This window comes from Microbacterium sp. MYb62 (assembly GCF_002979475.1).
GTDB lineage: Bacteria > Actinomycetota > Actinomycetes > Actinomycetales > Microbacteriaceae > Microbacterium.
This window is the reverse complement of sequence record NZ_PCOY01000012.1, coordinates 53029-102224: the sequence shown is the minus strand read 5'-3', so window position 1 is coordinate 102224 and position 49196 is coordinate 53029. Positions and strand designations below refer to the sequence as shown.

General features: G+C 68.4%; 54 protein-coding genes (1 of these 54 running past the window's edge). 22 read left to right on the top strand and 32 right to left on the bottom strand.

The window, feature by feature from the left end; translation table 11 throughout:
* Positions 1 to 10: 10 nt before the first annotated feature.
* The 4 genes from CQ042_RS13205 to CQ042_RS13185 all read right to left on the bottom strand — a co-directional run bounded on the left by CQ042_RS13205 (position 11) and on the right by CQ042_RS13185 (position 4682).
* Complete coding sequence (locus CQ042_RS13205; RefSeq protein WP_105670915.1) at positions 11 to 796, bottom strand: cytochrome c biogenesis CcdA family protein; 786 nt, start codon at positions 794 to 796, stop codon at positions 11 to 13.
* Between the two features lie 16 nt (positions 797 to 812).
* Entirely contained in the window at positions 813 to 1463 is a 651-nt protein-coding gene (locus CQ042_RS13200; protein ID WP_105670914.1) for a TlpA disulfide reductase family protein, read from the bottom strand.
* A gap of 231 nt (positions 1464 to 1694) precedes the next feature.
* Complete coding sequence (locus tag CQ042_RS13190) at positions 1695 to 3950, bottom strand: P-loop NTPase fold protein (RefSeq protein WP_181157562.1); 2256 nt, start codon at positions 3948 to 3950, stop codon at positions 1695 to 1697.
* A gap of 327 nt (positions 3951 to 4277) precedes the next feature.
* Positions 4278 to 4682, bottom strand: a complete 405-nt coding sequence (locus CQ042_RS13185; protein WP_105670912.1) for a MerR family transcriptional regulator — start codon at positions 4680 to 4682, stop codon at positions 4278 to 4280.
* 56 nt (positions 4683 to 4738) lie between these two features.
* On the opposite strand from CQ042_RS13185, the gene CQ042_RS13180 reads away from it, so the two are divergent.
* Entirely contained in the window at positions 4739 to 5644 is a 906-nt protein-coding gene (locus tag CQ042_RS13180) for an NAD(P)/FAD-dependent oxidoreductase (RefSeq protein ID WP_105670911.1), read from the top strand.
* A 78-nt stretch (positions 5645 to 5722) separates the two neighbouring features.
* Here CQ042_RS13180 and CQ042_RS13175 read toward each other — a convergent pair whose 3' ends face one another.
* Both CQ042_RS13175 and CQ042_RS13170 read right to left on the bottom strand, forming a co-directional pair.
* Entirely contained in the window at positions 5723 to 6352 is a 630-nt protein-coding gene (locus CQ042_RS13175; RefSeq protein ID WP_105670910.1) for a histidine phosphatase family protein, read from the bottom strand.
* A gap of 1 nt (position 6353) precedes the next feature.
* Entirely contained in the window at positions 6354 to 6728 is a 375-nt protein-coding gene (locus tag CQ042_RS13170) for a DUF5684 domain-containing protein (RefSeq protein WP_105670909.1), read from the bottom strand.
* A 143-nt stretch (positions 6729 to 6871) separates the two neighbouring features.
* On the opposite strand from CQ042_RS13170, the gene aspS reads away from it, so the two are divergent.
* Positions 6872 to 8653: an aspartate--tRNA ligase gene (aspS, locus tag CQ042_RS13165; RefSeq protein ID WP_105670908.1), complete on the top strand. Its 1782-nt coding sequence runs from the start codon at positions 6872 to 6874 to the stop codon at positions 8651 to 8653.
* 110 nt (positions 8654 to 8763) lie between these two features.
* Here aspS and CQ042_RS13160 read toward each other — a convergent pair whose 3' ends face one another.
* Positions 8764 to 9549 carry a TSUP family transporter gene (locus CQ042_RS13160; RefSeq protein ID WP_181157563.1) on the bottom strand — a complete coding sequence of 262 codons (786 nt, stop codon included), beginning with the start codon at positions 9547 to 9549 and terminating at the stop codon, positions 8764 to 8766.
* Positions 9550 to 9672: 123 nt separating this feature from the next.
* Between CQ042_RS13160 and CQ042_RS13155 the strand changes: the two genes are divergently transcribed.
* The 6 genes from CQ042_RS13155 to CQ042_RS13130 all read left to right on the top strand — a co-directional run bounded on the left by CQ042_RS13155 (position 9673) and on the right by CQ042_RS13130 (position 14633).
* Complete coding sequence (locus CQ042_RS13155; protein ID WP_105670906.1) at positions 9673 to 10188, top strand: GNAT family N-acetyltransferase; 516 nt, start codon at positions 9673 to 9675, stop codon at positions 10186 to 10188.
* A 222-nt stretch (positions 10189 to 10410) separates the two neighbouring features.
* On the top strand, positions 10411 to 11550 hold the full coding sequence (locus tag CQ042_RS13150; protein WP_105670905.1) for an ABC transporter substrate-binding protein: 1140 nt from the start codon (positions 10411 to 10413) through the stop codon (positions 11548 to 11550).
* A complete protein-coding gene (locus CQ042_RS13145; protein ID WP_258132248.1) occupies positions 11547 to 12485 on the top strand; it encodes an ABC transporter permease subunit in 939 nt (312 codons plus the stop codon). Before CQ042_RS13150 ends, CQ042_RS13145 begins: the two co-directional genes overlap by 4 nt.
* On the top strand, positions 12482 to 13276 hold the full coding sequence (locus CQ042_RS13140) for an ABC transporter permease (RefSeq protein WP_105670903.1): 795 nt from the start codon (positions 12482 to 12484) through the stop codon (positions 13274 to 13276). Before CQ042_RS13145 ends, CQ042_RS13140 begins: the two co-directional genes overlap by 4 nt.
* Positions 13273 to 14364 carry an ABC transporter ATP-binding protein gene (locus CQ042_RS13135; protein ID WP_105670902.1) on the top strand — a complete coding sequence of 364 codons (1092 nt, stop codon included), beginning with the start codon at positions 13273 to 13275 and terminating at the stop codon, positions 14362 to 14364. The genes CQ042_RS13140 and CQ042_RS13135 overlap by 4 nt, the downstream gene beginning before the upstream one ends.
* Positions 14365 to 14453: 89 nt before the next feature.
* Complete coding sequence (locus tag CQ042_RS13130; RefSeq protein WP_105670901.1) at positions 14454 to 14633, top strand: YegP family protein; 180 nt, start codon at positions 14454 to 14456, stop codon at positions 14631 to 14633.
* 74 nt (positions 14634 to 14707) lie between these two features.
* Here the strand turns inward: CQ042_RS13130 and CQ042_RS13125 are convergent, their stop codons facing one another.
* The 9 genes from CQ042_RS13125 to CQ042_RS13085 form a co-directional block, all read right to left on the bottom strand.
* Positions 14708 to 15463 (bottom strand): amino acid ABC transporter ATP-binding protein, encoded by a 756-nt coding sequence (locus CQ042_RS13125; RefSeq protein ID WP_105670900.1) that lies wholly within the window; start codon positions 15461 to 15463, stop codon positions 14708 to 14710.
* On the bottom strand, positions 15460 to 16257 hold the full coding sequence (locus CQ042_RS13120; RefSeq protein ID WP_105670899.1) for an amino acid ABC transporter permease: 798 nt from the start codon (positions 16255 to 16257) through the stop codon (positions 15460 to 15462). Before CQ042_RS13120 ends, CQ042_RS13125 begins: the two co-directional genes overlap by 4 nt.
* A 34-nt stretch (positions 16258 to 16291) precedes the next feature.
* On the bottom strand, positions 16292 to 17110 hold the full coding sequence (locus CQ042_RS13115; protein ID WP_105670898.1) for a basic amino acid ABC transporter substrate-binding protein: 819 nt from the start codon (positions 17108 to 17110) through the stop codon (positions 16292 to 16294).
* 175 nt (positions 17111 to 17285) lie between these two features.
* Entirely contained in the window at positions 17286 to 17588 is a 303-nt protein-coding gene (locus CQ042_RS13110; protein WP_105670897.1) for a Dabb family protein, read from the bottom strand.
* Positions 17585 to 17881 (bottom strand): glutaredoxin family protein, encoded by a 297-nt coding sequence (locus CQ042_RS13105; RefSeq protein ID WP_105670896.1) that lies wholly within the window; start codon positions 17879 to 17881, stop codon positions 17585 to 17587. The genes CQ042_RS13110 and CQ042_RS13105 overlap by 4 nt, the downstream gene beginning before the upstream one ends.
* Positions 17878 to 18180 (bottom strand): rhodanese-like domain-containing protein, encoded by a 303-nt coding sequence (locus tag CQ042_RS13100; RefSeq protein ID WP_105670895.1) that lies wholly within the window; start codon positions 18178 to 18180, stop codon positions 17878 to 17880. Before CQ042_RS13100 ends, CQ042_RS13105 begins: the two co-directional genes overlap by 4 nt.
* A gap of 77 nt (positions 18181 to 18257) precedes the next feature.
* Positions 18258 to 18356: a 30S ribosomal protein bS22 gene (locus CQ042_RS13095; protein WP_003792170.1), complete on the bottom strand. Its 99-nt coding sequence runs from the start codon at positions 18354 to 18356 to the stop codon at positions 18258 to 18260.
* Between the two features lie 156 nt (positions 18357 to 18512).
* Positions 18513 to 18704: a helix-turn-helix domain-containing protein gene (locus tag CQ042_RS13090; protein WP_017204627.1), complete on the bottom strand. Its 192-nt coding sequence runs from the start codon at positions 18702 to 18704 to the stop codon at positions 18513 to 18515.
* 110 nt (positions 18705 to 18814) lie between these two features.
* Positions 18815 to 19747 (bottom strand): TetR/AcrR family transcriptional regulator, encoded by a 933-nt coding sequence (locus tag CQ042_RS13085; RefSeq protein ID WP_105670894.1) that lies wholly within the window; start codon positions 19745 to 19747, stop codon positions 18815 to 18817.
* Positions 19748 to 19848: 101 nt separating this feature from the next.
* Between CQ042_RS13085 and CQ042_RS13080 the strand changes: the two genes are divergently transcribed.
* Positions 19849 to 20742, top strand: a complete 894-nt coding sequence (locus tag CQ042_RS13080; protein ID WP_181157561.1) for an ATP-binding cassette domain-containing protein — start codon at positions 19849 to 19851, stop codon at positions 20740 to 20742.
* Entirely contained in the window at positions 20739 to 21566 is an 828-nt protein-coding gene (locus CQ042_RS13075; protein WP_105670893.1) for an ABC transporter permease, read from the top strand. The genes CQ042_RS13080 and CQ042_RS13075 overlap by 4 nt, the downstream gene beginning before the upstream one ends.
* 195 nt (positions 21567 to 21761) lie before the next feature.
* On the opposite strand, the gene CQ042_RS13070 is transcribed toward CQ042_RS13075, so the two are convergent.
* Entirely contained in the window at positions 21762 to 22178 is a 417-nt protein-coding gene (locus CQ042_RS13070) for a helix-turn-helix transcriptional regulator (RefSeq protein WP_105670920.1), read from the bottom strand.
* A gap of 107 nt (positions 22179 to 22285) precedes the next feature.
* Between CQ042_RS13070 and CQ042_RS13065 the strand changes: the two genes are divergently transcribed.
* From CQ042_RS13065 to CQ042_RS13050, 4 genes are all read left to right on the top strand, one after another.
* Positions 22286 to 23716, top strand: coding sequence for a TrkH family potassium uptake protein (locus CQ042_RS13065; RefSeq protein ID WP_105670892.1), 1431 nt, complete (start codon positions 22286 to 22288; stop codon positions 23714 to 23716).
* Entirely contained in the window at positions 23709 to 24380 is a 672-nt protein-coding gene (locus tag CQ042_RS13060) for a TrkA family potassium uptake protein (protein WP_021198064.1), read from the top strand. The genes CQ042_RS13065 and CQ042_RS13060 overlap by 8 nt, the downstream gene beginning before the upstream one ends.
* A 75-nt stretch (positions 24381 to 24455) precedes the next feature.
* A complete protein-coding gene (locus CQ042_RS13055) occupies positions 24456 to 25232 on the top strand; it encodes an ABC transporter ATP-binding protein (RefSeq protein ID WP_105670891.1) in 777 nt (258 codons plus the stop codon).
* Positions 25214 to 26806: a hypothetical protein gene (locus CQ042_RS13050; protein ID WP_105670890.1), complete on the top strand. Its 1593-nt coding sequence runs from the start codon at positions 25214 to 25216 to the stop codon at positions 26804 to 26806. Before CQ042_RS13055 ends, CQ042_RS13050 begins: the two co-directional genes overlap by 19 nt.
* A 58-nt stretch (positions 26807 to 26864) precedes the next feature.
* On the opposite strand, the gene CQ042_RS13045 is transcribed toward CQ042_RS13050, so the two are convergent.
* Together CQ042_RS13045 and proC are read right to left on the bottom strand one after the other, a co-directional pair.
* Entirely contained in the window at positions 26865 to 27152 is a 288-nt protein-coding gene (locus CQ042_RS13045; RefSeq protein ID WP_105670889.1) for a DUF1905 domain-containing protein, read from the bottom strand.
* Positions 27153 to 27156: 4 nt separating this feature from the next.
* Complete coding sequence (gene proC, locus CQ042_RS13040) at positions 27157 to 27996, bottom strand: pyrroline-5-carboxylate reductase (RefSeq protein ID WP_105670888.1); 840 nt, start codon at positions 27994 to 27996, stop codon at positions 27157 to 27159.
* A 59-nt stretch (positions 27997 to 28055) separates the two neighbouring features.
* Here proC and CQ042_RS13035 point away from each other — a divergent pair, with 59 nt between their 5' ends.
* Entirely contained in the window at positions 28056 to 29027 is a 972-nt protein-coding gene (locus tag CQ042_RS13035) for a cation diffusion facilitator family transporter (protein ID WP_105670887.1), read from the top strand.
* A 33-nt stretch (positions 29028 to 29060) separates the two neighbouring features.
* On the opposite strand, the gene tadA is transcribed toward CQ042_RS13035, so the two are convergent.
* Entirely contained in the window at positions 29061 to 29516 is a 456-nt protein-coding gene (gene tadA / locus CQ042_RS13030) for a tRNA adenosine(34) deaminase TadA (protein ID WP_105670886.1), read from the bottom strand.
* 80 nt (positions 29517 to 29596) lie between these two features.
* Between tadA and upp the strand changes: the two genes are divergently transcribed.
* On the top strand, positions 29597 to 30229 hold the full coding sequence (gene upp, locus CQ042_RS13025; RefSeq protein ID WP_017828113.1) for a uracil phosphoribosyltransferase: 633 nt from the start codon (positions 29597 to 29599) through the stop codon (positions 30227 to 30229).
* A gap of 1 nt (position 30230) precedes the next feature.
* Here the strand turns inward: upp and CQ042_RS13020 are convergent, their stop codons facing one another.
* From CQ042_RS13020 to nadE, 3 genes are all read right to left on the bottom strand, one after another.
* Positions 30231 to 31016 carry a hypothetical protein gene (locus CQ042_RS13020; protein WP_105670885.1) on the bottom strand — a complete coding sequence of 262 codons (786 nt, stop codon included), beginning with the start codon at positions 31014 to 31016 and terminating at the stop codon, positions 30231 to 30233.
* Positions 31013 to 34483, bottom strand: a complete 3471-nt coding sequence (locus tag CQ042_RS13015) for a bifunctional RecB family nuclease/DEAD/DEAH box helicase (RefSeq protein ID WP_105670884.1) — start codon at positions 34481 to 34483, stop codon at positions 31013 to 31015. Before CQ042_RS13015 ends, CQ042_RS13020 begins: the two co-directional genes overlap by 4 nt.
* A gap of 85 nt (positions 34484 to 34568) precedes the next feature.
* Positions 34569 to 35387: an ammonia-dependent NAD(+) synthetase gene (gene nadE, locus CQ042_RS13010; RefSeq protein ID WP_105670883.1), complete on the bottom strand. Its 819-nt coding sequence runs from the start codon at positions 35385 to 35387 to the stop codon at positions 34569 to 34571.
* A gap of 108 nt (positions 35388 to 35495) precedes the next feature.
* Here nadE and CQ042_RS13005 point away from each other — a divergent pair, with 108 nt between their 5' ends.
* Complete coding sequence (locus tag CQ042_RS13005; protein WP_105670882.1) at positions 35496 to 36053, top strand: nucleoside phosphorylase; 558 nt, start codon at positions 35496 to 35498, stop codon at positions 36051 to 36053.
* Between the two features lie 29 nt (positions 36054 to 36082).
* Here CQ042_RS13005 and CQ042_RS13000 read toward each other — a convergent pair whose 3' ends face one another.
* The 4 genes from CQ042_RS13000 to CQ042_RS12985 form a co-directional block, all read right to left on the bottom strand.
* Positions 36083 to 39088, bottom strand: coding sequence for an AAA family ATPase (locus CQ042_RS13000; protein WP_105670881.1), 3006 nt, complete (start codon positions 39086 to 39088; stop codon positions 36083 to 36085).
* Entirely contained in the window at positions 39089 to 40258 is a 1170-nt protein-coding gene (locus tag CQ042_RS12995) for an exonuclease SbcCD subunit D (RefSeq protein WP_105670880.1), read from the bottom strand.
* A 253-nt stretch (positions 40259 to 40511) separates the two neighbouring features.
* Positions 40512 to 40994 carry a DIP1984 family protein gene (locus tag CQ042_RS12990; protein WP_105670879.1) on the bottom strand — a complete coding sequence of 161 codons (483 nt, stop codon included), beginning with the start codon at positions 40992 to 40994 and terminating at the stop codon, positions 40512 to 40514.
* Positions 40995 to 41046: 52 nt separating this feature from the next.
* Positions 41047 to 41355, bottom strand: a complete 309-nt coding sequence (locus tag CQ042_RS12985; RefSeq protein WP_105670878.1) for a GNAT family N-acetyltransferase — start codon at positions 41353 to 41355, stop codon at positions 41047 to 41049.
* Positions 41356 to 41687: 332 nt separating this feature from the next.
* Between CQ042_RS12985 and CQ042_RS12980 the strand changes: the two genes are divergently transcribed.
* From CQ042_RS12980 to CQ042_RS12970, 3 genes are read left to right on the top strand one after another with little or no spacing between them, the layout of a single operon-like run.
* The gene (locus CQ042_RS12980; RefSeq protein WP_105670877.1) at positions 41688 to 42401 is read left to right on the top strand and encodes a winged helix-turn-helix domain-containing protein; all 714 of its coding nucleotides are present in this window, start codon (positions 41688 to 41690) and stop codon (positions 42399 to 42401) included.
* Between the two features lie 43 nt (positions 42402 to 42444).
* The gene (locus tag CQ042_RS12975; RefSeq protein ID WP_105670876.1) at positions 42445 to 43404 is read left to right on the top strand and encodes a DNA-3-methyladenine glycosylase; all 960 of its coding nucleotides are present in this window, start codon (positions 42445 to 42447) and stop codon (positions 43402 to 43404) included.
* Between the two features lie 22 nt (positions 43405 to 43426).
* A complete protein-coding gene (locus CQ042_RS12970) occupies positions 43427 to 43624 on the top strand; it encodes a hypothetical protein (RefSeq protein ID WP_028502140.1) in 198 nt (65 codons plus the stop codon).
* Between the two features lie 30 nt (positions 43625 to 43654).
* Here CQ042_RS12970 and CQ042_RS12965 read toward each other — a convergent pair whose 3' ends face one another.
* Genes CQ042_RS12965 through CQ042_RS12950 form a run of 4 tightly spaced genes read right to left on the bottom strand, consistent with a single transcriptional unit; the run spans position 43655 to position 47467 of the window.
* A complete protein-coding gene (locus CQ042_RS12965; RefSeq protein ID WP_105670875.1) occupies positions 43655 to 44410 on the bottom strand; it encodes an ABC transporter ATP-binding protein in 756 nt (251 codons plus the stop codon).
* On the bottom strand, positions 44407 to 45435 hold the full coding sequence (locus CQ042_RS12960; RefSeq protein WP_105670874.1) for an iron chelate uptake ABC transporter family permease subunit: 1029 nt from the start codon (positions 45433 to 45435) through the stop codon (positions 44407 to 44409). Before CQ042_RS12960 ends, CQ042_RS12965 begins: the two co-directional genes overlap by 4 nt.
* A gap of 4 nt (positions 45436 to 45439) precedes the next feature.
* Positions 45440 to 46426, bottom strand: coding sequence for an ABC transporter permease (locus tag CQ042_RS12955; RefSeq protein WP_105670873.1), 987 nt, complete (start codon positions 46424 to 46426; stop codon positions 45440 to 45442).
* Positions 46427 to 46474: 48 nt separating this feature from the next.
* Positions 46475 to 47467 carry a siderophore ABC transporter substrate-binding protein gene (locus CQ042_RS12950; protein WP_105670872.1) on the bottom strand — a complete coding sequence of 331 codons (993 nt, stop codon included), beginning with the start codon at positions 47465 to 47467 and terminating at the stop codon, positions 46475 to 46477.
* A 101-nt stretch (positions 47468 to 47568) separates the two neighbouring features.
* Here CQ042_RS12950 and CQ042_RS12945 point away from each other — a divergent pair, with 101 nt between their 5' ends.
* Together CQ042_RS12945 and CQ042_RS12940 are read left to right on the top strand one after the other, a co-directional pair.
* Positions 47569 to 48336: a siderophore-interacting protein gene (locus CQ042_RS12945; protein ID WP_105670871.1), complete on the top strand. Its 768-nt coding sequence runs from the start codon at positions 47569 to 47571 to the stop codon at positions 48334 to 48336.
* A gap of 33 nt (positions 48337 to 48369) precedes the next feature.
* Complete coding sequence (locus CQ042_RS12940; RefSeq protein WP_105670870.1) at positions 48370 to 48774, top strand: VOC family protein; 405 nt, start codon at positions 48370 to 48372, stop codon at positions 48772 to 48774.
* Between the two features lie 31 nt (positions 48775 to 48805).
* Here the strand turns inward: CQ042_RS12940 and CQ042_RS12935 are convergent, their stop codons facing one another.
* On the bottom strand, positions 48806 to 49196 hold the end of the coding sequence (locus tag CQ042_RS12935) for a MurR/RpiR family transcriptional regulator (protein WP_258132247.1). The gene runs 482 nt beyond the window's last position; only the last 391 of its 873 coding nucleotides appear in the window; the start codon falls outside the window, past its right edge; the stop codon is at positions 48806 to 48808.

Below are 49196 nucleotides of genomic sequence, written 5' to 3'. Positions count from 1 at the left end.
GTCGGAGTGGTCAGAGCGGGAGGATGACACTGCCGATCACCGCCGTCAGCCGCGACATGATGTCGGTCCACAGGCCGGTGACCATCAGGATGCCGAGCAGGATCAGCATCACGCCGCCGACGATGTTCACCACGCGGATGTGGCGACGCAGGAACCCGATCGCCTTCGTCGCCCACCCGAAGCCGAGCGCGACGAGCAGGAACGGGATGCCGAGGCCGAGGGAGTACGCCAGACCGAGGAATCCCGCGCGCACGGGATCACCGGCGTTGAACGAGAGCGCCAGGATCGCCGCGAGCGTCGGCCCCATGCACGGCGCCCAGCCGATCCCGAGCGCGATGCCGAGGAGCGGCGCACCGACGATGCCGGCCTTCGAGTCGACGTGGAAGCGGAACTCCTTCTGCGCGAACCCGAAGAGCCCGAGGAAGACCAGCCCCATCGCGATGATCACGATGCCCAGGATGCGCGTGATCAGGTCGCCCCACTGCAGCAGGAACACCCCGACCGTGCCGCCGAGCACCGTGTAGAGGACGAAGACGATCGTGAAGCCGAGGATGAACAGCAGCACGCCCAGGACGAGCCGGCCGCGCGTCGCGGTCTCGGTGGTCTGCGTCGTCACCTTCCCCTCCGTACCGGCGACGCCGGCCGACCGGGGCGCGACCGCACCGCCGAGGAATCCGAGGTAGCCCGGGACGAGCGGGAGCACGCACGGGGACAGGAAAGAGACGAGTCCCGCCAGCATCGCGACCGGGATCGCGATCCAGAGGGCCCCGGATCCGATGATCGCTTCGGGGTTCACGACACGTCCCTGATGCTCACAAGTCCTCCGCGAGGGCGTCCTTGACGAGTGTGGAGAGGATCGACGTCCCGTCGATCGGGCCGATGATGCGTGCGGCGACGCGGCCCTGCTTATCGAGCACGAGCGTGGTCGGCGTCGCGGCGATCGGCGTCTCCTTCGCGAAGGCGAGCTTGGCCTGGGCGGTGTCGACGTCGATCAGGCTGGGGTACGTGATGCCGTACTGGTCGGCGAACGCGACCGCGGTGTCCGCCTGGTCGCGGGTGTTGATGCCGACGAACGAGACGCCGTCGTCGCTGTACTCCTGCCACACCGATTCGAGGTCGGCCGCCTCGAGACGGCACGGCGCACAGCCGGCGTACCAGAAGTTGACGACCGCGACCTGTCCGGCGATGTCCTTGCTGTCGAACTTCTCGCCTTTCTCGGTCACCCCGCCGAACACCACAGGTTCACCGCGCTCGGCGACGGGGATCTCGACGATCGCGCCGTCAGCTGCGACGTAGCCGGTGTTCTCACCGTTCAGGAAGGACTCGCTGACCGGATCGGGAGCGCAGGCGCTCAGACCGATGGCGAGCACCGCAGCGAGCGCGGCACCGACCGCGCGACGCGAACGCCGGGTGCGGGAGGAGCGGCCGCTGCGGATCGGGCGAACCGTCGAGGCGAGTGGCACGACTCCGAGTTTACGCAGAGGTTCCTATGCACGAGGTGGATGCAGACCCGCCTTCACGAAGCCTCAGAAGCGCGCCAGGACGTCATCCACACCCGCCCGGAATCGCGGACATGTCGCTATGTCATGTGCCCGGCATCCCATCGCATGCTCAGTGACGTGTCGTGTGCGGTGTTCGCGCTCTCGGACACGAAGCACAGAGCCTAATACCGGAGATCCTCTATGACGGGACGATTACACTTCCCATGTCTTCAGAGCGTTCAGCAGCGCTATCTTGCGGTTCTGTGGCGTATCAGGAGTATCCGTGAAAGACCCGATCTCGATAGCCTTGACCGCGGCGATTTCCTGCTCGTATCTGCGTTTCAGCTCACCTAGATCGAGGTATTCAGCAGCGTCCTGCAGATCGACTCGTTCGAGACGCACCGAGGGCCTGCTTCCCATGGTCTGGGACAGACGAACGAAGAAGCCGAGCGCGGCGAGGTCGCCGCGTGTTGACTTCTCATCAAGAAGCCAGTTACGGAAGCCGTCTGGATGAACGTCCTTCCATGCGAGAGCAGCATTCCGGAGAGGCCACGACATGTGCTCGGCAGTCGCTGCTTCAGCAATAATCGCGATACGCAGCGACGCGGTGACCAGGTTCTGAATCGAACTCGTCAGATTGAGCGCTTCCGTCCGCTGCTGTGGTCGGTAGATTGCCTTGCTTACTGTGGTCGCGACAAGGATGCCGCCGCCCGCCGTCGCGATGGCGTCGAGAGCAGCGAAGGCCACGTTCGCCGGCATCTCTCGTAGACGATTCGAGACAAGAGCTTCGATTCGTGACGTCGACCGTAGAGGCTCCGTGTGCGTCAAGTCCTCGTTGTAGATCTTCGTCAGCCAGGCATAGGTCGCGGGGCCGACAATCGCCGCATCCTCGGCGGCGCGGATGAGCTTGGAAACAGTGAGGGCGCGGACGACCAGCAAACCAAGCTTCGTCTGAGCAACGGCTACGGATTTCTCACCAGTGCCCGACTCAGTGTCTGCAATCGCTTTCCGTACCGTTGAATCGGCGATATCGCGCTCGGAGATGCCAGCACTGAAGTAACGATCGAAATACTCATCATGAGCGATACGAGGAGGCTCCGCGGTCGGGTACTCCACGATGCGGTTGAGAGCATCCGCGAGGCGAGGAAAGAGGGAAGCGATCGCAGACAGGACAGGCTCGATGTCTTCTTGGCGAGTTCCGGCGCTACGAAGCGATTCCTCCCAGGTTTCGCGGGCTTTCTCGGATTCTCGGGCGATCTCGGATGCATCGCGGGAGCGACCGCTGGGGACTCCACCGATGAGCTCCTTGCGGCGACGCTGAAGCAACGCGTATACCCCGGATTCGAATGTCCTCAACCATGTAAGTATCAAGAAGTCTGCAAGATCGAGCTCGCCGAGCAGCCTGGGCGATAGGAGGCGGGCTTGAGCAAAGAACCGTCGGATAGAGCGCGGGGTGGCGAGTCGCGGAGAAATGAAGCGGAAGTACGCAGTGGAAAACCTCGACATCTGTTCTTCGCCGAGACTGTGTCCGGTGGCGTCCCCGAGTTCACGCAGAGCGCTGTTCGATAGTTCAAGGACATCGTCCGGTTGAAGCTGAGGCACGTCGAAGCGTACTTGGATGACCTTCTCCATATAGTCTCGCGCTCGCCCGACTTCGTCGCTGCCGATGAGGTTTGTGCGGGTCAATACATCAAGGATCGTCGACTCGTCGTACGACAGAAGGTAGTGAACATATGGGAGGCGCCCTAGCTGGCGAATGAGCTTCAGCGTGAGGAGCAACTCATCCGCTGAGATCCGGTCAAGATCGTCAATCATGATGAGGACGGGCGTCTTGGCTTGCTCGAGCGTCTTGACGAGTTTGCGTCGAGCAGCATCGGCGCTGCGATTGCCTCCAAGCAGCCGCGCGCTATTCTCAACAACCTTGCTGGGATCGAACGGGCCCCAGGCGGCAGCCACAGCGGTGAGTGGAGCAACTGCGATACCGAGCTCACTAACGAGGTTTCGAGCTGTCTCGAGTTTGGAGGACCCGAAGCTGCTGCGGAGCGCTGAGAAGAACCCAAGTTGCAGAGCCGAAGCGTCTGGGTAGTCCCAGGGGTTGAAGGTCAGAACGTTCCAGTCCGTCGCATCGTGCTCAGCCGACTTTTCCCTGGCTCTTCCTCGAAACCAGTCGAGCATGGAGGACTTGCCCGACCCCCAGGGGCCCACGAGTCCGAAAACTACTGAGAACTTCTGCGCTCGCGCTTCGTCGATGATTTCCCATGCGCGATTGAGGAAATCTGCTCGTCCGTGCTTCGGGGCCACTGCCGGGTCTGCGTCGTCAGTGAACCATGAGCGCGACCGCTCAGCCCCATCATCTTGCTCCCTGGAAGGTTCATCTCGGTCCTCTCCCGGCGCTTGAGTCTCGTACCCCCAGATGAAGAGCCACCACTCACGGAAGCTGCGCCGCGGTCTAGGCATCTCCTCGCTCATAGACCCATGATTACGCACTATTCCAGTTCGCTGGCGCTTGTGCTCCAGAGACACTCCGGGCCTCCTTGATCTTCTTGGCAATCCAGACTCGGACGTCATGCCGAGCCCTGACCAACACGTACTGGCGACGTCCTGCATTGGGCGCATCGACGTGTCTTGCCTGTTCTCGTTCAGGCAATGATGCGTTCAGCCACTGGCCCAGCATCCAGCGCGATTCCGCGCCGGTGCGGAATCGCGGGGAACCTCCTGGGGTTCTGTCCCGCGCGGCGATGGAGCCCTGTATCGATGAGCAGGGCCACCTTCCAGGCCTCACAGGCACACGAAGCCTCAGAAGCGCGCCAGGACGTCATCCACACCCGCCCGGAATCGCGGACAGGTCGCTATGTCATGGGCCCGGCAGCCCATCGCGTGCTCCGTCATCTCGCGCGATCGACGCATCTCCTCCATGCGTCGATCGAGATCGTCCAGGTGCTGCTGCAACACCTGATGCCGCCCGGCGCTCCCGTCGTCGAGCAGCACCGCGATCTGTTCGAGGCTCATCCCCGCGGCCTTGCTGCGCTGGATCACGGCGATGCGCACGATCTCGTCCTCGCCGTAGCGACGTCGCCCCGCGGAATCGCGCGGAGGCCGGAGCAGTCCGACGGACTCCCAGTGTCGCAGCACGTTCGTCGGCAGTTCGAAACGGGCAGCGACGTCGCCGACGGACCACGGATGCTCGGAACTTGACTTCATGTTGACATGAAGTCACAGACTGGCGTGAAAGGCAACATCCAGCGGGAAGGACCCCCATGTACGACGCCATCGTGATCGGCGCAGGACCGGCAGGACTGCAGGCCGCCCTGACCCTCGGACGGATGCATCGATCGACGCTGCTCCTCGATTCGGGCGAGTACCGAAACGGCACCGTCCTGCACATGCACAACATGGTCGGTGCCGACGGTGCTCCCCCGGCCGAGTTCCGCGCGACCGCCCGAGCGGAGCTTTCCGCGTACGACGATGTCGAGGTGCGCGACGCGGCTGCGACGAGCGTCTCCGGCGTCGAGGATGCGTTCCTGGTCGGCATCGCCGATGGATCGGTGGTCGAAGCGCGCCGGGTCATCATCGCCACGGGCGTCGCCGACGACCTCCCCGACGTGCCCGGACTGCAGGATCTGTGGGGAACCCTCGCGTTCAGCTGCCCGTTCTGCGACGGACACGAGCATGCCGGCAAGCCGATCGCCATCGTCGGCGCAGCCGCTAGGGCCGAGCACCTCATCGGCCTGCTGGGCAGAATCGTCGGAGACATCACCGTCTTCCCTGTCGGGGAGGTCTTCGCCGACGACGACATCCGGATGCTCGAGACGAAGGGCGTGCGGGCGAGCCCGGCACCGCTCTCCTCCGTCGAGAAGGTCGACGACAGGGTCCGCATCCGCACGGACGACGATGAGCTCGTGGTCGCCGGCGTCTTCGTGGCGTCGGGATCGATGCGTCAGCGGGCGCCGTTCGCCGCGCAGCTCGAGATGCGGATGCTCGAGTCCGGCTGCATCGAGATCGATGATTTCGGGCGCACCTCCGTGCCGGGCATCTTCGCCGCGGGCGACCTCGCCCACCGCGCGAGCCTTCCCGGTCCGATGGCGTCCGTGCTGCTGGCTGCTGCCGCCGGGCAGCTGGCCGCGGTCGGCATCATCCAGTCGCTCCTGGCCGCCGAGCACTGACCTCGGGGTCTCGAATCGCGCAACCGGCCGCATCCGGTGTGGAGGCGGGATCCGTTGCGCGATTCGAAGGGATACGGGTCAGACCGCGCCGACGTCGACGGCACCGCCGGTCGCGGCAGGCTCCGCGTAGGCGACCTCGCGCCAGACGTCGCCGACGCGTTCGAACGAGGTGACACTCGACAGGGCGCAGCGGCGGGTGCGTGGGTCGTGCCGCAGCGGCAGGCCGGCGACGCGCAGGTGCGTGATCCAGATCGGCGCCTGATGCGACACCATCACCACGTCGCCGTCGGGCGTGGAATCCCACGCCTCGTCCATGACGCCGAGCATCCGCTCCGCGATGGAGGAGTACGGCTCACCCCAGCTGGGAAGCGACGGCTGCCGCAGGTGCCACCAGTTCACGGGGTTCATCAGCGAGCGCCGCATCTGCGTTCCCTCGAACACGTTCGTCGGCTCGATCAGGCGGATGTCGATCTCCGGCACGAGGTCGAAGCGCTCGGCGAACGGCTCCGCCGACTCCTGCGCCCGCTCGAGCGGCGACGCGTACAGCACGGCGACCGGCCGATCCAGCGACGCCACATGGTCCGCGGCCGCGGCAGCCATCTCCCGGCCCGCGTCGCTCAGGTGGTAGTCGGGCAGCCGCCCGTAGAGCACGCGAGCCGGATTATGCACCTCACCGTGTCGGACGAGGTGCAGCCGGGACGCCGTCATGTCACGCCTTGCTGTAGCGCGCGTCCCCGAAGCCGAGGATCAGGTACCCGATGTAGGGGAACACGAACAGCAGGAAGAAGGAGAACGCCCCGCCCTTGTTGAAGCGCTCACCGAGCTTGAACGCGACGATGATCGCGAGGATCACGTTCGCGATCGGGACCAGGTACAGCAGGGCGAGCCAGCCGGACATGCCGGCGATCTTCACCAGGAAGATGAGGTTCACGAACGGGATGATCGCGAGGATGCCGGGGTACCCGGCCTTCGTGAACACCTTCCACAGTCCGATCGCGACGAGGACGTAGAAGACGAGCGCGATCAGGCCGGTGGTCCCGGAGAAGATCGCTGCGAAGAGATCGGAGATGCCGTTGTTGTCCACGGTGCACCCTTTCTGTGCAAAGGCTGTGTCGTGGCGATCCTACTGATCCGACGACTCCGGCGCCGCCAACCGGGCCGATGACCGCCCGACAGCCCCCGTAGAATGGGCGGGTTCTCCATTTCCCGGATCAGAAGGAATACTCCGTGCTTCGCACCCACTCGGCAGGCTCTCTGCGAGCCGAGCACATCGGTCAGACCGTCACCCTCTCGGGCTGGGTCGATCGCCGTCGTGACCACGGAGGCGTCGCTTTCATCGATCTGCGGGACGCCTCCGGCATCGCCCAGGTCGTCATCCGCGACGAGGAGATCGCCCACCCGCTGCGCAACGAGTTCGTGCTGAAGGTGACCGGCGAGGTCTCCCTGCGCCCCGAGGGCAACGCGAACCCGAACCTGCCCACCGGCGAGATCGAGCTCATCGCGACCGACGTCGAGGTGCTGAACGAATCGGCGCCGCTCCCCTTCCAGGTCTCCACGGCTCTCGCCGAGACCGAGACCGTCGGCGAGGAGGCGCGCCTCAAGTACCGCTACCTCGACCTGCGCCGCCCGGCTCCTGCGTCCGCCCTGCGCCTGCGCTCGAACGTCTACAAGGCGATCCGCGACGTGCTGCACGCCGACGACTTCACCGAGGTCGAGACGCCCACTCTCACGCGCTCCACGCCCGAGGGCGCCCGCGACTTCCTGGTGCCCGCGCGTCTGAGCCCCGGCAGCTGGTATGCCCTGCCGCAGTCGCCGCAGCTGTTCAAGCAGCTGCTGATGGTCGGCGGTGTGGAGAAGTACTTCCAGATCGCGCGCTGCTACCGCGACGAGGACTTCCGCGCCGACCGTCAGCCGGAGTTCACGCAGCTCGACATCGAGATGAGCTTCGTCGACCAGGAAGACGTGATCGCTCTCATGGAGTCGCTCATCGTCGCGATGTGGGCGACGATCGGCGTCGAGGTGGCCACGCCCCTGCCGCGCATGACCTACGCCGACGCGATGGCCAAGTACGGCTCCGACAAGCCCGACCTGCGCTTCGGCCTCGAGCTCGTCGAGGCGACCGAGTACTTCCGGGACACGCCGTTCCGCGTCTTCCAGGCCGAGTACGTCGGCGCGGTGCGCATGCCCGGCGGCGCGAGCCAGCCGCGCAAGCAGCTCGATGCCTGGCAGGACTGGGCCAAGCAGCGCGGTGCCCGTGGGCTCGCCTACGTGCTGTTCAACGAAGACGGGTCGCTCGGCGGCCCCGCGGCCAAGAACCTGTCCGAGGCCGAGCAGGCGGGGCTCGCTGAGCTCGTCGGCGCCGAAGCCGGCGACTGCGTGTTCTTCGCCGCCGGTTCCACCAAGGAGAGCCGTGCGCTGCTCGGCGCGGCGCGCGTCGAGATCGGCCGCCGCCTCGGCTACCTGAACCCGGACGAGTTCGCGTTCACGTGGGTCGTCGACGCCCCGATGTTCGAGCCGGCCGCCGATGCCGTGGCCTCCGGCGACGTGGCTGTGGGTGCCGGCGCCTGGACCGCCGTGCACCACGCCTTCACCGGCCCGAAGCCGGAGTTCCAGGACACGTTCGACACCGACCCGGGTTCCGCTCTCGCCTACGCATACGACATCGTGTGCAACGGCTCGGAGCTCGGCGGCGGCTCGATCCGCATCCACCGAGAAGACGTGCAGAAGCGCGTGTTCGAGGTCATGGGCATCAGCGACGAGCAGGCCGACGAGCAGTTCGGCTTCCTGCTCGACGCGTTCAAGTTCGGCGCACCGCCGCACGGCGGGATCGCGCTCGGCATGGACCGCGTGCTGCAGCACCTGACCAAGACCGAGTCGATCCGCGAGGTCATCGCGTTCCCGAAGTCGGGCAACGGCTACGACCCGCTCACCTCCGCTCCGGCACCGATCACCGAGGCCCAGCGCGCCGAGGCCGGCGTCGACTTCGAGCCCGAAGAGGACGAGGCCTGACGCCAGCCGCCTCGCGCGAGCACAGGCATACACGCCGGGTCAGGCGGTTCTGCGAAGAACCTGCCTGACCCGGCGTTTCTGCCTGATCCTGCGTGGCGTCGCACGCGCCGTCAGGATGAGAACGCCGCGAACGCCGGGACGATGTTCTCGTTCCACACGTCGACGCCGAGCTTCGCGATCAGCGCGACCACGACCACGAGGAACACCACGCGGATGAAGGTGGTCCCGCGTGAGATCGCCATGCGCGACCCCAGATAGCTGCCCGCGACGTTCGCGACCGCGAGGATGCCGCCCAGCAGCCACAGCACGGCGCCGTGCGGGATGAACAGCAGCAGCGCACCGATGTTCGTCGCGAGGTTGACGATCTTGGCCTTCGCGCTCGCCTGTAGGAAGTCGTAGCCGAGCAGTGCGACCAGCGTGATCACGAGGAAGGTGCCCGTTCCCGGCCCGATCATCCCGTCGTAGAAGCCGATGCCGAGTCCCGCCACGCCGGCCATGATGTGGTGCTTGTGCCCGTGGAACCGCAGCTGCGTCGCGGCACCCATCTGCGGCCGGAACGCGGTGAACAGCGCCACCACGAGCAGGGCAATCACGATGATCGGCTTGAAGGCGGCCGGTGGCAGCACCGTCGCCACCGCTGCTCCTCCGAAGGAGCCGACCAGGGCGATCGCCGCCATCGGCAGCGCGGTGCGGATATCGGGTTTCGCGCGGCGGTAGTAGGTGACGCTGCTGGTCGCGGTGCCGAAGACCGAGGCGAGCTTGTTCGTCGCGAGTGCCTGCACCGGGGAGATACCGGGGATCAACAGCAGCGCCGGCAGCTGCAGCAGCCCTCCCCCGCCGACGACCGCATCGATCCAGCCGGCGCAGAACGCGGCGATGACGACGAGCAGCAGCATCCCCCAGGTGAGCTGCTCGAGTCCGAGCACGGCGCCGATATCCACCTGGCCATGATTCCAGAGAGTCGCCGTCGCCCTCGCATCGGCTCGTGCCTTTCTGCGGGGCGCTGGCAGACTGGAGTCATGCTCGACGCCCTCCCGCTGCCTCACTCGTTCGAATCGCGCATCGGGACCGCGCTCCTCCGCCGCGCGACGGTCGACGACACGGATGCCGTGATCGCCCTGCTCGCGGACGACCCGATCAGTGCCGCACGCGGCGATGTGGCCTCCGAGGAGGACCGCCCTGCCTACGAGCGGGGGCTCGTCGAGATCCTGGCCGAACCGTCGAACGACCTGCTCGTGATCGAGCTCGACGGCGCGATCGTCGGCACCCTGCAGCTCACCTCGATTCCCGGGATGGCCCGCCGCGGCGCACGACGACTGCTCGTCGAGGCGGTGCGGGTGCAGAGCAGCCTGCGCTCCTCGGGCATCGGCTCGGCGGTGATGCGTTGGGTCGGAGAAGCCGCAGCCCCGGCGGTCGGCGCAGCGATGGTGCAGCTCACCTCGGATGCCGCCCGCGTCGACGCGCACCGGTTCTACGAGCGCCTCGGCTACGTGGGCTCGCACCGCGGGTTCAAGTACACCGTCCCCACTCCCTGACACCGCTCCACTGCGCTCGGCCTTCGGCAGCACACTCGGCCATATCCTCGGATTCCGGCCGACCGAAGCGCACAAGGCCGAGCGAAGCGCGCACGCACCCCGTCCCGCCACCACCTCGCCACCGCCCGTTCACCGTACCCGCGACGGGCGGCCACCTCCGCCTCATAGTGTCCTCTCGCAACCCGAAACCGGCTCACAGCGCCGGACACCGAGAGGACACTCATGGCTCGCTTCACCCGCCGCGCGCGCATCGGCGCCGGCATCGCCCTGGCCACCACGGCCGCACTCGCACTCACGGCCTGCTCTGGCGCAGCTGACGCGACCGACGGAGGCAGCTCCGACGTCGACGCCTCCGCCGCGACGTCGGTCGCCGACTTCGGCTCGTTCGCCGACCTCGAGGCCGCCGCGAAGGCCGAGGGATCGCTCAACGTCATCGCGTTGCCGCGCGACTGGGCGAACTACGGCGAGATCCTCGACCTGTTCGCGGAGAAGTATCCGGAGATCACGATCAACGAGGCTTCCCCCGACGTTTCGAGCGCCGAGGAGATCCAGGCCGCGAAGACGAACGAGGGACTCGACACGGCTCCCGACGTGTTCGACCTCGGCCTCACGGTCGCGCTGCAGAACACCGACACGTTCGCGCCCTACAAGGTGCAGACGTGGGACGAGATCCCCGACGAGCTGAAGGAGCCGACCGGTCTCTTCGTCGGCGACTACGGCGGATACATGTCGATCGGCTACGACTCGTCGAAGTTCGACGCTCCCGCCGAGCTCGCCGATCTGCTCTCGGCCGACTACAAGGGTGCCGTCGCGATCAACGGCGACCCGACCCAAGCCGGCGCCGCCTTCGCCGCAGTGGGCCTGGCGACCGTGCAGTCCGACGGCACACTCGACGACTTCCAGCCGGGCATCGACTTCTTCTCGGAGCTGCAGAAGGCCGGCAACCTGCTCAAGGTCGACGTCACCACCGCGACCATCGCGAGCGGCGAGACCCCCGTCGTGTTCGACTGGGACTACCTGAACGCCTCGCACACGGCGGACAACAAGGACTGGAAGGTCGTCGTGTTCGACGGCACCGGCTACGCGGGCTACTACAACCAGGCCATCAATGCCGACGCCCCGCACCCGGCCGCTGCTCGTCTGTGGCAGGAGTTCCTCTACAGCGACGAGGTGCAGAACCTCTGGCTGAAGGGTGGAGCCCGCCCGGTGCGCATGGAGGCCATGACCGAGGCCGGCACGATCGACGCCGACCTCGCGGCAGCGCTCCCCGAAGCCCCGGAGGAGACGGTCGTCCCGACCGAGGAGCAGTCGACGAACGCCGGCACGCTGCTCGGCGAGAAGTGGGCCGCGGCGGTCCAGTGACGACCCTCTCCGCACCGGGGGTGGATGCCACAACATCCGCCCCCGTCACCGCCGCCGGGTCCTCGCAGCACGCGAGGGCCCGGCGGTCCGCTCCGTCCCTCGCCTGGCTCGGGCTCGTCCCCTTCGCCGCCTATGTCGTGCTCTTCCTGGCAGTCCCGACGATCCTGTCGATCGGCTCCGGCTTCTTCACGAAGGACGGCACGTTCACGTGGGCGAACCTGTCTGCCCTCGCCGACCCCGTCGTGCTGAACACCTTCGCGAACTCCGCCGGGCTCTCGCTGCTCACCGCCGTCGTCGGCGCGCTGGTCGGCGCCCTCGTCTGCTACGCCCTGCTCGGCATGGACCCCGAGGGCAGAACACGCTCGGCGGTGGATGCCGCAGCGGGTGTGCTCGCGCAGTTCGGCGGCGTCATGCTGGCGTTCGCCTTCATCGCGACGATCGGCATCCAGGGCGTCGTCACGGTCTTCCTGAAGGACTCCTTCGGCGTCGACATCTTCGTGAACGGCACCTGGCTCTACGAGCTGCCGGGCCTCATCCTCCCCTACTTCTACTTCCAGATACCGCTGATGGTGATCACCTTCATGCCCGCCCTCGCCGCACTCAAGCCGCAGTGGGCCGAGGCCAACCTCACCCTCGGCGGCACGCGATCGAGCTTCTGGCTCCGCATCGGCATCCCCGTGCTCGCCCCGTCGTTCCTCGCCAGCCTGCTGCTGCTGTTCGCGAACGCGTTCTCCTCGTACGCCACGGCCGCCGCCCTCGCCAGCCAGGGCGCGCAGATCGTGCCGCTGCAGATCCGCACCGCTCTCACGAGCGAGACGGTGCTCGGCCGCGAGAACCTCGCCGGCGCCCTCGCGCTCGGCATGATCGTGATCGTCGGGATCGTGATGGCCCTGTACTCCCTCGTGCAGCGACGCGCTGCGAGGTGGCAGTCGTGAACCGCCTCGGTCCCTCTCTCGCAACCCGCTGGATCATCGGCGTCCTGGTCGGCGCGTTCTTCGCGATCCCACTGGTATCGACGTTCCTGTTCACCCTGCGCGACCCTGAGGGCGGATTGTCGTTCGCCCGCTGGACCGCGCTGTTCGACCCCGCGGCCGCGGCGACGCTCAAGCCGATCTGGACGGGGCTGGGCAACTCGATGATCCTCGCGATCGTGACGGTCGCCATCGTCCTGCTCCTCCTCGCACCGACCATGATCCTGGTGAACCTGCGCTTCCCGAAGCTCAAGCCGACCTTCGAGTTCGCGGTGCTGCTGCCCATCTCGATCCCGGCGATCGTGCTCGTGGTCGGCCTCGCGCCGATCTATCTGCAGATCGGCCGCGCGTTCGGCACCGGCACCTGGACGCTCGCTTTCGCCTACGGGATCACGGTTCTGCCGTTCGCGTTCCGCTCGATCCAGGCGTCGATCGATGCGGCGGATCTGCGCACGCTCTCCGAAGCGGCGCGCTCGCTCGGCGCAAGCTGGCCGACGGTCGTCCTGAAGGTGCTCGCCCCGAACATGCGCCAGGGACTGCTCGCGGCATCGCTGATCTCCATCGCCGTCGTGCTCGGGGAGTTCACGATCGCCTCGCTCCTGAACCGCCAGGTGTTCCAGACCGCCATGGTCGTCGTGAACAAGCAGGATCCCTACGCCCCGGCGATCTTCACCCTGCTGGCGCTGCTGCTCGTCTTCCTCCTGCTCCTCGTCATCGGCCGCGTCGCCCGCGGCTCCGGAAAGGCCCGCTCATGACCCTCGACCACGCGCTCCCGCGCACCAAGGACAACCTGCTCCTCGCCCAGGCCGGCGAGGGCACCCGCGTCGAGCTGCAGGGCATCGTCAAGAGCTACGCAGGCAACCGAGTGCTGCACGGGGTCGACCTCGACATCGCGCCCGGCGAGTTCGTCTCCCTCCTCGGCCCGTCCGGTTGCGGCAAGACGACCCTGCTGCGAGTTCTCGCCGGTCTCGAGGGCGCAGACGAGGGCGCCGTGCTCCTGGGCGGCGGTGACGTGTCGCGAGTGCCGACCAACAAGCGCGACATCGGCATGGTCTTCCAGTCGTACTCCCTGTTCCCACACCTGCGGGTCGCCGAGAACACCGCTTTCGGCCTGCGTCGACGCGGCGTCGGCAAGGCGGAGGCCGCACGCCGCGCCGTCGACGCCCTCGCATTGGTCGGCCTCACCGACTTCGCCGACAGGTTCCCGCACCAGCTCTCCGGCGGGCAGCAGCAGCGTGTGGCGCTCGCGCGCGCCCTGGTCACCGAGCCCAAGGTGCTGCTGCTCGACGAACCTCTCTCGGCACTCGACGCGAAGGTGCGGGTTCAACTGCGCGACGAGATCCGCCGCATCCAGCTGCGCCTCGGGATCACGACCGTCTTCGTCACGCATGACCAGGAGGAGGCGCTGGCCGTCTCCGACCGGATCGCCGTGATGAACGCGGGTCGCATCGAGCAGATCGGCTCGCCCGAAGAGCTCTACACGACGCCGTCCACCGCGGGCGTCGCGGCGTTCGTGGGTCTGTCCAGCGTCGTGTCGGGCGTCGCCGCGGGCGATCACGTGATGGTGTGGGGGCAGCGGCTCCCGCTGCAGTCGCCGGCGGACGGCCCTGTCGACGTGTTCCTGCGGCCCGAGAACGTGTACTTCGCGTCCGAGGAGGATGCCGCAGCCGACGCCCTGGTCGAGGAGAGCACCTTCCTGGGCAGTATGCGTCGCACACTCGTACGCACCGAGTCCGGCGAGCTCGTGCGCGTGCAGCACGTCCCCGGCATCCATCCGTCGTTCGGTGACCGTGTGCGCATCGCCGTCGCGCCCGAGCCCGTGGCCGTGCACCCTCGCGGCTGAGTCACCGCTCTTCCCCGGGGCCCGTTCTGAGCGCTAGCGTGAGGCCCGAGGGGCGGGAATCCCTTCATCCGAGAGAGAAAGGACGCCTCATGGCAGGCAAGTTCGAGCTGTACACCGACAAGGCCGGCGAGTACCGGTTCCGTCTGAAGGCCGGAAACGGCGAGGTCATCGCGATCAGCGAGGGCTATTCGTCGAAGTCCGCCGCGTTGAACGGCATCGACTCCGTCAAGCGCAACGCGCCCGACGCCGATGTCGTCGAGGCCGACTGAGCTCGACACCCACGCTTCACGCCGAGACCCCCTGTCGCAGACGTCTGCGACAGGGGGTCTCGTCGATCTCGGAGTCAGAGCACGCGGGACAGGAAGTCCTTGGTGCGCTGATGCTGCGGGTTGCCGAGCACTTCGCGCGGGTCGCCCTCTTCGACGATGTGGCCGCCGTCCATGAAGATGAGGCGGGAGCCGACCTCGCGCGCGAAGCCCATCTCGTGCGTCACGACGAGCATCGTCATCCCCTCATCGGCCAGCGAGCGCATGACCTGCAGCACCTCGCCGACCAGCTCGGGGTCGAGTGCCGACGTCGGCTCGTCGAACAGCATCATGTCGGGGTTCATGCACAGCGCCCTGGCGATCGCCACCCGCTGCTGCTGTCCGCCCGACAGGTGCCCAGGATAGGAATCCGCCTTCTCGGCCAGGCCGACGCGGTCGAGCATGGCATGTGCGATCAACTCGGCTTCCTTCTTCGACCGCTTCTTCACCCGCTGCTGAGCGACCGTGAGGTTGCCGAGCACATCGAGGTGCGGGAACAGGTTGAAGCTCTGGAACACCATGCCGATGCGCGTGCGCACCCGGTCGATGTCGACGTCGGGGTCGGTGATGTCGATCCCCTCGATCAGCACCTTGCCGCCGGTCGGCTCTTCGAGAAGGTTCACCGACCGCAGCAGGGTCGACTTGCCCGAACCCGACGGTCCGATCACGCACACGACCTCGCCCTTGGTGACGGTGAGGTCGATACCCTTGAGCACTTCGTTGTCGCCGAACGACTTCACGAGCCCCTGCACATCGATCGCGGGGGCGTGGACATCAATCAGTTCGGTGATCATCGCTGCCTCGACATCCGTCGCTCCAGCCACGCACTGAAGCGCGTGAGCGGGATCGTCACGATCAGGTACAGGATCGCCGCCATGATCAGCGGCGTTCCGTTCGCGTTCTGCGTGCTCGCATCACGGGCGAAGGTCGTGAGCTCCTTCGACCAGATGAACGAACCCGCCACGAAGAGCAGCGACGTGTCCTTCAGCAGGAGGACGAACTCGTTGGTCAGGGGCGGGATGATGATCCGGAAACCCTGCGGCACGATGATCCAGAACGTCGTCTTCATGGGCGACATGCCCAGCGACCGCGCGGCCTCCGTCTGCCCCTTCGGAACAGCCTGGATACCGGCGCGGATCGTCTCGGCCATGTACGCCGAGGCGACCAGGACGAGGCCGATGAGCCCGAGCACGACCGGTCCGCCGAGCTTCGTGCCGGGGACGCCCAGGGCGATCGGCAGGATGAAGGCGATACCGAAGATCGTGAGGATCGCGGGAAGCCCGCGGAACAGCTCGATCCATACCGTCGCGATCCACCGGAAAGGCGCGATGGTCGACAGCTTCATCAGCGCCAGCACGACGCCGAGCAGCAGGCCGCCGGCGAAGGCCACAGCCGTGAACCACAGCGTGTTGACGAGGGCGGTGGTGATGATCCCGGGGAACATCTTCGCCGCGACTTCAGGATTGAAGAACAGCGGTCCGATCTTTGCCCAGTCGGTGCTCACGATCGCCCAGACGGCGATCGCGATCAACACCACGTAGACCGAGTACCGATACAGCTTGCTCTTGGTGGTGCGCCTCAACGCCATCGTCGAGGTCCTCCCGCTCTACCGACGCCGCCGGTCACTTGGCCGCGAGGTACTCGTCGTAGATCTTCTGGTAGCCGCCGTCGTCCTGGAGCTCCTTCAGCGCCTTGTTGACGGCGTCGCGCAGCTCGTCCTTCTCGCCCTTGGCGAAGGCGAAGCCGTACGACTCGTCGGTCGGGTACGTCTCGACGATCTTGTAGGCGGGGTCGTCCTGCTCGTGCACGTAGTTGACCGGCTGGTCCTGCAGGATCGCGTCGATCTGCCCGGCCTGCATCGCCGGCCACAGCTCACCGTCCGAGGGGTACTGCACGAGCTGCGCGCCCGGAGCGTTCTCGCTCGCGTAGGTCTCGCCGGTCGTCCCCTGCTGCACGCCGACGTTCTTGCCGTCGAGGTCGTCGATGGATTCGATGTCCGAGTCGGCGCGCACGAGAAGCGACTGCAGAGAGTCGACGTACGGGTCGGAGAAGTCGATGTTCGCCTTGCGCTCGTCGGTGATCGTCATCGCGGAGGCACCGATGTCGCACGTGCCGGCGGCGAGCGTCGTGCCCGACTGCAGGGCGTCGAAGCCCACGTCCTGCACGGAGAGCTTCAGGTCGATCTTCTCGGCGATCGCCGCGAGCAGGTCGATGTCGAAGCCGGAGTACTGGATGTCGCTGGACGGGTCCTCGACCTCGAACGGCGGGTAGGGCACGTCGGAGCAGACCGTGAGCGTGCCCGCCTCGACCAGACCGTACTTGTCGTCTGCGGCGGGAGCGTCACTGCTGCCCGCGTCGGTGGATCCGGTCGCGCAGCCGGCGAGCGCGAGGGTGGCGGTCGCCACGAGGGCGAGACCGGCGATGAGGTTACGACGGGACATGTCGGCTCCTGTGAGTCGAGGGCGAATATGACGCCCGATGACGGGTAGGAGAACATCTAAACATGCGGCTCGTCGCGTGACCAATGACATCGTGTGACGGACGTATCACGTTTGCGTTGCAAGTGCGCGTCGCCGACGCCGTGAAATCGGATGTCGCAAGAGTTGCGACGGAGTATCAGAGCTCGAAGTCGACGGCGACGCGGGAAGCGACCACCGATCGGATGTAGACGGCGACCTCTTCGTGCGCAGGGTGCACCTGGTACTCATCGATCGCGGCGACGGAATCGAAGTCGGCGACCAGCGTCACGTCCCAGTTCGTCGCCGCGTACGCGACATTCGCACCGGCGGAGATCGAGAGGAGCTGCGGCACGACGCCGTCGAGGGCGTTCAGACGCCGAGCGACCTCGGCGGCCTGCGCCGCACGGACCTCGGCGTCTTCGGCGGCGAGCTTCCAGGTCACGACGTGGCGGATGGTCACAGGGACTCCTTCATTGCGGCCTTCGCGTCACCGCGAACGGCGGTCTCGAGTGCTTCGCGCAGTCGATCGGGCGCCACGCGCCAATGCGCGTGCAGCTCACCATCGATCAGGACGACCGGGATCTTCTCCCACCACAGCTCGTACAGCGCGGGGTCGTCTTGGATGGAGGCCTCGACGATCTCGATCTGCTCCGCCGCGGCGTCCGGCAGTTCCGCGACGACGGCATCGATCACGTCGGAGGCCACGTCGCACAGGTGGCAGTCGGGCTTGCCGATCAGCGTCAGCGTGGTCACGCCGAAGGCACCTCGACCGCACGGCCCTGGGCGATCCACTCGCCGGTGCCGCCCTCGACGTTCGTGGCGTCGAATCCGCGGCCTTCGAGCGCCTCGACGACCCGAGCCGATCGTCCACCCGCCTGGCAGATGACGTCGAACGCCTCCGCCGGCAGCTCGTCGAGGCGGTTGCCGATCTCGGACATCGGGATGTTGACGGCGCCGGGCACGTGGCCTGCGGCGAACTCGTCCACCTCCCGCACATCGATGAGCGGGATACCGGAGCGCTCGGCGAGCTCGGTGACGGTGATCGACTTCATGACATCCTCTCGGCGGGGCGGAGCTGCGGCAGAGACACAAAGCGCCCGTCCGAAGACAGGCGCTCGTGTCTGGTCGCTTACTTCTTGTTGCGACGCTGGTGGCGAGTCTTACGAAGCAGCTTGCGGTGCTTCTTCTTCGCCATGCGCTTGCGGCGCTTCTTGATGACAGAACCCACGGAAACCTCACTAAGTCAGTGGCTGGGTGTCGCCGAAATCGGACACCCGGGTACGGGCACGGAAAATGCCTCGGGTCAGTCTAGCAAACCCGAAGGCCTCGACTGTCACACGCCTCCATCGCCCGCAGACGCAAGAGCCGCATGCAGCCGTCGACGTCAGCCCACGTCGGCGATCGGCCGCTGCAGCGCATCGGCCACAGCGGATTCCGGCACGCGATAGCTGCGCCCGAATCGGACGGCTGGCAACTCCCCCGCATGCACCAGCCGGTAGACGGTCATCTTGGAGACGCGCATCAACTCTGCAACCTCAGCAACGGTGAGGAATCGGACGTCAGGAACCTCGGGCATCCCACGTACCCCTTTCTCGATGTGCACACTCTATGTGGTACCTGGGACGCGTGTAAACCTGTGTGGCTCATGTGATCAGTGAGGTGAATGGCGACCACGTCGGGAGCGGATCACCCCGGCTTACGGGCCTTCGCCAGTCGCTCCCTCGCCTCGCGCAGCGCCTGTCGCTCGATCTTGTGCGCCGCGCGCAGCGCCTTCTCCGCCTCGCGCACCGCCTTCTGCGCTTCCTTGAGGCGCCGGTCGCCCGCCACCTCGGCCGGGTCGAGGTCGATCCACTCGGTGACCTCGGCATGGGCATCGCCACGGTCCAGCCCGGCGATGTAGGCGGTGACGCCGTCGAGGGTCCGCTCGACGGCGAAGCGGAACGGGTCGGCCTCGGAGAGGAACACGTCGTCCTCGATCGCACGACGCAGCGCGGGGAACTCCTCCGCCGTGATCACGCGATCGAAGAGCGCCGCCTCACGCGCGGCCACCTCGGCCGGCGTGAGCCCGCTGCCCCGGGACTGCTCGGTGTAGCCGGCCTGCACGATCCCGCACCAGCGGGCATGGCCGGTGACCGCGAGCGCCACCGCCATCCGTTCCTCGGCCGTGAGCGGGGTGCCCTCGAGGGCGGCGAGTCCCGCATCCAACCAGGCTGAGCTGTTCGGGGTGATCGGCGAGCCCGTGATCGGCAGCGACAGCATCCACGGGTGACGGAGATAGAGGACCACCTGCGCCTCGTACAGGGCGAGCAGGCGACCGCGCCAGCCGTCGACATCGAGATGGCTCTCGGGCGGCAGACCGGTCGCCTCCTCCTGCATCAGCAGCAGCAGGTCGTCCTTCGCCGTCACGTAACGGTAGAGAGACATCGGCGTGAATCCGAGGCGTGCGGCGACGGCCGCCATCGACACCGCACCGATCCCGTCCGTGTCGGCCAGCTCGACGGCGGCCTCCACGATCTTCTCGACGCTCATCTCGCGCTTGGGCCCACGTTGCGGATTCGCCGCCACACCCCAGGCGAGGGCGATACCCCGCGGCAGCTCCGGCGGCTCGATGTCGGTCATGCGCTCATCCTACTTCTGTTTATTGAGTAAACAGTGTGTTACCGTCATACACAGTTGCGTTGCTCATACACAGTTTTTGTCATACACAGAAGGGATCACTGATGGATACAGCCATCGAGGTCAGGGGCCTGCGCAAGGCCTTCGCCAAGAAGACCGTGGTCGACGGCCTGGACTTCACCGTCGGTCGCGGCGAGGTCTTCGCACTGCTCGGACCCAACGGGGCGGGCAAGACCACCACGATCAACATCCTCACGACGCTGAACACCGCGGATGCCGGGACGGCGACGGTCGCGGGCTGGGACGTGCGGACCCACGCCGTGGAGGTTCAGCGACGGATCAGCCTCACCGGGCAGGCCGCCGCCGTCGACGATGCGCTCACCGCGACGGAGAACGTGGTCATGTTCGCCCGACTCGCCGGACTCGGACGAGCCGCCGCCACGCGGCGCGCGGCCGACCTCATCGCCCAGTTCGACCTGACCGACGCCGCTGCGCGTACCGTACGCACCTTCTCCGGGGGCATGCGGCGCCGGCTCGATCTCGCGCTGAGCTTCGTGGTGACCCCGGAGGTGCTGTTCCTCGATGAGCCGACCACCGGCCTCGACACCCGGAGCCGCCGCGACCTCTGGAGCATCATCCGCATGCTGGCGGCCGCGGGCACCACGGTGTTCCTCACCACGCAGTACCTGGAGGAGGCCGACCAGCTCGCCGACCGGATCGCGGTGCTGCACGACGGCGTGATCGCCGCCCTCGGCACCCCGGCCCAGCTGAAGGCCCGCGTGGGAGGGGACACGGTCGAGCTCCACGACGACCGCGGAGAGCTCCTGCGCGAGATCCCGACCGACGGCACCGTCACCGACCTCCGGCGAGCGCTCGACCTGCTCGACGAAGAGGGTGAAGACGGGGTCGTCACACTGCGCCGCCCGACCCTCGACGACGTGTTCCTCGCCGTCACGTCGTCCTCGCTCGCCACCCCTCCCGCGAAGGAGTTCGCATGAACACCATTCTCGCCACGTCCCGTGCGACGGCGGCCCCCTCCCCCGTCCTCTCGCCGCGCCCCCGGCTACGCGGCTTCACCGCAGAGGCGGTGTTCGTCGGGCGCAGCCTCCGCCATTCCCTGCGCGACGGGGAATCGCTCCTGATGGCGATCATGCTCCCGGTCATGCTCATGCTCATGTTCACGTGGGTCTTCGGCGGCGCCATCGATCCCTCCGGCGCCTATGTCGACTACGTGGTGCCGGGCATCATCCTCACCTGCGCGGGTTTCGGCGCGTCGTCCACCGCGGTGTACGTCGCGAACGACATGCGTACAGGCATCATCGACCGGATTCGCACGATGCCCTTGCGGGCGGGCGCGGTGCTGACCGGACACGTCGTCGCGAGCGTGCTGCGCAATCTCATCGCGACCGCGATCGTGATCGGCGTCGGCATACTGGTCGGGTTCCGCCCCCGCGCCACCGTCTGGGAATGGATCGCCCTGGCCGGACTCATCGCGCTCTACATCCTCGCCATCACCTACCTGTTCGCGGCCATCGGGCTCGCCGCAGGAAGCCCCGAAGGCGCCAACGGGTACGGATTCGTGCTGCTGTTCCTGCCCTATCTCTCCAGCGCGTTCGTGCCGGTGGCGAGCATGCCGGAGTGGTTGCAGCCGGTTGCGGCGAACCAGCCGATCACGCCCATCGTCGAGACGATCCGCGGCCTGCTGACCGACACGCCGGTGCAGGACGAAGCATGGTGGGCGATCGGCTGGTGCCTGGTCATCCTCCTGATCGCGGTGACCTGGGGCGCCTGGCTCTTCCGCCGCAAGGCCGGACGACGCTGATCCCGTCGGAGAGCGCCCGCGTCCCAGCCGGCGCATAGGCGTTCTCCGGCGGGCGCTCATCCGCGACTGCCACAGTCGACACAGGACTCGCGCAGGCACCGCCGAGTCCACGCGGGTCTGGGGATCCGCGGATCGCCCCTGACGACACGCCCCCCGGTCGTCAGGGGCGAGGTGTCTCCGGGCGCCGCTGCTCCCTCAGGCGCCCAGCCGCTTGAGGGCCGTGGCGACGACGTGCTTCGCGGATGCGGCGGCGCGACCGACGACCTCGGCAGCGTGTGCCGCACTGTCGGGAAGCGGGATGCCGGGGTAGTCGATGTGCGGGGCATCGTCGCCGAACGCATCCACCAGGAAGGGGACCAGCCAGTCGTCCACGACCTCTAGCGGCTCGACGGCGAGACTGTAGAAACGGCGCTGCCCGTCTTCGCGCACGGTCACGAGCTCGGCATCGCGCAGCACCTTCAGATGCTTCGACACGGTGGGCTGGCTGATGCCCAGGTCGGCGACGATCTGACTGACGCTGGTGCCCGTCTCCCCTTCGGTCGTGCGTCGCAGCAGGAGCTGGAGGATGTCTCGCCTCGTACCGTCTGCGATCACGTCGAAGATGTCCGTCATGAGATCAGGGTAGTCGTCCCCGGCACGGAGTACCATGACGAAGGCTCGGCGACCGGCGCCGTGCGACCGCATGGCGCGGCCGAGGAAGACACCAGAGGGGGGCAGCGATGTCGGGCATCGCTTCGGCGTCGTCCCCACGACAGGGCCTCAGAGGTGCCGCCGGCTGGGTGAAGCACCTCGTTACCTCGTCTCCCTCGCGCTTCGCGATCGTCGTCTTCGCGCTGCTGATCCTCGTCTTCACGGTGCTCCTCTCCCTGCCGATCGCCTCCGCGAGCGGCACGGTCACACCCCTGAGCGATGCCCTGTTCACGGCCGTCTCCACGATCTGCGTCACCGGTCTCTCCACGGTCGACATGGCCAACCACTGGTCTCCGTTCGGGCATGTCGTCGTCTTCCTTGGCGTGAACATCGGCGCGCTCGGCGTGCTCACCCTCGCCTCGCTCATGGGCATGCTGATCTCCAAGCGCCTGGGGCTGCGGGCGAAGCTGATGGCCGCCGGCGACACGAACCCCCTCCGCGCGCACGGCGGCGTGGTCAACGAGAGCCAGACCGTGCGTCTCGGCGAGGTCGGCCAGCTGCTGACCACCGTGGCCGTCTCGGCACTGATCATCGAGGCCACCCTCGCCGTGCTCCTCTACCCCGCGCTCCTGATGGCCGGGGTCGACCCCATCGCCGCGCTCTGGGAAGCGCCGTACTTCGCGGCCATGGCCTTCACGAACACGGGCTTCGCGCCGAACGACGGCGGTGTCGCGGTGTTCGCCGACGACTACCTCGTGCTCTCGCTCCTCATGGTGGGCGTGTTCCTCGGCAGCATCGGCTTCCCCGTCATCTACACCCTCGCCAAGCATGTGTGGCATGTGAAGCGCTGGTCGCTGCATACCAAGCTCACCCTCGTCACGACGGTGCTGCTCTTCATCCTGGGTGCCGCGGTTTTCGTCATCCTCGAGTTCAACAACCCGAAGACGTTCGGGTCGATGGATGCCGCCGACACCACGTTCCAGGCGTTCTTCCTCTCGGCGATGACCCGATCCGGCGGCTTCAACGTGATCGAGATGGACGACCTGAACGGCTCGTCCCTGCTCGCCGCCAGCATGCTCATGTTCGTCGGCGGCGGCTCCGCGTCGACCGCGGGCGGCATCAAGGTCACCACGCTCGCCGTGCTGGCCATCGCCGTCTGGTCCGAGGCCAAGGGCCGCCAGTCCGTCGAGGCCTTCGGGCGCCGCATCCCGAGCGACGTGCAGCGCGTGGCTCTCAGCGTCGTCGCGTGGGGTGCGACGATCGTGGCGCTGTCGACGATCGTGATCGCCCAGATCACCAAGGAAGACATCAGTCACGTCCTGTTCGACGTCATCTCGGCGTTCGGCACGGTCGGCCTCTCGACCGGTCTCACGGCGGAGCTTCCCGATTCGGCGTCATACGTCATGGCCGCGACCATCTTCATGGGCCGCGTTGGTACAGTGACACTCGCCGCGGCAGTCGCCGCGACATCACGAACGCAGTACTACTCACTGCCCGTGGAAAGGCCGATCGTTGGTTGAAGTCCTCCGGGGCGACGCTCCCGTCCTCGTCATCGGCCTCGGCCGGTTCGGTGCCGCCTGCGCCGGAGAGCTCGACCGCCTCGACCGCGAGGTGCTCGCGATCGACGACAACCTCGAGCTCGTGCAGAAGTGGTCCGACCGGGTCACGCACACGGTGCAGGCCGACGCGAAGAACATCGACGCCCTCCGGCAGATCGGTGCACAGGACTTCCAGGTCGCGGTCGTCGCCGTGGGCTCCTCGATCGAGGCCTCCGTGCTCATCACGGCCAACCTCGTCGACCTCAAGGTCCCGCAGATCTGGGCCAAGGCCGTCTCGCAGTCGCACGGCAAGATCCTCGCCCGCGTCGGCGCGAACCACGTCATCTACCCCGAACGCGAGGCCGGTGAGCGTGTGGCGCACCTCGTGAGCGGACGGATGCTCGATTTCATCCGCTTCGACGACGACTTCGTGCTCGCCAAGATGTACCCGCCCAAGTTCATCCGCGGAGTCGGCCTGAACGAGTCGGGTGTGCGCTCCAAGTACAAGGTCACCGTCGTCGGCGTGAAGAGCCCGGGCAAACCTTTCCGCTACGCCGAGGCGAACACCATCGTCACGAACCACGACCTCATCATCGTCTCCGGCACCAACAGCGACATCGAGCGCTTCGCCGGGCTCGACCGCTGACGCGGCGTCCGCGCGATCGCGGACTCCCCCTCGCGGCTGATGTGCCGGCTCCGGCCGTCGTGATGGGATGGGCCCATGACCGACCCCACAGCGGCCCCTCCCGTCCTCGCCCTCCGCGGACTTCGCAAGCAGTTCGGGCAGAAGGTCGCGGTCGACGACCTCTCCCTCGACGTCCCTGCCGGTTCGATGCTGGGCCTGCTCGGACCGAACGGGGCCGGCAAGACCACGACGCTCGCCATGGCCACGGGCCTGCTGCGTCCGAATGCCGGAACCGCCTGGGTGCTCGGCGCCGACGTCTGGCAGAACCCCGCGGAGGCGAAGGCCCGCATGGGCGTGCTCCCCGACGGCATCCGCATGCTGGACCGCCTCTCCGGCGCGGAGCTTCTGCGCTACACCGGGCTGCTGCGGCGCATGCCCGAAGCCGAGGTGGTGTCGCGCAGCGGCGAGCTGCTCGATGCGCTCGGGCTCGCCGATGCGCGCGACACCCTCGTCGTCGACTACTCCGCGGGCATGCGCAAGAAGATCGGTCTCGCCTGCGCCCTCATCCACGCCCCCCGCCTTCTCATCCTCGACGAGCCGCTCGAGGCCGTCGACCCGGTGTCTGGCGAGACGATCCGGCAGATCCTGCGGTCGTTCGTCGACGGCGGCGGCACCGTGGTGCTGTCCAGCCACGTGATGGAGCTCGTCGAATCGATGTGCGACCGGGTGGCGATCGTCGCCGAGGGGCGCCTCCTCGCGCACGGTCCTCTCGACGAGGTGCGCGCCGGCCTTTCGCTGCAGCAGCGGTTCCTCACGCTCGTGGGAGCACACGACATCGGAACGGAGACGCTCGCGTGGTTGCGCTCCTCGTAGGCCTGCGCTGGCGGCAGCTGCGCCATCAGCTGTCGCGCAATCCGTGGATGATCGTCACGCTGATCATCACCGGCCTGATCGCTCTGGGGTTCCTCGCCGGCCTGACGGCAGGTCTCGTGGCGCTGCGATTCGCCGCGCCGGAGGCAGCGGTCACCGCGATCGTGCTGACCGGCGCCGTGATCGTCCTCGGCTGGTGGATCGGCTCGATCCTGGTCAGCGCCGATGACTCACTCGCCCCCGAGCGGTTCGCCCTGCTGCCGGTGACGGCACGTTCGCTGCTGCCGGGGTTCGTGGTCGCCGGCGCGACGACCATCGGCGGCATCGGGACGACGGTCGCACTGCTGCTGATGCTCCTCGGCTGGTCGGTGAGCCTGCCGGCGCTGTTCAGCGCCCTGATCATGATCCCCGTGGCGGTCGTCACCTGCGTGCTCGGCGCGCGCGTCGTGAGCGGCCTCCTCGCCGGCTGGCTGGCCCGGCGCAGCATCCGCGACCTGGTCGTGACGCTCGGAGTGGTGCTCGTCGCCTCGTCCGGTGTGCTGCTGAACCTCGGGGTCGGGGCGCTGTCCAGAGTGGGCGATGTCGGCGGGGCATTGACCGGCATCGCCGAGATCGTCGGCTGGACGCCCCTCGGCGCCGTCTTCGGCGTTTCGGGCTCTCTCGCCCAGGGCGACCTCGTCTCCGCGGCGCTCCGTCTCCTCATCGCCCTCGCGACCGTCGTCGCGCTGTGGTTCGCCGCGCAGGGGCTGCTCGCCGCACGCCTGGTCGCCCCGATCCAGAGCAGCGGCGGCGGTCGCGTGCGCTCCGGTGGCCTGCTCGATCGGATGCTGCCGGCCACTCCCGCGGGCGCGATCGCAGCGCGCACGCTGCGGTACTTCCGCCGCGACCCGCGGCAGGTCGTGAACATCGTCATGCTCCTGCTGCTGCCCGCGATCTTCATCGGCATATCGCTCATGAACGGCTTCCAAGACGAGTCGATCGGCTTCGGCCCCGCCGTCATCCTGATCCCGGCGATCAACGCGCTGCTCGCCGGAACGATCGTGCAGATGGCCATCGCCTACGACAACGACGCGGTCGCGATGCACATCCTCACGGGCGTGAGCGGTACGGCGGACAGGGCAGGTCGTCTGCTCGGCTTCGGACTGATCGCGCTCCCCGTGACGATCGCGCTGTGCGTGGCGACGTGCCTTCTTGCCGGACGGCCCGATCTGCTGCCGGCAAGCCTCGGGGCCGCCATCGGGCTCACGGCGATCGCCGCAGGCGCCGGAGCTTGGGTGGGCAGCTTCCTCCCCGGCCGTGCACCCGCTCCGGAGGCGAACCCCTTCGGCCGCGGGTCGTCGGGCGGGGTGCAGTCGCTGCTCGCGATGATCATCATCGGGCCGATCACGCTCGCGCTCGGCGCCCCGGCATTCGGATTCGCCATCGCGGCGATCTGGAATCCGGCGCTCGGCTGGGTCAGCCTCGCCCTCGGAGTCGTGTTCGGCGGGCTGGCGCTCTGGGGCGGAGCCGTTCTCGGCGGGAGGATCCTGGAACGGCGCTGGCCCGAGGTGCTCGCCGAGGTGTCGAGCGAGAGCTGATCACGGCGAACGCCCTGCCCGGGCCGGGCACGGCGTCAGGCCGAGGCGCGAGGGTGGCTCAGGCGTCGATGTCGAGGAGGACTTCGACCACGTCGTCGACGCCGAGACCCTCACGATCCTGCAGCACCTTCTTGATCGGCACGATGTAGCCGCCGTCCTTCGGCCAGAGCGAGGTGGTCACCGTGGTGTCGCCGATCGTGACGGACGCCGGGATCATCCCCCATCCGTAGGTGACGACGGATGCGACTTCGTGGATCATCTCGCTCTCGACAGGCGGCACGGTGACGAAATGGAACGGTGCGGGGCCGCGCCAGAACCAGATCGCCCCCTCGATGCGCAGCCGCATGGGCTCAGGATCCGGCGGCGAGTTCCTTCGCCCTGGCGAGGGCGGCGGCTGCGGCATCGGCGAAAGTGCGGTCGAGGTGCGCGTCCTGCAGCACGGCGACTGCGCGCTCCGTCGTGCCCTTCGGACTCGTGACCCGGCGGCGCAGTTCGGCGGGGTCCTCCCCCGAGGCGTCGAGCAGTGCGGTCGCGCCGATGAACGTCTGCTCAACCATCAGCCGGGCGTCCGCTTCATCGAACCCCATGCCGATGGCGGCCTTCGTGAACTCCTCGATCAGCAGATACACGTAGGCCGGACCGGAGCCCGAGATCGTGGACAGCGCATCGATCTGAGATTCCGGCACCTCGACGACGGCACCGACGGTCTCGAAGAGGCGACGGACCAGTGCGAGATCCTCCTCGGGGACCGTCGCACCGGCGGCGAGACCGGTGACGCCCTTGCGCACGGTCGACGGCGTGTTGGGCATGGAGCGGATGACACGGGCCTCCGGACCGAGCACGTCGGCGAAGGTCTGCAGCGTCACGCCGGCGGCGACGCTCACCACGATCGCGTCGGCGGCGAGATGCGGCGCAATCTCGCGGAGCAGATCGGGCACAATGGCCGGCTTCACGCCGACGAGCACGATCCGCGCTCCTGCGGCGCCCTCGGCGTTGCCCTCCGGCCGTTCGGCGAGGGCGATGCTCGTGACGCCGTCGAGGCCGGAGAACGCCCCCGCCTTCTCCGCCGTGCGGTTCGTCGCGGTGATACCACCGTCGACCCGGATGCCCGAGGCGACCACTCCTCGGAGGATCGCACCGCCCATCGAACCGGCACCGAGGAAAGCGAGAGGAGGAAGCGAGTCAGCCATGTCGTCATCCTACGGCGAGCACTCCGACATCCTCGGGCACGCGGTTCTAGACTCGTCCCATGAGTGCATCCGGGGGCAACAAGGCCATCGTCGCGGCGTTCCTGGCGAACATGGGCATCGCCCTCGCGAAGTTCATCGCCTGGGCCCTCTCCGGTTCGGCCTCGATGCTCGCGGAGGCCATCCACTCCGTCGCCGACTCCGGCAACCAGCTGCTGCTCATGCTGGGTGGGCGCAAGGCGCGGCGCGAAGCCGACCGTGCGCACCCGTTCGGCTACGGCCGCGAGCGCTACGTGTACGCCTTCGTCGTCTCGATCATCCTCTTCTCCGTCGGCGGCCTCTTCGCGATCTACGAGGGCGTCGAGAAGCTCACGAACCCGCACGAGCTCGACAAGACCTGGTGGTGGCTGCCGCTGGTGGTTCTCGTCGTCGCGATCGGACTCGAATCCTTCTCGCTGCGCACCGCCGTGCGCGAGAGCAACCTCGTGCGCGAGAAGGGCCAGTCCTGGGTGTCGTTCGTTCGCCGCTCGAAGGCCCCGGAGCTCCCGGTCGTCCTGCTCGAAGACGTCGGTGCTCTGACCGGCCTCACGTTCGCACTGCTCGGCGTCGGCCTCACCCTCCTCACGGGCAACCCGATGTTCGATGCGCTCGGCACCGTGATGATCGGCGTGCTGCTGGTGCTGATCGCGATCGTGCTGGGTATCGAGACGAAGAGCCTCCTGGTCGGTGAAGGAGCGACGCAGGCCGACCACGACCGGATCGTGGACGCGATCAATGCGGGTGACGAGATCGAGAAGATCATCCACATGAAGACCCTCTACCTCGGCCCGGACGAGCTGATGGTGGCGGCGAAGATCGCCCTCAACGCCGACAAGCCGCTGCGCGAGGCCGCCGACGACATCGACGCGATCGAGGCGCGCATCCGCGAGGCCGTACCGGTCGCGCGCATCGTCTACATCGAGCCCGACGTGTACCGCCCGGCGATCGACCCCGAACCCTCGACCGACGTCTTCGTCCTCAAGTCGTCGGACTGACCGGGGACTCCGCTCGGCGCCACTGCTCGAAACTCAGCGCCGCCGCTCGAAGAACGCGCGCAGCAGCGCGGTCGCCGCATCCGCCTCGATGCCGCCGACGACCTCGGCGCGGTACGGCAGTCGTCGATCGCGCAGCACGTCGTACATCGAGCCCGCTGCTCCCGCCTTGTCGTCCCAGGCGCCGAAGACCACGCGGCCGATGCGGGCCTGGAGGATCGCCCCGGCACACATGATGCAGGGTTCGAGGGTGACCACGAGGGCGTGCCCTTCGAGGTTCCAGGAGCCGACGGCCGCGGCCGCACGCCGGAGTGCCTCGATCTCGGCGTGACCGGTCGGATCGTGAGTCTCCTCGCGGGTGTTGCGCCCCTCGGCGATGATCCGCCCCTCCGGGTCGAGGACCACCGCTCCGACGGGGATCTCGGATGCCGCCGCCGCCTCGGCTGCGAGCACGAGGGCGCGCTGCATGGCGAGGTCGTCGGCTGCGGTCATGCGTCGAGCCTACGACAGCCGCCGAGCGCGGCCGGAGTCTCGATGTCGTGGCTGACCGCACGGCGCATTACCCTGTATCCATGCGCGTTCACGTGGCCGACCACCCTCTCATCACTCACAAGCTCTCGGTGCTGCGCGATGCGCGCACGCCGTCGCCGGTCTTCCGGCAGCTCACGGAGGAACTCGTCACGCTGCTCGCGTACGAGGCGACGCGCAACGTGAAGGTCAGCCCGATCGAGATCACGACTCCGGTGACCACCACCATGGGCGTGAAGATCTCGGAGCCGCGCCCGATCGTGGTGCCGATCCTGCGCGCCGGTCTCGGCATGCTCGAAGGCCTCGTGAAGCTGCTCCCGACGGCCGAGGTCGGCTTCCTCGGCATGGTGCGCGACGAGACGACGTTCGAGCCGACGACCTACGCCGAGCGTCTGCCCGACGACCTGAGCGACCGCCAGTGCTTCGCGATCGACCCGATGCTCGCGACGGGCGGCTCCCTCGCCGCGGCGATCCAGTTCCTGTTCGACCGCGGTGCGAAGGACGTCACCGCGATCTGCCTGCTCGGGACTCCCGAGGGCGTCGCCGCGATCGAGGCCATGGCGGGCGACCGCGATGTCACCCTGGTGCTCGGTGCGCTCGACGAGCGTCTCGACGAGAAGGGCTACATCGTGCCAGGACTCGGCGACGCGGGCGATCGGCTCTACGGCACGGTCTGAGTCAGACCGGCTCGGGCAGAGTCAGGCGGTATGCGCGCTCGTCTCCGTAGTGGGTGAAGCCGGCGCGCGCCAGGATCGGCGCTGAGGTCGAGATCCGACCCTTGACCAGCGCCGTCTTCGCGCCCCAGGCGGCGCTCTGCCGGAGTCGCTCCGCGAGGACGGCACGATACGCTCCGCGACCACGGTCTTCCTCACGTGTGGAAGCGCCCCAGAGTCGGACGAACCCGTCGACGATCGTGCACCCTCCGGTGCTGACCGCTCGGTCGCCGATCCGCGCGAGGACCCGGAAGCCTTCGCGAGTCTCGAGCGCGGTCGCCACCTCGGCGAGCTCCTCCCGCAGCCCTTGGGCGTCGAGCGGCTGCTGCTGCCAGACCGGCACGTTGATCGCATCGACGTCGCGCACCTGCTCCCGCGTGCGCACGATCTCGACCGTGACCTCGTCAGGGACGTCGACGACTGCACCGTCGACCGAGAGGGCGAAGACGGCGACCGTGTCGATGTGCTCGGCGTTGCGCCCGCGCAGCTCTTCCTCGAGGTCGGGAGCGTCCGATGGGTTGGTCCAGAACGTGAACTGCGATTCGCCCCACGCGCGGGTGCGATCGATCGCGTGGTCGAGCACGGCCGCCGCGTCGAGGTCGGAGCGGACCTGCGACCCCCGCACCCCGCCTCCGAACCGCTGCGGGTATCGCACGAGCTGCAGGTGTTCGTTCCGATGATCGCTTTCTCGGGGGAACCATACCCACGCTGCCGACGCACGGAGGATCTCTTCGGCCGTGTGCCCGCTCATGAGGCCGCCCCGACCAGACGGGCGAAGGCGCTGAGCCTCGCCACACCTTCCGGCGTGTACGGCAGATCGTCGAGCAGCGCGGGCGAGTGGATCAGGTACGCCACCACCTGCGCGCGGGAGATCGCCACGTTGAGTCGATTCTGGAGCAGCAGGAACTCGGGGCCGCGCGGAGCATCCCGGCCGCTGGATGCCGCGAGCGAGGTGATCGAGACGACGGCCTCCTTGCCCTGGAAGTTGTCGACCGTGCCCACCGGAACATCGGGGAATCCCGCCTCGGCGAGCGCATCGAGCACGAGCTGACGCTGCGCGTTGTAGGGGGTGACGACGATGATGTCGGACGGGGCGAGCGGCCTCGCCGTGGCGTCCGGGTCGTTGTCGGTGAAGGTTCTGCCGACCAGATCGCGCACGAGTCGTACGACCTCCGCGGCCTCCTCCGGCGACTGGGTCGCATTGCCGCGGTGGCGCAGCGGCACGACGTGGAGCCCCGGATCGATGCCGTCGAGGGATCGGAGCTCCGTGCCGGGCGCCGAGGCGAGTTGTCCGGCATAGGCGAGCTTCGACACCGGCGCGGCCACGAACGGATGCATCCGCCACGATCGTGCCAGGAAGTAGCCGTACTCGGGTCGCACGACCGGGTCGCCGTCCATCACCCAGCCGAGGGCGGAGGTGTCGACCGGCTCGGGGTGGGCGCCCTGGCTCACCTGCGGGAGCTGCTGCGGATCGCCGAGGAGCAGCAGCCGCTTCGCCCCGGCGGCGACGGCGATCGTCGAGGCGAGTGAGAACTGCCCCGCCTCGTCGATCACGAGGAGGTCGAGGCCGGCACGGTCGACGCGCTGCGTGTTGCTGAAGTCCCAGGCCGTGCCGCCGACGACGGCTCCCTCCCCCGCATGCTCGGCGAGGAAGGCGGCCATGCCGTTCTTCGGGATCACGGTGTAGGGCGGCTCCGCATCGGGATCCTTCGGCGCCTTCGCCACCTGCGCCGGCGAGACCCCGTCGGCGACGACACGCGAGAGGAGCGTCTCGATGATGGCGTGCGACTGCGCGACGACCCCGACCTTGAACCCGTGTTCGTTCACCAGACGCGCGATCACCCTCGATCCCGTGTAGGTTTTCCCGGTTCCGGGAGGGCCCTGCACGGCGAGATAGCTGCGGTCGAGGTCGAGGACCCCGCGCACGATCGCATCGATCGTGTCATCGCCGGCCTCCGGCAGAGCGCTCCCCGACACGGTACGCGGAGGGAGTCGGCGCAGGATGTCGGTCGCCGCATCGTGCGGGAAGCCGGGGGCGGCGACGTGCACGGCATCGGCCCACTCGTCGATCGCCCCCTGCAGCGAGACCACGCGGGGAGGCGCCGCCGGCGTCAGCGCGACCGGCAGCTCGTCCCAGGTCTGCCCCTGCACGGCCGACTCGGTGACGAGGTAGCCGTCGTCGAGCACCTCGGCCACCGTGACGGTGTGCGGCACGTGGACCGCGCGGGACGGCACTTCGGTGTCGAACGGCGCAGGCACCTCATAGAGCGCGAACGGCTGCGCGCCGGGGCCGAGCGTGGTTCCGGGCGAGACCTCGCCGCGGATCTCGACGTCACGGGACATCACCCGACGCCCCTCACCGATGCTCCAGTCGCGGCGCACGGCCGACGACGGCCGGTCGATCCGCACCACGTCGCGCGTGCCGTCCCACATCGTCACCGGCTCGCGCAGCCGCTGGAAATGCGACACCCAGAAGCTCTTCGCCTCCCGAGGGAAGTAGTCGATGGCGGCCGCGGCGATACGGTGCACGAGCCCGTCGCCGCCGTCGTCCACCGCGCGCTCCGCATCGGCGAGCAGCGCGACCGAGCGGGGCGACGGCTCGTAGATGACCTCGTCGGCGTCGTCGGGCGGCGCGGGCGTCACGCCCTTCTGCCGGGCGATGTCGATGAGCCAGTTGCGCAGCCGTCGTGTCGATACGCAGTCGTAGCGGTTGTAGTCGGCGAGGTCGGCGAGGACCGCGTCGGCCTCGGACCGCTCCCCCGCCGCCGCGAGCTCGCGCGCCGCGACGTACTGCACGATCGAGTCGTCGCCCTTCTGCACGTCGCTGGTGCGCACGTCTTCGCCCATGTAGAGCGGTTCGAGCTTCTTGATCGAGTACGACCGGGAGCCGACGCGGACCGTGCGCAGCACCAGCGGGTAGAGGTCGACGAACACGCCTTCTCTCAAGAGCCGATCGACCTCGCCTTCACGCACGCCGTGACGTGCCGCCATCGCCACGAGGTGCGACGTCTCGTACGGTGCGTAGTGGTAGATGTGCATGCCGGGATGCGCCAGCCTGCGTGCGTTGACGAAGTCGAGGAAGGTCTCGAGCGCCCGCTTCTCGTCGGCGAAGGTATGAGCCCACAGCGCCGAGTACTGGTCGGCGTTGTCGACCCAGCCGAAGAGGTAGTCGATCCCCCAGTGCGCCTCGCCGTCGGCAGCAGGCTCCGTGTAGAGGGGATCGCCCTCGAAGTCGAAGAAGATGTCGCCGTGGCTGGGCAGCGGGAGCGTGTGGATCGCCTGCGCGTAGTGGACGTCGAAGGTCGGCACACCTTCGGCATCGGCGCGCAACTGCAGACGGGCCTGCGCGCGCAGGGTCTCGAACGTGTCGACGTTCATGCCCGCCGGAGCGTCGGTCGCATCGGCGAGCGCATCGATCGTCTCGATACCGGATGCCCGCAGCCGCGCCCGCTGCACCGGTCGCATGCGCGCCACCATCAAGAGGTCCCGGTGCGCGATCACCTGCTCTTCGCACGTCGCACAGCGTCCGCAGGCCACGACCTGGAGGTCGCCACGGTCATCACCCCACGCGAGGGGAGCGCCCGGTGCGCCCTCGGAGATGCGGCGGTCGGCGATGAGAGCGCGCAGCCGGGCACGCCGCACCTGGAAGAGCGGGAGGAGATCGTCGACCACGTGCGTACTGAGGGTGCCGTCGCCGAGGATGAGATCGACCTCGTCCGAACGCGGGATGCCGAGGCGGTCGAGCTGGTCGACATATGCCGCGAGCTGCATGAGGGCGGTCACACGGGCCTTGCGGGCGAGTTTCGAGTCCTGCACCCGCCAGCGCCCGTCGTGGTCCTTGCGGAGGAAGTCCGCGAAGCCGACGAACTCCTCTGTGGCGAAGGCCGCCTGGAAGACCACCTGCGCGTCTGAGCGCAGTGCGGCCACGGTCTCGTCGATCGCGGCGGCCAGCGCTTCGGCATCGACGGACGAGACCTTCTCGACGCGGTGGACGTTCGCGTCACCGAGATCGTCGATGTACCGGGCGAGCACGTTCTGCTCGTGCACGTCGCCGAGCTCGGCGGCCCGCTTCAGCGTCGCGTCTTCCGGCTCTTCGACGGCGGGCACGCGGCCCAGCTTGGCGTCGATCGCCCGACACCACGCGAACTCGCATTCTGCGGCCGCCTTGAGGTCGCTCGCGCTCCAGATGACGCGCTGCGCCTGAGTGTCGATCCGCACGATGCTCCCGTTCTGTCGGATGCTTCGACACTAACCGCGGCATCCGACACGGGCGAAGCGGAGCGCCTCTCTCCCGAAGGTGCGGTCAGCGCCACCAGGTGTCGTCGGGGGTCACCGGGAGGTGCCGCTTGTGCTGCGTCGCCAGGTACCTCGCCTCGATGCGCCCGGCGACCTCGGGGTCGACGGGGCGCCCCTCGAGGAAGTCGTCGATCTGCTCATAGGTGAGTCCCAGCTCATCTTCGTCCGCGCGTCCGGGCTGTCCGTCGAGAAGGTCGGCCGTCGGCACCTTGAAGGCGAGCCGATCCGGCGCGTCGAGGAACTGCAGCAGCGATCGTCCCTGCCGTTTGCTGAGACCGGACAGCGGGAGGATGTCGGCCGCACCGTCACCGAACTTCGTGTAGAAACCGGTCACCGCCTCGGCGGCATGGTCGGTGCCGATCACCAGCATCCCGTCATGGCCGGCGAGGGCGTACTGCGTGACCATGCGGACGCGCGCCTTGATGTTGCCGCGGTTGAAGTCGCTGATGTCGCTCGTGACGGCGAACTCGATGTCCTCCTCGACCCCGTCGACACCGTTCTGGATGTTGACCTCGACCGAGGAGTCCGGGGCGATGAACTCGAGTGCGGCCTCGGCATCCGCCGCATCATGCTGCACGCGGTAGGGCAGACGCACCGCGAGGAACCTCGCGTCGCCGCCCTCCGCCCGCACCCGCTCGACCGCGAGCTGCGCGAGGCGTCCGGCCAGCGTGGAGTCCTGCCCGCCGGAGATCCCGAGCACGTAACCCCTCGCTCCGGCCGTGCGGAGGTAGTCGGCGAGGAATCCGATGCGACGATCGACCTCGCTCTCGGGGTCGATCTCGGGATTGACGCCGAGGTCCTCAGAGATCTGCTGCTGCAACGACATGTCATCCTCCGTCTTGTCCTCGCATCAGTATCGCGCTTTCGTGTTACGCCCGGGTGACGCCGCGGCGTTCGCACGTTCCTGCCAGATCCGACCTGAGAGAATGGGGCAGTGAAACTCCTCGTCGCCGCCCTCGCATCCGAACTGTCCGCATTCCCGGAGGAGCTCGACGGCTTCGACCGTCTCGTCACGGGTCCCGGCAAGCTGCAGGCGACGTACGCGCTGACCCGCGCGCTCGACGCGGACGTCTACGACGAGATCGTCGTCGTCGGCACGGCTGGCGCGATCGATCCCGATCTCGAGGCCACCGTCCACGAGGTCGGCACGGCGTTCCAGCACGATGTGACCGACCTCGACGGCGTCTCCGGTCAGCATGTCTCCCTGCCCGCACGTGTCTCGACCGGACGCGAGGGCGTGCTGATCGCGACCGGAGACCACTTCGTGGAGGACGCCGAGGTCACCGCCGTGATCCGCCCGTCCGGCGCGGCTCTGGTCGATATGGAGACGTACGCCTACATCTGGGTCGCCGGACAGTTCGACGTGCCGATCCGCGTCTTCCGTGCCGTGTCGGACCAGGCGGAGGACGGTGCGCTGACGGACTGGCGCGAGGCCGTAGCGCGCTGCAGCGTGCAGCTTCGCGCGTTCATCCTCACCGAATACGGGGTCTGACCCGGAGGCGAACGCCCCATTTCGTTGCGTCAGCGGGCTTCGATGAGACTCGGCCCGTTCGGCAGTGCTCGCACCGTGAGCTGCGCCGGGATCTGCTCCTGCATGGCCTCGACATGGCTGATCACCCCGACGGTGCGGCCGCCTTGCCGCAGCTCGTCGAGGGTGCGCATCGCGACGTCGAGCGTGTCGCCGTCGAGAGAGCCGAAACCCTCGTCGATGAAGAGGGTGTCGAGGCGGATGCCGCCGGCACGCGCCGTGACGACTTCGGCCAGTCCGAGGGCGAGGGCGAGCGAGGTGAGGAACGTCTCGCCGCCGGACAGCGACTGCGGCGGTCGCGTCTGCCCGGTGAAAGCGTCGAAGACCACGATGCCGAGGCCGGATGCCGCCCCGCGGGCGGCGAGCGCGTCGGAATGCTGCAGCTGGTAGCGCCCGGTCGACATGTCGCGGAGCCGACGGTTGGCCGCTTCGACGATCTCCTCGAGCTCGGCGGCGAGGACGAACGTCTCCAGCGTCATCTTCCGCGTGTTCGCTCCGCGTCCTGAGATCGTGTCGGCGAGGTTCTGCAAAACCTCGTATTCGGCGGCGTCGTCGGCGGTGCGGGCCTGCTCCGCGGCGGCGGACTCGATCAGTCCTCCGAGGCGCTCCGCCGTGCCGGTGGCGTGGGCCGCCTCGTCGACCGCGGCCGTCCAGGTGGCACGAGCCGCAGCCGATGCCTGTTCGGCGGGGGCGAGGTCGATCGCTTCTTCCGGGAGGGTGCGCAGCTCGAGATCGAACAGGACAGCGCGTTCCTTCTCGCGCTGCACCGCGTGCTGGGTGATCCGCGCGTCGAGAGCCTCCTGCGCGGCGACCGAGCGCAGGGCGTGTTCGGCGGCGGACACGTCGTCGAAGGAGGAGACGGCGAGCGCCGTATCCCGCTCGGCCTCCGCCTCGGCGCGTGCTCGTGTTCTGCGCTCGTGCTCCGCGATCGCCTCCCCGAGACGACGGGCAGCGGCGATCTTCGCGGAGATGTCGGCGAGTCGGGCGGCGACCGTGTCGAATCCGCCCCTGGCCTCGGCGATCAGATCACGCGCCTCTGCACTCCGCTCCCGCAGGATGACGTGGTGCTCTCGGGCTTCGGCGAGGGCCCTCGCATCGTCTGCACGCTCGGCGTCCAGCCGTTCGGCGCGGGCGACGATCTCACCGAGCCGCGCATCGAGCTGCTTCAGCTCCTCTGCGGCGGCGAGGCTGCGGGCGTGTGCTGCGGACGCCTCTGCGTGCTCGACGTCGGCCTGCTCGATGCTCCGCCCGTCGGCACGGGCGGCGACGGCGGCGAGCTCGGCGCGCAGAGCGGAGGCGGTCGCTGCGAGCTCGCGCTCGCGCTGCGACGCGGCGTCGCGGGCCTCTTCCGCGCGCGTGATGTCTTCGGGGAGGACCGGATCGGAGTGCGTTGCGGGTGTCGGGTGCTCGATGGCGCCGCAGACGGGGCAGGGGTGTTCCGGCCGGAGGGTCGAGGCGAGCTCCCCCGCCATGCCGTCCGTCCGGCGCTGCCGCAGCTGTGCGAGGGTCGTCTGGGCGGCGGCATGCGCCGCGGTGGCTTCGGTGAGCTCGATCTCGGACGCCGTCTGCGCGGCCCGCAGCCGCTCCTCCTCGCGCGCGGCCGCACGTCGGGCATCGGAGGTCTCCTGCGCCGACTTCAGGTCGTCGGCCCGGTCGGCCAGGCGTCGTGTCTCGTCGCGCTCCGCCGTCAGCGTGGCGACCGCTTCGGGGAGGGAAGCACGCTCCGCGTCTCCGGTGTCGATGCGAGCGGCGGCGGCCACGACAGCCTGCTCCGCGGACTGCAGGGCGGCATCGAGAGCCGGCGTGTTCTGCTCGAGCTCGTGCGCGCGCTCCCAGGCGCCGCTCTCCCGCGTGCGCGCGGCCGCCCAGGCCGCGAGGTCGCCGGCGGCTTCGACCTCGACGTCGACCTCGAAGGCGTCCCAGGCGGCGCGTGCATTCTGCTCGTGCTCCTCGGCATCCGCGACGGCACCCTGCGCTCGAGCGGCGGCGGCGATCGTCGACCGCAGCGCCTCGGCCGCGCGCGCAGCCGAGAGCTCGGCACGCGCCTCGTCGATCAGCGGGACCTCGGCATCGAGACGCTCGAGCGCCGCACGCGCACGATCGCGTTCACGCTGAGCACGCTGCTCTTCACGCGTCGCCGCAAGCTTCGCATCCGCATCCGCCGATCGCTTCTCCGCATCGGCCCGCTCCGATGCTCGACGCTCGGCGCGGTAGTCGGCACGCGCCTTCGCCCGCCGGAGGGCGTCGAGGCGCTCGGCGATCGTCGACGGCACAGGAGACGCCTCGGCCGACGGCGCCACGCCTTCTTCGGTGTCTCCGGAAAGGGCTGCGGTCGTCACGAGACGCTCGGCTTCGTCGACGCGGGCTTCGACCGTGGCGAGTCGGGCGCCGAGTACCTGTTCCGCCTGCCGGCGACGCTCGTCGAATCGCGCCTGCACATCTTCGAACCGCTGGGTGCCGAACAACCGCCGCAACAGCGCCTGGCGATCGCGGCTCCCCGCCAGCAGGAACTCCGAGAATCGGTTCTGCGCGAGCAGGATCACCTGCAGGAACTGCTCGCGGCTGAGCTGCAGGATCTCGTCGAGCTCGTTGCCGACATCGACCGCCCGTGCCGCGCGCCCCACCCAGCTGGCGTCGGTCCACTCGTCGAGCGCCACACCAGCGGCCTGCTTCGTCATGCCGCCGCCGCGCTTGGCGGGACGCAGGTACTCCGGCGACCGGGTCACCCGGAACCGGCCGGCGGGCGTGCTGAACTCGACGACGACCTCGGAGGGGTCATCGGGCTCGCAGTGGTCGCTGCGCAGTCGCTTCTCGCCGCCGTCGTAGCGCGGCACTCCCCCGTAGAGGCCGAAGCAGACCGCATCGAGGATGCTCGACTTGCCCGCGCCGGTGCGTCCGGCGATCAGGAAGATCCCGTCGTCGGCGAACGCATCGAAGTCGACGGTCTGACGGGAGCGGAACGGGCCGAACCCTTCGACCTCCAGCCGATGAAGACGCATCTAGACGAGCGCCTCGGCGCGCACGCGCTCGTCGAGCACCGCGCGGATCAGCTCGCTCTCCGCCTCGGTCGGCCCGTGTCCCGCCCGCACGTGCTCGAGGAAGGCCTCGATGCGATCGGCGTCGGTGACCGCGGTGCGCAGCCGCTGCGCGTAGGAGCGCTCGTCGGCTTCAGCCCTGACGTCGGGCTGGTGCTGAACCATGGCGCAGTAGGGGTAGCTCTCACGAAGACGCCGCATCGGCTCGGTCTGCGGGACCGCGTCGGTGTAGATCGCACAGACCCAGTCCTCGGCGTGCGCGGCGACCAGATCCGCGGACAGGAGCTCGGCGAGCGCACCGGTCAGCGTGACGAGGCGGCGCGGCACCGGCAGCTCCAGCCACTCGACTTCGGCGAGACCTTCGGCGTCGATGTCGACGAGCCAGGAGCCGCGGGGTTTCTGCTGCTCTCCGAAGCTGTAGTGCAGAGGAGCGCCCGCGTAGCGAACCCGGTCGCTGAGCTGCTGCCGCCCGTGGATGTGGCCGAGCGCCACGTAGTCCGGACCGTCGAACACGCTCAGGGGTACGACATCGAGGCCGCCCTGGCGCACCTCGCGTTCGAGCCCGGCGGTCGCATCGACGCCGGCAGCGAAGCAGTGCGCGATCGCCACGGATCGCCCCTCGTGCCTCTTCATGCCGGCGCGGACCAGGTCCATCGCATGGGCCATGGTCTGCGCCTGGGTGCGCAGCTGGCGTCCCTCGCCGTCGCCGTCGGGCCAGTGCTGGCGGACGATCGCGGGCTCGAGGTAGGGGATGCCGAAGAAGTGCACCGGCCCATGGGCGTCGGCCACGGTCACGGGCACCCCGACCCCGAGCGGATCGGTCAGCACGTGGATGTCCTCGCGCAGCAGGCGGGCCTGGAAGCCGAGCCGTGCGGCCGAATCGTGGTTGCCGCTCGTGACGATGACGCGGGCACCCGTCTCGTGCAGCGCCACCAGGGCGTCGCCGAGCAGCGTGTAGGCGGCACCCGACGGTGTCGCGGAGTCGAACACGTCGCCCGCGACGACCACGACCTCGACCGCGTTCTCGCGGACCTGCGCGGTGAGCGCTCCGAGCACCTCGGCGAGGGCGTCCATGGTCGAGTTGCCATGGAACGTCCGGCCGATGTGCCAGTCGGAGGTGTGCAGGATCCGCATACTCACACGGTACGAACCCCCTCCGACATTCCGTCCGAGGCGTGCCGCAGCGCGCCCTTACAGCCTGAGGAGGAAGTGGAAGGTCCCCTGACCCACCCTCGTCACGACGATCGGCACGCGGTGATGCGAGATGCGCTGTGCACCTTCACCTGTGCGGGGTGCGGGGCTGCGCGATGCGAGATCGGGGCTGCCCTCCGCCCGACAGGTGCCGGACTTGCCCCGCCGGCTGAGGGTTGTGCCCGCTTCGTCACGACTACCGACTTCCGTCTTCCTCCTCGAGGTCGTTCGACCAGTTCGCCTGCTGGATCCGGTTGTCGAGCTCGCGCAGCTCCTGCGCGACGGCGTCGGCGCGCGACCGCAGCTGTGCGACCGGGAGCGCGGACACCTGCCGCAGCTCCGACCGCATCTGCCGCAGATACTGATCGCTCGATCCGGACGCCGCGGACGCCGCATCCGTCAACAGGGAGTGGCGGGCCCTCAGCACGTCGCGGGCAGCGAGGGCATCGGTCATCGTGCCGTCCGCCCCCAGATCGAGACGCGCGTTCGTGGCATTGATGCGCCGGATGAGATCGCGAAGCTGCGTCAGTGCGGCATCCGCCTCGACGATCAGGGCGGCCGCGTCCTCCGCAGGCTCCTCCCCCTCCTGGTACCGGGCGTTCGCGACGATGCGCGCCCGCAGCTGCTCGATGCGGCGCTGCAGATCGGCTCGTGCGGTGAGGGCTTCGGCGAGTCTCATGCCCTCATCCTGGCAGGCAGCAGCCGTAACACTTCGTCATACGGCCGGAGAGTCAGCGGGTGCGCAGCAGGCCCCCGTGCTCCGGGTGGGCGGAGAACCAGTCCGACACGTACCAGCACACGGCGTCGACCTTGCGGTCACCGCGCTCCTCGATGTCGGCCACCGCCCCCTCCACGACCTTGCCCGCGTAGCCGTTGCCGCGGAAAGTCGGGATCGTGAAGGCCCTGGTGAGGGCGATCGTGTGACCGTCATCGCGGTAGTCGAGCACGCTCACGAGCTTGCCGTCGCGCATGAGCGTGTACCGAGAAGCATCTTTCTCGTCGGTCAGGATGAAGCCGCCGACAGTGTGCGAGATCGTCATTCGCTCCACGTTACGCCCGCCCGGAGCACCCGGGCGTTTTGACATGGGGCGTCACGATCAGACATAATCCCCCCATGACCACCAACGCAAGCCCTTTGTCCGCCCAGGAGGCGAACAGGACTGCCGGGATGATGATGCCCGGTCGCGTTGGCATGTGTTGCCGAATGTGTCGCTGAACGAACAGCCACCCCGCCTGACCTGAACTCCTCGCCATCTGCGAGGTCAGTGTCACCGAGCATCCACCCTTGCTCGCTTCCCGGCTCCGCCGGTCATTCATGCAACGCATCAGAGCCCCGCTCGATCCGGGCTCACGTCCTGAGGACTTCATCATCATGTCGAACACCGCACTTCTCGAGCGTCCCGCCACCGCCACCGCCGCCGCGATCCGCACGCAGCCGGAGGCCACCGCACCGCTCTCCACCGCCGGCGCCGATCTTCCCGCCGTGCGCTCGCCCCGCGGCTTCGCCCTCTACGTCGGCCTGGACGAGATCAAGGCCGCCGAGGCCGGCGTCAGCCTCCCGCTGCTCGTCGACGCTCTGCGCCGCACCCTGGCCGAGCTCGCGCCGGGAGCCGAGACCCACGCCACCGTCGCCCTCGCGCCGCACGGCTCGGGAGGACGCGACCTCGACGTCGTCCGCCTCGCTCTGCAGGAGCCCGGCGCCATCGCCCGGACCAAGGCGGCCGCCGAGGAGGATGCGACTGACGAGGAGAGCGGCGTCACGGTCGACATCTCCCGCAAGCGCGTCCTGATCGACGGCGAGTCCGCCGCGTTCACGTACAAGGAGTTCGAGCTGCTGCAGTACCTCGTGCTCCGCGAGGGTCGCACGATCGAGCGCAGCGAGCTGGTCTCCGCCCTCTGGCAGGCGCAGGACGACGAGACCCCTGGCGAGCGCACGATCGACGTGCACGTGCGTCGTCTCCGCGCCAAGCTCGGCCGCTACGAGGACATCGTCCGCACCGTGCGCGGCATCGGTTACCGCTTCGACCGCCACGCCGACGTCGTCATCCGCTACGGCCACGGCACCCCCTCGCCCGACCGCTTCTGAGTCGTCCGGCGTCGGTGTCAGAACCGGCGCGTAGGGTGGGCGCATGACCCTGACAGCGGACCCCACAGCGGCAGACGCCGCTCGCACCGTCCCCGCTCAGGAGACCGTCTACCGCCCGCCGCACGAGCTCGACCTCCGTCGCACCGTCGGCATGCTCCGTCGCGGCGGCACCGACCCGACGATGGTCGTCGACGGTCCCGTCATCTGGCGCGCGATGCGCACACCCCTCGGACCGACGACAGTGGCCCTGCGCATGATCGGCGGCGAGGTGCACGCGACCGCGTGGGGTCCCGGATCGGACGTCGCCCTCGATCTCGTGCCCGCACTCTGCGGCGCCCAGGACGACGCCGGGGACTTCGATGCGTCGCGGCATCCCCTCATCGCCGAATCCGCGCGACGGCACCCGGGATTGCGGCTCACCCGCACCGACGAGGTGTTCGACGCGCTCGCGTGCGCGATCATCGAGCAGAAGGTGACGGGCATGCAGGCCTTCGGCGCGTGGCGCTGGCTGGTCACCCGCTTCGGTGCACGTGCGCCAGGACCGACACCGCGACCGATGTTCGCGGCGCCCTCCCCCGAGCAGTGGTTCCGCATCCCCTCGTGGGCCTGGCACCGCGCCGGAGTCGAGCCGCCCCAGTCGCGGACCCTCGTGCGCGCGGCCGAGCGCGGAGACCGCATCGCACGCGCCGTGCGGATGGCCGCCGGCGGGGCAGACCGCGACCGCGTGCTCACCAGCCTTCCCGGAGTGGGGGTCTGGACGTCGGCGGAGACGCGCATCCGCGCGCTCGGTGATCCGGATGCGGTCAGCGTCGGCGACTACCACCTCGCGCACGAGGTCGGCTACGCGCTGACGGGAAAGCGCACCGACGACGACGGGATGCTCGAGCTCCTCGCCCCCTGGACCGGTCAGCGACAGCGTGTCGTCCGCCTGCTCTCCGCCAGCGGGGTGCAGGAGCCGCGCCGGGGTCCTCGTCTCGCCCCCGAAGACCATCGCGACCGCTGACCCCGCCACCTAAGCTGGTGCCATGTCCCGTACCGCACTGCGCATCTTCGTCACCGTCGGCCTGCTGATCGTCGGCGTCGTCGTCGGGCTGATCTTCCAGAACGTGTGGCTCGGCGTGCTGCTCGCCGCGATCGTGTGGCTCGGCTGGTTCCTCGGCTACGAGTCGCGCCGCGGCAACAACGCCGGGGTCAACGACGAAGACCACGGCATCGAGCTCTGAGAGCCCGGCGACGCAGGAGCGGCCGGCGAGTCAGTAGTAGACGGCGAGCGGCCCCGACGGCCCGTCGACCACACGCACGGGCGTGTCGAACACCCGCGTGAGCACCTCATCCGTCATGATCGCGGCCGGCGAGCCGAACTCCACGACGGCGCCGTCCTTCATGGCGCAGATGTGGTCGGCATAGTGTCCCGCGAAGTTGATGTCGTGCAGCACGATCACGATCGTGCGACCGAGTTCCTCCGCCGCCCGTCTCAGGTGCTTCATCATCTGCACAGCGTGTCGCATGTCGAGGTTGTTCAGCGGCTCGTCCAGCAGCACGAATTCGGTGTCCTGTGCCAGGACCATCGCGACGTACGCACGCTGACGCTGACCGCCGGACAGCTCATCGAGGTATCTGCCCTCCAGCGCGCCGAGGTCGAGGAAGTCGATCGCCCGGCTGATGATCTCCTCGTCGGTCCGGTTCAGCCGCCCCTTCGAGTGCGGGAAGCGCCCGAAGCCGACCAGCTGGCGCACGGTGAGCCGGGTGACGAAGTGATTCTCCTGGCGCAGGATCGAGACGACCTTCGCGAGATCCTTCGATTTGGTCGACGCCACGTCGAGACCGGCGATCTCGATGGCACCGGCATCCATTCCACTCAGTCGGCCGATCATCGTGAGCAGTGTGGATTTTCCTGCGCCATTCGGACCGATGAGCGCGGTGATCCCGCCCGCGGGGATCTCGAGATCGACGGGGCCGATCGCGACCTCGCTGCTGTAGTCCCGGCGGACGCCGTCGAGAGCGATCACAGTCTGCCCTTTCTGAGGATGACGATGAGGAACACGGTGCCGCCGACGAGTTCGATCAGGATCGACACCATCCCCTGCGCATAGAACACGTTCTTCATCACGAAGTACGCACCGGCGAGGATCGCGAAGGCCGTGAGAACCGCGACCGGGAAGATGAGTCGATGATCGTGCGTGTCGGCGAACTGGTACGCGAGCGTCGCCACCAGGAAGCCGAGGAACGTCATCGGACCGACCAGAGCGGTCGAGGTCGCCATCAGCACGGCGACCAGGAACAGCACGATGAACAGCTCCCGCCGATGGTCGACGCCGAGGGAGCGCGCCGCGTCAGGGCCGAGGGCCATCAGGTTGAGTCGACGTGAGCGGAGCCAGAGAAGCGCGGATGCCGCGATCACCAGCGGGATCGCGAGCGGAAGGTAGGAGGCGTCGGCGTTCGACACGTTGCCGAACAGACGTGCGGCCAGCACATCGAACTCGCTCGGGGTGAGCAGCCGCTGCATGAATGTGGCGATCGCCCCGAGACCGCCGCCGATCACGATGCCGACCAGGAGCATGATCTGCAGGTTGCCGTAGCGCCCCGAGAGTAGCCACCCGTACAGCGCCACCGCGAGGGCGACCATGATCGCCACCTGGATCGCGAACTGCCCGATGCCCTGGATCGCGACGAGCCCGGCCACCCCGAACAGGTACACCGTCGAGGTCTGCACCACGCGGTAGAGCGACTCGAAGCCCATGATCGACGGCGTGATGATGCGGTTGTTCGTCACGGTCTGGAAGCTCACGGTGGCGACGGCCTGTGCGACCGCGACGAGCGCCATCACGGTGACGTCGGTCGCGCGGTGCTGGGCGATGCGCCAGAACCCCGTCGAGCCGACCGGCATGGGGTTCGCCCACGCGAGCAGTCCGAAGCCGAAGACGGCGGCGAGGACGATGAGGATGCCGAGCACGATGACGTAGCGGCGGCGCGCCCGCGCGGTCGTGAACGCCCCCGCGGATCGTGACGAAACCTCCACTGCCACGTCGCTCACCCCGTTAGCCACGTCGCCGCTGCCTGAGCAGGAGGAGCACGAACACCACGGCGCCGACGACGCCGAGGATCAGGGAGACGGGAACCTCGAACGGCATGATGATGGTGCGTCCGATGATGTCGCACACGGTGACGATCGCGATGCCGAGCAGGCACACCCAGGGCAGGTTGCTGCGCAGATCGTCGCCGCGCACCATCGAGACGATGTTGGGCACGATCAGCCCCAGGAAGGGGAGGTTGCCGACGACGACCGTGACGACACCCGTCGTCACCGCGATCAGCACGGTGCCGAGCAGGATGATCCGGTTGTAGTTCACACCGACGTTCGTCGCGACCTCCTCGCCGAGGCCGGCGATCGTCAGTCGGTCGGCGACGACGAAGACGACCACGCCGATGAGGGCCACGATCCAGAGCATCTCGTACTGGCCGCGCATCACCGACGTGAAGCTGCCGGCGAACCAGACCCCGACGATCTGCAGCGAGTTGGTGGCCAGCGCGATGTAGGTCGACAGCGCACCGACGACGGCGCCGAGCATGATGCCGACGATCGGGACGATGAGCGAGGACTTGAGGGCCACGCGACGCAGGAAGGCGAAGAACACCATCGTCCCGATGAAGGCCGCGAGAACTGCACCGGCCATCCGCAGCGGGAGCGACGGCTGGGGCACCAGGATCATGACCAGGAGGAGCCCGAGACCGGCCCACTCGGTGGTTCCGGTGGTGGTCGGCTCGACGAAGCGGTTCTGGGTGAGCAGCTGCATGACGAGGCCGGCCATCGCCATGGAGGCGCCGGCGAGGACGAGGGCGATCGTGCGGGGGATGCGCGTGATCTGGAACATCTGCGCGCCGTCTTCGGCGCCGGTGACGTCGTACACGCCCGTGAAGAGCGAGATCACGAGGAGGGCGGCGACGACGAGCACGCCGATGAGCAGCTTCACGTCGAAGAGCCGCCCGGCGTTGCGGGGCGGCGCGGTGATGTCAGTGGTGACCATGATGACGGTGCGGCGGCATCCGGATCAGCCGGATGCCGCCGCGAGAGCTCAGTTCGCGCTCTTCTCGAGCGCGTCGGCGAAGTCGTTGAGGAACGTCGTGTACGTCTGGATGCCCTCGTTCAGGTAGGTGTCGGTGGGCATGTAGACGATCTGCTCGTCCTTCACGGCGGTGACGCCGGCGAGGGCCTCGGAGCTCTCGAGGATCTCGGCCGCCTGCACGTAGTCGGGGGTGTCCGCGGCGAACACGGCGTCACGGTCGAGCACGAGGATCCAGGAGGGGTTCGAGGCCGCGATCGCCTCGACCGAGATCTCGTCGCCCTGGTGGTCGTCGCTCGCGTCGTCGACCTCGAGCGCGGGCGTGAGGCCGAGGATGTCGTAGATCGGGCCGAGCGAGCGGCCGACGGTCGGGGCGAGGTAGCCGATCTCGCCGCCCGAGGTGTTCACGGCCATGACGGTGTCGGCATCGTCGTAGGCGGCCTTGGCGCGCTCGACCGCGGCGTCGAAGTCGTCGACGAGCTTCTGGGCCTCGTCCTGCTTGCCGAAGATCTCGCCGAGCACGGTGACCTGACGCTTGAGCTCCTCGTCGAAGGGCTCGCCCTCGCGCGGCTCGAGGTCGATGATGGCGGCATCGGGCACGAGGTCGGCGATCGCCGTGTTGTGCTGTGTGAAGCGCTGTCCGCTGATGATGAGGTCGGGCTCGACCGCGACGACCGCCTCGAGGTCGGGCTCGCTGTGCAGGCCGATGTCGACGATCCCGTCGTCCTTCACATACGACACGGTCTCCGGCATGAGTGCGACGGCACCGGCGGAGAGCTCGACCCCCCAGTCGGAGAGCGTCTGGAAGGTGCGGTTGTCGAGAGCGACGACGGAGGTCGGCGGAGTCTCGATCTCGTGCGTGCCGGTGTTGTCCTCGATCGTGACGGATCCCGCTGCGGATTCGGTCTTTTCCGGTTCCGCCGTGGCACCGGACGCGCAGCCGGCGAGGGCGAGGAGGCCGACGAGGGCGACGCTCGTGGCGGTGAGGGTTCTGGGCACGGACATGGAGAGACTCCTGTTCTGCGGGATGTGTGCGCACACGATGGGCGCCGGGATGACGAGGTGAGGGCGACCTTACCTCGTTCCATTTAGGTTAGCCTTACTTCATGAGCGATACGAAATCCGGTTTCTCGATCGAGCGTCGCGGCCTCGAGCTGCGCTTCCGCAACGTCACCCTGAGCGCCCGCGAATGGCTGGCTCCGGACTTCGTGCGCGTGCGCCTGACGGGCTCCGACCTCTCGGGCTTCGACTCCCCCGGCGCCGACGATCACATGCGTCTGTTCTTCCCCGCAGGGCCGACCGACTCCGTCGAGGAGCTGCGGGCCTCTCCGAGCCGCGAGTACACCCCGCTCGCGTGGGGCGCGGACTGGCTCGATGTCGAGTTCGCGGTCCACGGCGATCAGGGGGTCGCCGCGCCCTGGGCCGCGACCGCACCGCTCGGGTCGACGATCGGCGTCGGCGGCCCTCGCGGCTCCGCGGTGCTGGCGGGCGAACCCGGGTCGTGGCTGCTGGTCGGCGACGAGACGGCCATCCCCGCGATCCGTCGCTTCGCCGCGCTGATCCCCGAAGACACACCGGCACGCATCGTCGTCGAGACCGTGAATCCCGGCCGAGAGGTCGATATCGCAGCACCGGTCGAGATCGAGTGGCTGCACCGTGGACCGGCCCCCGCCGGCTCCGCCCTCATCGCCTTCCTCGAGGAGCTGAGCGCCGACGACGCCGTCGGCGCGGATCCCTTCGTGTTCATCGCCGCGGAGCAGTCGATCGTCAAGCCGGGCCGGGCGCTGCTCGAGCGCTGGGGCGTCGACACCGCGAACGCCGTCGTGAAGGGCTACTGGAAGCGCGGCGAGGCCGAGTACCACGCACCGCACTAGTGCCACGTCGGACCCGGCTGGAAGACTGAGCGCATGGCTCTTCTGGATCATCTGGGTATCACCGTCGACGACCTCGAGCGCGGCCGGGCGCAGTTCCATCCGGTTCTCACCGCGCTCGGCTATCAGAGCGGCGGCGCGAACGACCACTCGATCTCGTGGAACAACGGCGACGAGACGGAGATCATCCTCTACACCTGGGATGAGGACTCGGGTCCGCATCGGCATGGTCGGATCGGATGGCAACACATCGCGTTCGCCGTGCCCACGCGCGACGACGTCGATCGCCTGCACGCGGTCGCCACGGATGCCGGGTGGTCGGCGGTCCGCGAGCCGAAGGAGTATCCCCGCTACTCGAACCGCTACTACGCCTCGTTCGTCGAGGACGACGACGGCATCCGCGTCGAATTCATGTACAACCCGCCACGAGCGACCGCGTGACTCCTGACTAGTGCCGCCTCCGCGGGCGGCGCTAGTCCGGCGCGCTCTCCCCGAGGTTGGCGGAGACGACCTCGAGCACGTGGGCACGGGCCTGCACGGCATCGTCACCCCGCTCGGCGGTGACCGCCGCGGCGAACACCTCCGCGAACACGAGATAGGCCACCCGCGACGTGTGCTCGAGCTCGTCGCGGAAGCTCACCCCGGTGGGCGCGATCACCAGAGACAGGGACGCGACCTCGGTGAGCGCCGACGACGCGAACGAGGTGAAGGCGATCACCCTCGCACCGCCCCGCGCCGCCGCCGTCGCGACGCGCAGGCTCGCCTCGTTGGCGCCGGAGCCGCTCACGACGAGACACACATCGTCCGGAGTGAGATGACGCGCGGCGATCTGCTGTGCGATCGCATCGGCGATGAACTCCGCC

Excerpts from the sequence above, each read along its gene's own strand:
- CQ042_RS13070 (WP_105670920.1), bottom strand. The coding sequence starts at position 22,178 with ATGACGGACATCTTCGACGTGATCGCAGACGGTACGAGGCGAGACATC.
- CQ042_RS12955 (WP_105670873.1), bottom strand. The coding sequence starts at position 46,426 with ATGGTCACCACTGACATCACCGCGCCGCCCCGCAACGCCGGGCGGCTC.
- tadA (WP_105670886.1), bottom strand. The coding sequence starts at position 29,516 with ATGACCGCAGCCGACGACCTCGCCATGCAGCGCGCCCTCGTGCTCGCA.
- CQ042_RS13125 (WP_105670900.1), bottom strand. The coding sequence starts at position 15,463 with ATGATCACCGAACTGATTGATGTCCACGCCCCCGCGATCGATGTGCAG.
- CQ042_RS12985 (WP_105670878.1), bottom strand. The coding sequence starts at position 41,355 with ATGACGATCTCGCACACTGTCGGCGGCTTCATCCTGACCGACGAGAAA.
- CQ042_RS13150 (WP_105670905.1), top strand. The coding sequence starts at position 10,411 with ATGGCTCGCTTCACCCGCCGCGCGCGCATCGGCGCCGGCATCGCCCTG.
- CQ042_RS13020 (WP_105670885.1), bottom strand. The coding sequence starts at position 31,016 with ATGAGCGGGCACACGGCCGAAGAGATCCTCCGTGCGTCGGCAGCGTGG.
- CQ042_RS12950 (WP_105670872.1), bottom strand. The coding sequence starts at position 47,467 with ATGTCCGTGCCCAGAACCCTCACCGCCACGAGCGTCGCCCTCGTCGGC.
- CQ042_RS13085 (WP_105670894.1), bottom strand. The coding sequence starts at position 19,747 with ATGACCGACATCGAGCCGCCGGAGCTGCCGCGGGGTATCGCCCTCGCC.
- CQ042_RS12980 (WP_105670877.1), top strand. The coding sequence starts at position 41,688 with ATGTCGAACACCGCACTTCTCGAGCGTCCCGCCACCGCCACCGCCGCC.
- CQ042_RS12995 (WP_105670880.1), bottom strand. The coding sequence starts at position 40,258 with ATGCGGATCCTGCACACCTCCGACTGGCACATCGGCCGGACGTTCCAT.
- CQ042_RS13045 (WP_105670889.1), bottom strand. The coding sequence starts at position 27,152 with ATGCGGCTGCGCATCGAGGGGGCGATCTGGTTCTGGCGCGGCCCCGCA.
- CQ042_RS13035 (WP_105670887.1), top strand. The coding sequence starts at position 28,056 with ATGAGTGCATCCGGGGGCAACAAGGCCATCGTCGCGGCGTTCCTGGCG.
- CQ042_RS13180 (WP_105670911.1), top strand. The coding sequence starts at position 4,739 with ATGTACGACGCCATCGTGATCGGCGCAGGACCGGCAGGACTGCAGGCC.
- CQ042_RS13055 (WP_105670891.1), top strand. The coding sequence starts at position 24,456 with ATGACCGACCCCACAGCGGCCCCTCCCGTCCTCGCCCTCCGCGGACTT.
- CQ042_RS12940 (WP_105670870.1), top strand. The coding sequence starts at position 48,370 with ATGGCTCTTCTGGATCATCTGGGTATCACCGTCGACGACCTCGAGCGC.
- upp (WP_017828113.1), top strand. The coding sequence starts at position 29,597 with ATGCGCGTTCACGTGGCCGACCACCCTCTCATCACTCACAAGCTCTCG.
- CQ042_RS13100 (WP_105670895.1), bottom strand. The coding sequence starts at position 18,180 with ATGAAGTCGATCACCGTCACCGAGCTCGCCGAGCGCTCCGGTATCCCG.
- CQ042_RS12970 (WP_028502140.1), top strand. The coding sequence starts at position 43,427 with ATGTCCCGTACCGCACTGCGCATCTTCGTCACCGTCGGCCTGCTGATC.
- CQ042_RS13115 (WP_105670898.1), bottom strand. The coding sequence starts at position 17,110 with ATGTCCCGTCGTAACCTCATCGCCGGTCTCGCCCTCGTGGCGACCGCC.
- CQ042_RS13120 (WP_105670899.1), bottom strand. The coding sequence starts at position 16,257 with ATGGCGTTGAGGCGCACCACCAAGAGCAAGCTGTATCGGTACTCGGTC.
- CQ042_RS13000 (WP_105670881.1), bottom strand. The coding sequence starts at position 39,088 with ATGCGTCTTCATCGGCTGGAGGTCGAAGGGTTCGGCCCGTTCCGCTCC.
- CQ042_RS13190 (WP_181157562.1), bottom strand. The coding sequence starts at position 3,950 with ATGAGCGAGGAGATGCCTAGACCGCGGCGCAGCTTCCGTGAGTGGTGG.
- CQ042_RS13160 (WP_181157563.1), bottom strand. The coding sequence starts at position 9,549 with ATGCTGCTGCTCGTCGTCATCGCCGCGTTCTGCGCCGGCTGGATCGAT.
- CQ042_RS13080 (WP_181157561.1), top strand. The coding sequence starts at position 19,849 with ATGGATACAGCCATCGAGGTCAGGGGCCTGCGCAAGGCCTTCGCCAAG.
- CQ042_RS13075 (WP_105670893.1), top strand. The coding sequence starts at position 20,739 with ATGAACACCATTCTCGCCACGTCCCGTGCGACGGCGGCCCCCTCCCCC.
- CQ042_RS13090 (WP_017204627.1), bottom strand. The coding sequence starts at position 18,704 with ATGCCCGAGGTTCCTGACGTCCGATTCCTCACCGTTGCTGAGGTTGCA.
- CQ042_RS12990 (WP_105670879.1), bottom strand. The coding sequence starts at position 40,994 with ATGAGACTCGCCGAAGCCCTCACCGCACGAGCCGATCTGCAGCGCCGC.
- nadE (WP_105670883.1), bottom strand. The coding sequence starts at position 35,387 with ATGTCGTTGCAGCAGCAGATCTCTGAGGACCTCGGCGTCAATCCCGAG.
- CQ042_RS13065 (WP_105670892.1), top strand. The coding sequence starts at position 22,286 with ATGTCGGGCATCGCTTCGGCGTCGTCCCCACGACAGGGCCTCAGAGGT.
- CQ042_RS13185 (WP_105670912.1), bottom strand. The coding sequence starts at position 4,682 with ATGAAGTCAAGTTCCGAGCATCCGTGGTCCGTCGGCGACGTCGCTGCC.
- CQ042_RS13130 (WP_105670901.1), top strand. The coding sequence starts at position 14,454 with ATGGCAGGCAAGTTCGAGCTGTACACCGACAAGGCCGGCGAGTACCGG.
- CQ042_RS13155 (WP_105670906.1), top strand. The coding sequence starts at position 9,673 with ATGCTCGACGCCCTCCCGCTGCCTCACTCGTTCGAATCGCGCATCGGG.
- CQ042_RS13175 (WP_105670910.1), bottom strand. The coding sequence starts at position 6,352 with ATGACGGCGTCCCGGCTGCACCTCGTCCGACACGGTGAGGTGCATAAT.
- CQ042_RS12945 (WP_105670871.1), top strand. The coding sequence starts at position 47,569 with ATGAGCGATACGAAATCCGGTTTCTCGATCGAGCGTCGCGGCCTCGAG.
- CQ042_RS13135 (WP_105670902.1), top strand. The coding sequence starts at position 13,273 with ATGACCCTCGACCACGCGCTCCCGCGCACCAAGGACAACCTGCTCCTC.
- proC (WP_105670888.1), bottom strand. The coding sequence starts at position 27,996 with ATGGCTGACTCGCTTCCTCCTCTCGCTTTCCTCGGTGCCGGTTCGATG.
- CQ042_RS12975 (WP_105670876.1), top strand. The coding sequence starts at position 42,445 with ATGACCCTGACAGCGGACCCCACAGCGGCAGACGCCGCTCGCACCGTC.